Origin of the sequence: Streptosporangium sp. NPDC000239, from assembly GCF_040300765.1 — a bacterium.
Lineage (GTDB): Bacteria > Actinomycetota > Actinomycetes > Streptosporangiales > Streptosporangiaceae > Streptosporangium.
On sequence record NZ_JBEPEI010000001.1, the window covers coordinates 1145003 to 1202273 of the forward strand.

The following is a 57271-nucleotide window of genomic DNA, read 5'->3' on the forward strand; positions in this document are numbered from 1 at the left end:
GAGGTCGCCAGGGCGCCGAGGGCGAGCAGGGCGACCGCCCAGGCGGCCTGGAAGCCCAGGGCGTCGAGGATGTCGCGCTTGCCGAGATAGAGGTCGGCGGGGACCTGGACCATCGCCGACCAGGGCAGCACGCGGGCGAGGTCGCCGAGCCAGCCGGGGAACAGGTTCAGCGGCAGAACCATGCCGCTGAAGAAGAACGTCAGGACCAGTGACAACGACTGCGCGCCCCTGTCGTCGACGAGCCAGCAGGCGGAGAGCGCGATGAGGTAGCGCCAGGCGAAACTGACGACGACCCCGAGTGCGAAGCCCGCGGCGAAGGAGAGCCAGGCGGCGGGGCCGGGGGGCAGGACCAGTTCGAAGAGCACCGCGCCGACGACCGTCGGCGGCAGGCTGCGCAGCAGGAACAGGTGGGCGGCCCTGCCCACGTCGTCGGAGAGACTCCACAGCTGTAGCGAGGCCGGACGGACGAGGTCGACGGCCACGTCTCCGTTGCGCACGCGTTCGGCCAGCTGCAGACCTCCGCCGAAGACCTGCATCGGCCCGATGAAGGCCTGGCTGAGGAAGCAGAAGGTCACGGCGTCGGCGAGGTCGTAGCCCGCCAGGCCGGGCCGGGCGGTCCACAGGGCGATCAGCACGTAGGCGCGCAGGATGCCGAAGACGGTGTTGGTGAAGGCCCCGGCGAGGGCGGCGGACCGGTAGGCGAAGTGGCGGCGGAAGCCGTACCAGGCGATGTGAAGGTAGAGAAGGAAGGCGGCCTCCCCGGGAAGCGTCGGGACAACCGTCCTATCGTTGTCGCCGATCTTGATCGGGGCAACGGGTTTTTCCGTCTCCTCGGTCACATGGCGTCACAGGTTGATTACCGTTAGGGATGATTCCCCTTACCTTTCGCATCCCTTAGGTCTGGGGCGCGGGCGGCGGGCTCCCGGGTTCGTCACAGTGTGTGTGCCGCATCGCGTACACGAGAGGTTCAACCAGGATGGCACGTGGCGGAACTGGTCCCAGGTACGGCATGCCGCCCGGCGTGCGGCCCCTCACGTCAGGAGATCCGATCGCGGTCGGCGGCCACCGGCTGCTCGGACGGCTGGGGGCCGGGGGCATGGGCGTGGTCTACCTGGCCGAGCGTCCGAACGGGGACGTGGTCGCGCTCAAGACCCCGCACCCGGCCCACCTCGGCGACGTCACCCTGCGCGCGCGTTTCGCCGAGGAGATCGTCAACTCCCGGCGGGTGGTGCCCTTCTGCACCGCGCGGGTCTACGAGGACGGTGTGGACGGCGACCGCCAGTACCTCGTCTGCGAGTACATCCCCGGTCCCGCGCTGTCGGAGGTGATGGCCCGGGTGGGGCCGCTGTCCGCCGACCTCGCCTACGGCGTCGCCCTGGGGGTGGCGGCCGCGCTGGTCGCGGTGCACGAGGCGGGCCTGGTCCACCGCGACCTCAAGCCGGGCAACGTGCTGCTTTCGGAGGAGGGGCCGAGGCTGATCGACTTCGGCATCGCCAGGGGCGTCGACACCCTCGTCGCGCACACCGAGGCGGGGCAGGTCATGGGCAGTCCCGGCTGGGTCGCGCCGGAGCGGCTCACCGGTGGGCCCGCGCTGCCCGCCTCCGACGTCTTCGCCTGGGGATGCCTGGTCGCCTACGCCGCCACCGGCTCCCATCCCTTCGGCGCGGGGGACGCCGAGGCGCTGGCCCGCCGCGTGCTGGCCGATCCGCCGGAGCTGACCGGTCTTCCCGAGAGGCTGCGCCCGGTGGTCGAGGCCGCGCTCGCCAAGGATCCCGCGCGGCGGCCGGGCGCCGCCGACCTGCTCGGCGCGTTGCTCGCCGCGGGAGGGGTCGGCGCCCCGGGGAATCTCCGCGTGGCGGTCGCCGAGGTGCTCGGGTGGATCTGGACCCCGGTGCCGTGGCCCCGGGGCGGGGCGGGGCAGGGGTCGTTCCCGGTGAGGGCGGAAAGCGGGGCGGGCGGGGAGCGCCCCTCGGTCGGGGCGGGTTCCGCCTCCCACCGGGTGGCGAAGACGGTGCCGCAGCGACGGCCGCACCGGACACAGGCGGGTTTCGCGGCGCTGGCCACCCTCGTCATGGCGGCCGTCACGGTCTTGGCGGCGGCCAGGGGAGGGGCCAGGCCGTACGCCGATCCCGAGGTGGGGGAGCTTCCCGCGGTGATCGCACCGGTCCACGGGAGCCCGGCGGAGCGTGCCCGGAGGGAGACGGGGCGGCCCGCCACGCCGAAGGGGCCGCCGCCGCCGACCCCGGTGGCCCCGGGGGCGTCGGCGGTCCCGGTCGTCTCGGCGGTTCCGGCCGCTCCGGTCGCCACACCCACGGCCGGCGTCACGGAGCCCCCTGCTCTTCCGCCCGCCTTCGAGGAGCCGGGGTTCGCCAGACCACAGCACTATCCGAGGCGTTATCCGAGGCTTCCGCGGTGGTCGCGGCTCCCGCGGTGGACCAGGGAAACCGCCGAGGCGGAGGAGCCGGTCGGCTGCGCGGGCACCCTGGACAAGGGCGTGGAGTGCCCGGCGAGCCCGGGTGAGTCCAAGTCGTTCCTCACCCCGGTCCCGCAGGTGGGGGGGAGCGAGAGCGTCGCCCCCGTCACGGGAGGCTCCACGGCGGTGCCGCCGTCCCTCCCCTCGTCGAGCGCGGCGCCCGCCCTCAAGTCCGGGGAGTGATCCCGCCGGGGCGTCCGTTAGGGTGATCGGCGCGTGTCGAGTCGGAGGGGGAGGCCTGTGGGCGGACTCGCGCCGGGTGCGGTCGAGTTGAGCGGCGTCGGTGTCCGGGTGGTCGGTGGGACGTTGCTGGACGGGGTCGACTGGCGGGTCGGGTACGGCGAGCACTGGGTGGTGCTCGGGCCGAACGGCGCGGGCAAGACGACTCTGCTGTCGCTGGCGGCGGCCGTACGGCATCCGACGGAGGGCACGGTGACCGTGCTCGGCCAGCGGCTTGGCCGGATGGACCTGCGGGAACTGCGCCGCCACATCGGCCTGGTCGCCGCGAGCCAGCGGCTCGTCGACGAGGAACTGCTTGAGGAGGAGGGCGCGAGCGCCCACACGGTCGTGCTGACCGGTCACACCGGCACGAGCGCCCCGCTGTGGGACCGTTACCGGCCCGAGGAGCACGAACGCGCCCACCGGATGCTGGGCGAGATGGGCTGCGGGGAGCTGGCTGAGCGGCTCTTCCGGGTCTGCTCGCAGGGAGAACGGGCCAGGATCCGCGTCGCCAGGGCGTTGATGGCCGATCCGGTTCTCCTGCTGCTCGACGAGCCGTTCGCCGGGCTCGACCTTCCGGCCCGGGAGGACCTGATCACCGCGGTGGAGGGCCTCGCCATGACCCGGCCCGCGCTGACCACGGTCACGGTCACCCACCACCTTGAGGAGGTGCCCGCGACCACGACCCACGCTCTGCTGATGCGCGAGTCGCGGATCTGCGCGGCGGGGCCGGTCGAGCGGGTGCTGACGGAGGAGAACCTGTCCGGCTGCTTCGGCAGGCCGCTGCGGGTCGGCCGGCACGAAGGACGCTGGTCGGCTGTGGCCGTACGGAGCTGACGCGGGACCTGCCGGTTCCGCGCCCGGTGGGGTCAGTCCTTCTTGCGCTGGCGGATGAGGCCCATGAACCCCGGGCTCGGCTTGAACCTCGCGGTCCAGGTCTCGGCGATCTCCAGGGGTTCCCCGGTCTGTGGGTTACGGCCGGTCCGTGCGGGTTTGTGGACGATCTCGAAGGAACCGAAGCCTGGGATCGCGACCTTCTCCTCGGCCGCGACGGCTGTCTGGATGGTTCCCAGGATCGCTTCGAGGGCCGCCGCGGTCTGCCTCCTGGTGAGTCCCGCCTCGGCCGCGGCCTTCTCGATCAGCTCGCGCTTGTTCATGGGGACAGTTAACGCCATTCCCCTCATCGTCGGGGAGGTGCCTGCCGTCCCATGGGGGGACGGCAGGCACCTGGGGCCTTCAGCGGTCCGACTGGGCGGCCAGCCGTTCCGCTTCCCCGTACAAGGCCTCGACGAGGATGAGCTCCAGGCGGAGGTCTTCGTCGACGAGGCCGTCCAGAACTTCCATTCGGGCCTCCCACTACTCGGACGTCTCACGGGCCGTGAAAGTTCACACGGGTACCGGATCGGACGTGACCGTGATCTGTGAAACCGCGCCGGGCGTGTGAGCGGCCTCCACCACTCCCGTGTCGTCCTATGTCGCGACGAGCTCGGCGAGATCGACGTGCTCGCCGACCTCGCGCACGTCCAGGCAGTACGCCAGCAGAACCCGCCGTTCGCCGACCCGCCGGGTGACACGCAGGCACGGTCGATCGTTGAGCACGACCGCCTCGACCTCGATGCCGTCCGGCCCTCGCCAGATCCCCATGGAGTCGAGGCTACGAACAGTCAGGTAAGGCCGGGGTAACCAACCGGGCATATCGTGATAGGTCCCGTAAGCCATGTGGTTTGACCGCTTCCGTCGGTGATTAGCCGTTGTGCTCTGGGTAACAGACGGTCTTAATCCAAGTAATCAGGGAGAAATCAACATGGTTCTGCCCAAGCTAACCCCCGAACAGCGTCAGGCGGCTCTCGCCAAGGCCGCCGAGACCCGTGTCGCCAGGGCCAGGCTTCTGGCCGAGGTCAAGGCGGGATCGATCAGTCTTGAGCAGCTGCTCTCCAGGAACGACGAGATCGCCAGGCGCATCAAGGTCTCGCAGGCGCTGCGCGCCCTGCCGGGGATCGGCAGCATCAAGGCGGCCCAGCTCATGCAGCGGGCCGAGGTCGACGAGACCCGCCGTCTCGGCGGCCTGGGAGCGCAGCAGCGGCGCAGGCTGATCAGGGCCCTGGTGAGCGGGACGACGAGCTGAACGACGCCCTGAGGCGGAACACGGCGAAGGCCCCGCCGTACGGACTCGGGAGATCCGTACGGCGGGGCCTCACGCGACGACCTGGTGGCCGGGCCCGCCCGGGGAGCGATCCCATGCCCTGGAGGCGCCCGGGCGGGCCCTTGTCCGAGGGGTCAGTGAGCCGTCTCGAACTGCTCCTCCTCGGTCGAGCCCCTGAGGGCCGTGGTCGAGGAGTCCGGCGCCACGGCCGTGCTGACCAGGTCGAAGTATCCGGTGCCGACCTCGCGCTGGTGGCGGGTGGCGGTGTAGCCGCGTCGCTCCGCGGCGAACTCGGCCTCCTGGAGGCCGACATAGGCGGTCATGCCCTCCTCGGCGTACCTCCTGGCCAGGTCGAACATCGAGTAGTTGAGCGAGTGGAAGCCCGCCAGCGTGATGAACTGGAACTTGTATCCCATGTGCCCCAGCTCGCGCTGGAACTTGGAGATCGTGGAGTCGTCGAGGTGCTTCTTCCAGTTGAACGAGGGCGAGCAGTTGTAGGCGAGCATCTGGTCGGGGTAGACGGTCTTGACGGCCTCGGCGAACCGGCGGGCGACGTCCAGGTCCGGAGTCGAGGTCTCCATCCACAGCAGGTCGGCGTAGGGGGCGTAGGCCAGGCCCCGTGCGATGCAGGCGGCGACGCCGTTGCGGACGCGGTAGAACCCCTCCGCGGTGCGCTCGCCGGTGGTGAAGGCCTGGTCACGGGGGTCGACGTCGGTGGTCAGGAGCGTCGCGGCCTGGGCGTCGGTCCGCGCGATGATCACCGAGGGGACGCCCGCGACGTCGGCCGCGAGACGGGCCGCGTTGAGCGTCTTGACGTGCTGGCCGGTGGGGATGAGCACCTTTCCGCCCAGGTGGCCGCACTTCTTCTCCGAGGCGAGCTGGTCCTCCCAGTGCACGCCCGCCGCACCCGCGGCGATCATGCCCTTCATCAGCTCGAAGGCGTTGAGCACTCCGCCGAAACCCGCCTCGGCGTCGGCCACGATCGGGGCCAGCCAGTGGGGGGCGTCGCGCTCCTCCTCCGACCAGGTGATCTGGTCGGCGCGCAGCAGCGCGTTGTTGATGCGGCGCACCACGGCCGGAACCGAGTTGGCGGGGTAGAGGCTCTGGTCGGGGTAGGTCTGCCCGCCCAGGTTGGCGTCGGCGGCCACCTGCCAGCCTGACAGGTATATGGCCTTCAGCCCGGCCTTGACCTGCTGAACGGCCTGGTTGCCGGTCAGCGCGCCGAGGGCGTGCACGTAGTCCTCGGTGTGGAGCAGTTTCCAAAGCCGCTCGGAACCGAGCCGGGCGAGAGTGTGCTCCTCCTGGACGGAGCCCCGGAGTCGAACCACGTCCTCGGCCGTGAAGGTCCGCTCGGTACCCGCCCAACGAGGGTCGGTCTGCCACTCTCGCCGCAGCTCGTCTGCGGCTCCCTTGAGGCGATCGTTCATCGTCACTCCTTGTCGTCCCCTGGGTGCCTTGCACCGAGTGTGTTCCCCATCGAAAGGGACGAACAGGTCACCGATCGCGAAAGAATCAACTTTATTGCTGTTCTGGCAAGGATTGGCCGTCTTGGGTGCAGAAGAAATTCATAGTTTTCGATATGGACTAGACCAATCCCGGGTTGGGTGCGTGGGTGCTTGAAATATCTCTCGAAATTTCGTTTAGCATCGTGGTATGGCATCGCTCGTCGGAGAAGAACCGCTGTCCTTGACGCAGGAGCTCGACCTCATCGCGTTCGGGCAGCGGCTGAGACACCTGCGCAAGCAGCGCGGCCTCACCCTCTCCGACCTCGGTGAACGCGTCGGCCGCGCGCCGAGTCAGCTGTCGCTGCTGGAGAACGGCAAGCGCGAACCCAAGCTGTCGCTGCTGAAGTCCCTTTCCGTCGCGCTCGGCGTGCCCGTCGAGGAACTGCTGCGCCGCCAGGCGCCCAACCGCAGGGCCCAGCTGGAGATGGAGCTTGAGGAGGCCCAGCGCGACCCGCTGTACGCCGGACTCGGCCTGGCCAGGCTGAAGGTCTCCGCCCGCGTCCCCAACGACGTGCTCGAACACATCCTCGGCCTGTACGGCGAGCTGCGCTCACGTCAGGCCAGAGGCACCGCGACCCCGGAGGAGGCGCGGGTCGCCAACGCCGAACTGCGGCGCATGCAGCGCGAACGGGGAAACCACTTCGAGGAAATCGAGAAGGCCGCGGCCGAGGCGCTGTCCGCGGTCGGCTACCGTACCGGGGCGCTGTCGCAGGGCACGGTCCAGGCCCTGGTCACCCACTTCGGCTACACCGTGCAGACCGTCCAGGACCTGCCCCGCACGGTGCGCTCCATCACCGACCTGCGCAACCGGCGCATCTACGTCAAGCACGAGCAACTCGGCATGCACACCCCGCGCACGATCCTGCTGCAGACACTCGGCCACCTCGCCCTGGGCCACCACAGGCCCCGCGACTTCGCCGACTTCCTGCGCCAGCGGACCGAGGCCAACTACTTCGCCGCCGCGGTGCTGGTGCCCGAGGCGACCGCCGTGCCCTTCCTCAGGGAGGCGAAACAGGACAGGGCGCTCAGCGTCGAGGACCTCAGGGACGTGTTCGCCGTCTCCTACGAGATGGCCGCGCACCGCTTCACCAACCTCGCCACCCACTTCCTCGACCTGACCTGTCACTTCGTCCGCAACGACGCGGGCGGGATCATCTTCAAGGCCTACGAGAACGACGGCATCGTCTTCCCCGCCGACGAGCAGGGGGCGATCGAGGGTCAGCGGATGTGCCTGCAGTGGTCGGGACGCCAGGTCTTCCGCTCCCCGGACAGGTTCTCGGTCTTCTACCAGTACTCCGACTCGCCGACCGGCACCTACTTCTGCATCGCCCACGTCGACCCCTCGCGGGAGCGGGACTTCGCGATCACCCTGGGCGTGCCGTACCGGGAGTCACGCTGGTTCCGCGGCAGGGAGACGACCAACCGCACCAGGTCGAACTGCCCGACCGGTGACTGCTGCCGCCGCCCGCCCGTCGAGCTGGCCCAGCGCTGGGACGGCTACGCCTGGCCCTCGGCGCGCGGCAACTCCCACGTCCTGGCCGCGCTGCCGCCGGGGTCGTTCCCCGGCGTCGACGAGGCCGACGTCTACGCCTTCCTCGAACGTCACGCCGCGGGCTGATCGCGCTCCAGCACGAGCCAGGGGTTGCCGAAGAACTGGTAGGCGGGCGCCGTCGCCGGGGCGACGCAGCGCAGCGAGCGCAGCACCTCGGCCGGAGGCTCCCCGGCCAGGGCGCGCCGGTGGAACTCCTCGACCAGGCCGTCCCCGACGGGCCTGAACGGCGCGACGGCGGCGCACGCCCCCGCCAGCAGGAACGGCTGGCAGTCACCGGGCTCGTCGAGGAAGACGAACGCGCCACCGCCCATGCCCCGGCCGAGGGACTCGGGGGCCGGGCCGCCCGTGGCGAAGTGCACCACGTCCGGCGGGTCGCCCAGCAGCGCGAGCACCTCGCCCAGCGAGGTGCCGACCTGCCTGGCGCCGAAGGCGGAGACCAGCGGGTGCGGGTGCGGCCCGCCGTGCACGACCGCCATGCCCCGCCCGCCCGCCCGCGCCGGAGGCGGCAGCTCAGGGCGGTTCCCGCCGAGCGGCCAGCGCCCCGTCACCGCCTGGCAGTTCAGGAAACCGGGCAGGGACCGGTCGAACGGATGCTGGAGCACGGCCAGATCCCACGGGACGTGTGGCTCCTGGGACAGGAAGAGCACACTCGGCCGCCGGGGCGACACCCGCCCGGCCACCGCGTTGAGCAGCTCCCAGAACCCCGGCGGGACGTGCGCCGCGACCCGCGCCCCCACCTCCTCCAGGGGCAGGGACTGCTCGGCCAGGCCCCGCCCGAACTCCGAGGCCCGCATGCCCAGCTCGCAGACCTCCGCCTGGTCGGGGGTGACGAAGTGCGGCGACTGGTAGGTCCACCACAGCCGTCCCGGCCGGTCACCGTGGACGACGACCGCCGTGACGTCCGGCGCCTGCCCGGTCTCGGCGAGCCGAACCCGGGTTCCGGCCACCGGATGCGGGGCGTTGTCCCTGCCGAGCAGGCCGGGGGAGTCGAGGACCGCCAGCGCCCGCACACCGAAACCGACCACCTGGCCGCGCACCGCGTGCACCACCTGGATCTGCCTGGCGGTGACCGGCTGCTCCTGCGCCGCGGCGACCAGGCCGACCTTCGCCCTGGGGTACGGCGAGGCCTCGTCTGCGCGCAGCCGTACCCGCCAGCCGCCGGGCGCCTCGAACCCCTCCGCGACGATCTGGATGTCAAGATCGGCAGGTCCGAGCCCGCCGTACGGCGCCGCCCGCCCACCGGGTGCCTCCTCGGCCACCAGGCCGACCTCGACCTCGGCTCCCCAGCCCGCGACGACCTCGGCGGGCGCCTCGATGAGGGGAAGCGGGGGTGCCTGCCCGGCGGCGGACGACTCGCCCTGCCTGCGGCGACGGCGGAAGGCGCCGGTCAGTCTGCCGATCACCGAGCGCGCGGGCCCGGGGGAGGCGCCGGACGGGACGCGGCCGAGCGGGCCGGTGCTCGCGGCCGGAGGCTCCTCCTGCGGGGGCGCGTCCTGGCCGAGCAGCAGGCAGAAGCGTTCCCACGCGGGGCCGTACTGGGAGATGAGGGCGACCACGGCCTCGGCGAGCGGTCCTGGCGGCTGCCCGCCCTCCCCGGCGAGCAGCGGATCGAGCCGGGCGCCGAGCTCTGCCGGAGGCTCACCCGGCATGCCGCCGAGTTCGTCACGGACGGTGCGCGCCGCCCTCATCACGGCCACCGGGTCCATACCGTCCCTCCTCGCTCCGCTCTGAGCCGATCTTCCCACTGCGCGGCGGGTACGGGAGCCCGTACCCGCCGAGAATAGGAGCCGCATAGGGTGATACCCGTGGATTTCGAGGTGCTGGGAAGGAAGGGCTGTGCTGCCTGAGGTGGAGGCATGGCTGGGCAGGCGCACCTCGTCGTCGGATGACTGGTCCCTGCCCTGGTTGCTCAAGGCCAAGGGGAACAGCACGATCAGTGTCGTGCTTCCCGCGCGTGACGAGGCCGAGACGGTCGGTGAGATCGTCACGGCGATCCGGCGCGACCTGGTCGAGAGGACCCCGCTCGTCGACGAGATCGTGGTCATCGACTCACGCTCCGTGGACGAGACCGCGGCGCGCGCCGCGCAGGCCGGGGCCAGGGTGGTCGCCCAGGACGAGATCCTGCCGGACCTGAAACCGCTGGACGGCAAGGGGGAGGCCCTGTGGAAGTCCCTCGCGGTGACCTCGGGCGACCTGCTGGTCTTCGTCGACGCCGACCTGCGTGAGTTCCGCACGTCGTTCGTGACCGGGCTGCTCGGCCCGCTGCTCGACGATCCCGGTGTGGTCTACGTCAAGGGCTGCTACGACCGGCCGCTGCAGAATGTGCAGAGCGGGGGCGGGCGGGTCACCGAGCTGGTCGCCAGGCCGCTGCTCAACCTGCACTGGCCGCTGCTGGCCGGATTCGTGCAGCCCCTGGCGGGTGAGTACGCCGGGCGGCGCTGCGTGCTTGAGCGGGTCCCCTTCGTCACCGGCTACGGAGTCGAGCTGGCGCTGCTGGTCGACCTGCTCGAACTCGTCGGCCTCGACGCCCTCGCCCAGGTGGACCTGGGCAGGCGTGTCCACTCCCACCAGTCGACCGAGGCGCTCGGCGGGATGGCCGCGCAGATCCTGCAGACCGCCTGGTCCCGCCTGGAACGGCACAACAAGATGGTCTCGCTGCACACGCCCTCGCCCCGGCTGGCCCAGTTCCGCAGGGGGGCGCACGGCCACCAGGTGACCGTGCGCGACGTGGCCGTGGCCGAGCGGCCCCCGATGGCCACCGTCGAGGGACGGCGCCCGGCGAAGTGACCGGCCCGCGCGGGCGGCGGGGTTACGCGCCGCGCCGGTTGGCCAGCCGCCACCCGGCCAGCGCCAGTGCGGCCAGGACCAGCGCCCCGGCCACGTAGACCCACGGAGACGGCGAGGAGCCCCCGCCCGAGGAGGCGGCGGGGGCGGGGGTCACGGGGGTGGTGGTGACAGTGGGACGGGTGGGCGTGCCGAGCGCGGACAACAGGGCCGCGGGCAGCGGCTGCCCCTCGATCCCGTCGTCCGCGACCAGCGCCCCCGTCCCGGCGCGCACCCGGTGGTCGCCGTCGCACAGCGCCGTGTGCAGCGGCAGCCCCGGCTCGGTCGGGATCATGCCGCTCTTCCTGGAGGACGCGAACACCAGGTACCGGGCCCCCTGCTCGAAGTTGTAGCCGCAGGCCGCGCTGTCGGCGTTGGTCGTCACCTGGTACTCGGTCAGTGCCTGCCCCTTGTAGACCTGGTCGGCCCTGAAGGTGTAGACGACCGGCGCCGGCACGGACGCGTCGGTCTTGGCCGGGCGGGAGGCGAGCACCGTCCCGGTGAAGACGACACTCGCGTTCCCCACCTGTTCCGTGGGTTGGAGCGGGGCGCAACTGCAGGCGCACGCGGTGCCGGGAAAGGCCACGATGGCGGCGGCCAGCAGGAGGAGGACGGTGACGACCCTGTTAATCATGTCCTCATCACGTATCCCGGCGCCCTGCGGTTCGCCCGCGGGCTCATTCCTCCGGCGTGGGGCGGTCGTGACGGGGCGTTCTGTACCAGACGACCGCGCCGATCGCCGCGAGTGCCGCCAGAGCGGCCCAGATCCACCAGGGGATGCCGCTCGGAGCCTCCTCACCCGCCGCGGCGGGTGCCGGTGAGGCCGAGACCTGGACCGCGGAGGCGGTGGGCGCGACGGATTCACCCGGTGCTGACGGCTCTCCGGAACCGGTCACGGTGAAGGGGATCTCGCCCTCGATGGGGTGGCCGTCCGAGGAGACGACCCGCCAGGCGATCACGTATCCACCCGGGGCCAGCGGCTGTGTCACGTCGGCGGTCACCTTCGGTCCCTCGGTGCGCGGCGTGCCCAGGGGCGCCTGTGTGTTGTCCGTCCGGCGCAGGACGACGGCGGGGAAGTGGACCCGGGAGCTGAAGACCAGCTCGATCCGCTCGGGGGAGGACACCTCGGCGTTCTTCGCCGGGGAACTGCTGCGCAGCTGGTCGTGGGCGAGCGCCGCGGGCGCGGTCAGGACGAGGAGGACCCCGCAGCCCGCGACCGCCAGGACCATTCTGCGTATGAACTGCGGCAGATATGCCATAACGGACTCCATGGAGACTTCCGGACGCGCGATCGGCGCGGCCGGGCAAGGCGGAAGGCACCCCCGGCAGGGGCACCCGATCACGGGGCGCGCCGGCCACCGGACCCGCCAGGGTCTCCCTCAGCCGGCGCGCGGAAGCGCGGGCGGCCCGCGCCTGCGCGGAACCGGGCAGGCCCACCCGCTCGGGAGGGGCACGGCCTCGACGAACGGCACGAGAACGGGAACGGCCGCGGGCGTCCAGGTGGCGGCGAGCACCGGAAGGATCGGGAGCCGCGCGCCGTACACGCGGATCATGAGCCACAGGGCGCTCTCGCCGCGCCACAGCCACCAGCCGGTCAGCAGCGCCGCCGCGAGGTGGACCGCCGTCATGCCGGGCCGGGCGTGCCCGTGGGCCAGCGGGATCACCGGGTACGGCACGGGCGCGGCCCGGCTGAACAGCTCGTGCAGCAGGACCTGTACGCCCACGCTCGCGGGAAGCACGACCTGCGGGCCGCGCTCGTGCCCGTTGAGGGCGTAGCCGAGGCAGAGGGCGACGATCCCCCCGAGGACGGCTGTGTACGGCGGCACCGCCCTGCCCCCGGCCAGGGCGTGGCCACCGCCGGAGACCACGAGGCACAACGTCGCGAAGACGAGTGCCCGCGGCAGACGGAGCGCTGACGCCACTGGGGCCATGACCGTCATCCTGTCAGCCGGGTCAGGCCCCGAGAAGACCGGGGGACGTCGCCGCTGGGCTAGCCTGAGGCGCGATGAACCGTTTGACGACCTCAAGGGGCGAGTTCGAACTCGCCCGTTTCCCCGAGCACTCCCGGCAGGAGCTACGCGCCTGGGACGCCGCCGACGAGTATCTCCTGCGGCACCTCGAAGGGGCGGACGGCGAGCCGGTCGCCCTGTCCGGCACGGTGGTCGTGTCCGGTGACCGGTGGGGAGCCCTGGCCACCGCGCTGGCCGCCCACCGGCCCGCGCCCGTGCAGATCACCGACTCCTTCCTCACCCAGGAGGCGACCCGGGCGAACCTCGCCCGCAACGGGATCGATCAGGACGCCGTCCGGCTCCTGTCGACCGGGGACACGCCCCCGGAGCGGATCGACGTGCTGCTGGTCAGGGTGCCCAAGAGCCTGGCACTCCTGGAGGACCAGCTGTGCCGTCTGGCCCCGGCCGTGCACCCGGGCACCGTCGTCGTCGGCGCCGGGATGGTCACCGAGATCCACACCTCGACGCTGCGGCTGTTCGAGCGCGTCCTCGGGCCGACCAGGACGTCGCTGGCGGTCAGGAAGGCACGGCTGATCTTCTGCACGCCGGAGCCGCGCCCGGCCCCGGCCGTCAACCCCTGGCCGCTGAGCTACACGCTGCCCGGCGACGTCGGAGCGGTCTCCGGCCTGACCGTCGTCAACCACGCGGGCGTCTTCTGCGCCGACCGCCTCGACATCGGCACCAGGTTCTTCCTGAGGAACCTTCCCGGCCGCAAGGGGCCGGAGCACGTGGTCGACCTGGGTTGCGGCAACGGAGTCGTCGGCCTGGCCGTGGCGCTGGCCGACGAGGAGGCGCGGGTGACCTTCGTCGACGAGTCCCACCAGGCGGTCGCCTCGGCGCGGGCCACGTTCCTGGCCAACGACGTCCCCGCCCCGGACAGGGCGGAGTTCCTCGTCGGCGACTGCCTGTCCGGGACGCCCGCCGGATCGGTCGACCTGGTGCTGAACAACCCGCCCTTCCACAGCCACCGGGCGACGACCGACGAGACCGCCTGGCGGATGTTCACCGGCGCCCGCGCCGCACTGCGCCGCGGAGGTGAGCTGTGGGTCGTGGGAAACCGGCACCTCGGCTACCACGTGAAGCTGCGCAGGCTCTTCGGCAACTGCGAGGTCGTCGCGAGCGACCCGAAGTTCGTCGTCCTGCGGGCCGCCAAGCGCTGACGCCGTACCGGGCCGGTCCCGCACCGCCGCACGGCCCACGCCAGGTAGGCGGGTGTCTCGTCGGTGACGACGTGTTCGACGCCGTAGCCCGCCAGGCGCCGCCACGCGGCGGGGTCGTTGGGGGTCCAGGCGTAGACGGCGACCCCGGCCCGCGCGTACGCGCGGGCCAGCTTTCCGGTGAGCCTGTCGTGACGGATTCCGACGAAGGCGAACCTCCTGGCCAGCGAGACAGGAGGGGCCGTCCTGGCCAGCAGGCCCCGGCGCGCGTGGATGGAGCGCACCGCCCGCAGCGTGTCCGGGGAGAACGACATCAGGCTCGCCCACCGGTAGGCGTTCAGCCGGTGGTACTCGCCGGAGAGGGAACGCAGGTCCGCCGCGTCCGGGACCTCCTTGAGGTCGAGCAGCGTCCGGCCGCCTGCCGCGCGCAGGAGCCGCAGCGCCTCGTCCAGCGTCGCGGGCCGCTCGCCGCCCAGGGTGCGCAGCGCGCGGAAACGGGACAGGGTCATGCCGGAGACCCGTCCCGTGCCCGTGGTCGTCCGGTCGACCGTGGCGTCGTGCATCAGCACCGGCTGGTGGTCCCTGGTGAAGTGGACGTCCAGCTCGACCTGTCCGGACCCCGCCGCCAGGGCGTCGCGGAAGGCCCTGAGGGTGTTCTCCGTGCCCGGCGGGCCGTACCCGCGGTGGGAGACGACGGCGGGCGCCGGACACCCGGCCGGCACCGGGGGGAGGGAGGCGGTCCGCTCACCGCCCCGGCCGAGCGTCACGACGGCCAGCGCGGCGAGCACCAGCGTCCCGCGCGCGAGCCTGACGGCGGCCGGGTTACCGGAGGACACGAGGGTGGATGTCGGACCGGGGAACAGGAAGCCGGGGAATGGTACACACAGTTATTGACTGTAACTGTGTGTCATCAATCCGCAAAGGGCCGGTCATGCCCGGTACGGCCGCCGGCCTGGGCCGGCGGCCGTACCGGGTCAACGGTCATCGGTCGCCGCGTACCTCGACCCGCTGCCTGCGGTAGTTCGCGCCCGGCCCGCCCGGGCGGTAGCCGCGCTCCACGTTGCCCGCGATGTCCACGGAGAACCAGTGCACCTCGGTCGTACGGTCGACCGTGATCCGCTGCGCCCCCTCACGCGTCCCGGCGGCGACGAGCTTGGGAGAGTTCAGCGTCGGCCTGCTGCCGTCCAGCGTGTAGTAGACGTTCGCGGGCTCGTCGGTGGTGAAGGTGAACGTGGCCGAGGCGCCGGTCCTGCCGGTCACCTTCAGCTCGGAGCCGGGACGCCGCCGGTCGCCCGAGTAGGCCCTGGCGACCTCCAGGATGGCGATCTGGCCGCTGGAGAACTCCATCGCCTCCTCGTGCCCCTCGGCGAACGGAGGCTGGAAGCCCACCGGCTGGAAGCGCTTGGTCGCCGGGTCGTAGAGGTCGGCGCCGACCTCGAAGTCCCAGCCGATGATGCCGCGGTTGTACCAGTGCTCGTCGGCGCTGTTGCCCGCCGCCGAGTACAGCACGTCGGGCACCGGCCCGGTACGGCCGGGCCAGATCGCGGTGCCACGCCTCTCCTGCACCGCGGACAGGATGTGCCGGGAGGACTCCCAGAAGTAGTTCTCCGTGCCGAGATCGGTCCGCGGCAGCGTCTCGCGACCGGCCTCCTTGTAGGCGCCGGGGGGCCACATGAAGTAGCCGCCGTAGGAGTGGGTGTTCATCGCGAACTTGATGTTGGGGTACTTCCTGGTGAGCCAGACCTGGTTGCGGTCCTCGGGCTCCGACAGCTCGGACGGGCCCGCGAACACGCCGCTGGTGCAGTCGGAGGAGGCCCCGAGGTAGCCGTCGAACATGGAGCCGACGGAGAAGTTGCGGTTCAGGTCGACGCCCCACGAGTTGCGCGAGGCCGGGTCGGCGGCCTTGGCCGGGCAGTGGTTGGTCATGTTCTTGCGCTGCATGTTGTAGTCGTAGAAGCTGTAGTGCCCGCCGTCCGGGTTGGACGTCGGCAGGATGAAGATGTCGAGGTCGTCGACGATCCTCCTGGTCCGCGGGTCGTGCGCGTAGTTGCGCAGCAGCCGTTCCGCCGTCTCCACGCAGACCAGCGGGGTCACCCACTCACGGGCGTGCTCCTGGCAGTAGAGGAAGACGCCGACCTTCGGACCGCCCCGTTTGGTGCCGACGCGCAGCGCCTTCATCTGGAACGGCTCACGTGAGACACTCTGCGGCGCCTTCAGGCCGTCGGTCAGCCGGGTCGCGGGGGCCACGGCGACCAGACCGCCGCCCTGGTCGCCCCGGTAGGTGGCGGCGGTCAGCAGCGCCGAGGCCGCGGTGTTCGCGTTGAGCGCGTCGACCACCTGACGGGCGGTGCTGGAGATCGCGCCGGAGGCGTCGGTGGCCAGGCCGACCACGACGTCCTTGCCGGTGACCGTGACGCTCAGCGGGGAGGAGGCGGCCTCGGGGCGGGTCAGGGCGAGGCTGACGTCGTTGCCGCCCTGCGAGCCGTACGCGGTCGAGGTCACGTAGAACGTGCTCGCCGCGCCCGTGCCGAACTGCGCCTGCGCGGCCCTGCGGTAGCCGTTCGTCTTGTACGGCAGGTCGATGATCTGGGTGATCCTGGGGAACTCGGCGGCCAGGGCGGTGATCCGGCCGGTGACCTCGGTCGGGTCCATGTAGTGGTCGACGAAGTCGGAGACGTAGTGCCCGCCGGGCGGTGTGCGCCGTTCGCCGAGCCACCTGGTGACCGGGACCGTGACCGAGCCGCCGCGGCTGCTCTTGATCGTCACCCGCGAGGGGGCCTGCGTCACCGGCAGCGGGTAGTCGAAGCGGTGGTACATGTACTGTCCGGCGTCGGTGAGGCGTGACAGCGTGGCCGTTCCGCCCGAGTCGGGGGGAGTGCCCCGCCCCGAGTCCCAGGTGGCCGTGAGCACGGTCTCGGCGTCGGTCGCGCTCGACTTGACCTCGACCGAGAGGAACCGCCGGTCGTCGGTGCTGGTGAACCACTCCGCGCGCAGCGGGGTCAGGGTGTCGTTCTGCTGCGCGGCGGTGACCGCGGCCGACATCGCGGTCCGCCGTTCCGCCTGGTTCGCCGCGAAGGCGGCCTGGCCGGGCACGGCGTCACGGACGTCGAAGCCCTGCCCGCGCAGCTCCCGCGCCTCTTGGGGGCTGAGTACGGCGTGCACCTCGATCCCGTCGTCGACGGCCTTGCGGTACTCCGCGAGGTCGACGCCCAGGGCGTTGAGGCGGTCGACGGCCGCCTGGTCGGGGACGACGACCCGCAGCAGGGCGACCCCGTCCTGCGTGGTGCTCGGCTGCCGGTCGGGGACCACCTCACCGCCGGACAGGGCCGGGGGAGGGGGGCTGGCGAGCACCGGGGTGGCGCCGAGCGCCAGGACGACGGGCAGGACGAACGCGGCCACGACGCGGCCGCTCCCTCTGCCGTTGAGAGAACTTCTCATGCGAGATTCCTCCAGTTGGTGCGCTCGGCCGAGTAGGGGGTGTCACGGAATGAGCACACAATCGGAGGGAAATCTTGATCGATAAGATCATCTTCGTCAAGTCCCCCGGTTTGGGCGGCGTAGGGTTATACGATTCCCATTCGATTGAAGTGAAATTTCACTATGTGTCGTTTGGATTGTGTTATCCGGGACGGTCTGGACGCCTGTGGTCGTGGGCCCCCGAGGTGTGTGCTCGGGGATGTGGCCAGGCCGCCCGGCGTTTTCTCTCGGGGCGTGGCCGGTCTTCGCTGGATTTCCCGGGATATGGGTCTTCGCTTTACGGATGAGCTCATTCGCCGGAGAACGCGTGTTCCGGATGCCCAGAAAGGCCGTGTCGCCTCACGGCTGCCGGGTGTGGAACACCGGGAAAACATGCTCTGTCATTTCCTTTGTCGGAACGTGGGGCCGTTCACCGCGTCCCTCCTGGAGTTCCCCGGGCCGCCGTCGCGACGTGCTCGACTTCCGCGTCCTCGGCGCGGTTCCCCCGCAGGGAGATCGCGATGCCGGGGGAGGCACGCCTGGCGCGGTCGTTGCGTACCACCCACGTGAAGATCCGTTTCCGGATGTCGGGAGGGCCCCGCGTGACGCTTCCCCCACAGGGGATGGTCCCGTCGTTCGTTCCGTGGACGTCGATGACCGAGATGGCACGAGCGGGACCGCGGTCGTCGCCGGTACCGGGGCAGAAGGCCCGGCCACCGGTACGATCGCGGCGATCCGGACGGCCATGCGGCAGGCCGGAAGCCCGGTGAACCCGTCGCCGGTCGACACAGAGTCCGTTCTCCAGGATGTTCAGCGGGGTGGAGGTGAAGGTCCGGTACTCCAGCCGTGGAGTGCGATCGGGCAGGGCGGTGGTTTGCCCGCGGACGGGCCTGGTGACAGTGTTCGTTCCCATGCTTGTCGTGGCGCCGGGGTCGCTTCGGATTCCCGGAGCCGCGAACCCGGCAGGACGGAGGGACGAGGTCGACATGGCGGAGCCGGTTCCCGGGCAGGCGGCGGCCACGCCGGCCGATGTGGCGCGCGCCCGGGCCGAAATCGGGCCGGGCCTTCCGGCTCCGCTGGTGGCCCTGTGGAAGGTGAAGGACGGCCTGGCGACCGATGCCGGTGTGACCGTGTACCCGGCTGGGTGCATCGGTGAACGCAACGCCACCTACGACGTCACGCGGTGCGCACCGGGTTTCGTCCTCATCGGCGACGACAGCGGTGGCCGCGGGTTTCTCCTGCGTGCCGGTGATCCGTGCTCCGCCGTGTTCTCGTCAGACCTGGGCGACCTGGGCCCCGAGGACTTCGAGGTCGAGGCCGTGGACCTCACGTCCTGGATCGAATCGCTCTGCCCTGACCTCTTCCGCTGTGGACCGCCCACGGTTTCCGGTCCGGGAACAACGCCGGACGGTTGACCCGACGGGCTTCTACAGGCCGAGTTTGCGCACCTGGTCCGTCACGGCTGTCAGGAGGGCGGTCAGCGCGGGAGTGGGCGGGGTGTCCCGGGCGACGGCGACCAGGCGGCGTCTGAGGGTGGTTTCTGCGATGTCCCGGATCGCCAGGGCGGGGTCGTCGCCGGGCAGGCTCAGGGTCGGCATGAGGGCGACGGCGGTCGCGGCGCGGACGAGTTCGAGTTGGACGTCGGCGTCGCTGGAGCGGTGCCGGATGTCGGGCTCGTAGCCGCCGAGGGCGCGGCAGGTCCCGACGACCATGGCGTGGTGACCGGTGCCCTCGGCCGAGGCGGCCCAGATGTCGGATCGCAGGTCGGTGAGCGCCACGGGTCTCCCGGGCCGGGCGAGCCGATGCGCGGCCGGTAGCACGATCTTCAGGTGTTCTTCGAGCAGAAGCGTGAAGCGGAGCCCGGCCGGGCGAGGGCGGGGGTGGCTGTCGTACTCGTCGCCGATGACGAGATCGACCGCGCCCAGGCGTAGACCCGGCAGGGACCGTTCGAGCTCCAGTTCGAAGATCTCCACGCGAACCTGCGGGTGGTCCGCCTTCATGCGGGCCACCGCCGGGATGAGGAGGCGGCGGGCCGCCGATTGCAGGCCGCCGGCGCGGACAGTGCCCCGGATGACGCCGCTGAGGGTGGCAAGGTCGGCTTCCGCAGCCTCGGCGGCCGAAAGCAACACCCGCGCGTGCTGAGCGAGCAGGCGTCCGGCGTCGGTGAGCCGCACACCGCGCCCGGCCTTGTCGAGCAGCCGGGCGCCGGTTTCCCTCTCCAGCAGGGCGAGCTGCTGGGAGACCGTGGAGGGGCTGTAGCCAAGGGCCGCGGCGACCGCGGCCAGGGTGCCTCGTTCCTCGAACTCCCGCAGAAAGCGCAGCCGTCGAAGGTCCAGCTCGATCATTCGGAAACCCTAACGGGTCACCTCCGGGAAACATCGCTGGACCCGATGGGTCAGGTGCCCAATCCTTGGGCGCATGGGTGCAGCACTGTGTCTTTTGTCCGCGGCCTGCTTCGGCGCCATGGCGATCTTCGGCAAGCTCGCCTACGACGCCGGTGTCTCCCCCGGGGCGCTGCTGCTGGTGCGCTTCGCCCTGGCCGCCGTCCTGCTCGGGATCGTCCTGCTGGTACGGCCGGGGCTGCGCCGCGCCGCCTCCGGTTCCCCCCGGGGTGAGGCGGCCGGTCGGCCGGCGATGACGCGCGGCAGGGTGACGGCCGTCGCCGTCGGCCTGGGTGCCGTCGGGTACGCCACGCAGGCGAGCCTGTTCTTCTCCGCGCTGCGGCTGATGGACGCGTCCCTGCTGGCTCTGATCCTCTACACCTACCCGGTCATGGTCACCGTGGTGGCGGTGCTGCTCGGCCGTGACCGGCTCACCCCCGCACGCGGAGCGGCGCTGGCGGCCGCCTCGGGCGGAACGCTTCTGGTCCTGCTCGGCGCCGGCGGCGTGAGCTTCCACCCGCTCGGGGCGCTGCTGGCCTTCACCTCCGCGATCACCTACACCGTCTACATCCTCGTCGCCGACACCGTCGTGCACCGACTGGCACCGGTGGCGCTGTCCGCGCTGGTGATGACCGGTGCGGCCGGCACCCTCGGCGCCCGCGCCCTGCTCACCGGCGGCGTCGATCTCCGTTTCGGGGCGCCGGGATGGCTCTGGCTGGCCTGCATCGCCGTGGTCTCCACCGTCGTGGCGATGCTGACCTTCTTCGCCGGGCTCAGGCGCACCGGCCCGTCGACCGCCGCCATCATGTCCACCTTCGAGCCCGTCGTCACCGCCGCGCTGGCCGCTGTCTTCCTCGGCGAGTCCCTGACCCCGGTGCAGCTCGCCGGCGGCGCGCTGGTGTTGTCGTCCGTGGCAGTCCTCCAGCTCCGGCGCGCCGGTGCCCGCACGAACCCCTCGCCCGCGGCGGTCCGGCGGGCAGGACCCGTCCGACGCCCTGGGAGTGCCGGACCGTCTCCTGGTGCCGAGCTACATGCGCGTCCCGTGCGATGCGGGCCCGATCACCCCTGATCACCTCGACGGGCCGGTCGACCGGTTGCCCGCCTGATCCGGTCCGGCGCGACCACACAGCCGTCCGGGCGGTCGTCCGGCCCGCCGGTCACGGCCTTCTGGCCAGCCACACGGTCCTCGTGGTACGGACGGTGAGGTCCGTCCGCCGCAGCACGCACTCCGGGCCGTCGCCGTCGAGGAGAACGTCGAGCGCGGCCAGGTCGTCGGCGTCCAGCAGGTTCTCGACGCCGGAGCGGACGCGCCGCAGGGTCGCCAGGGCGTAGCGGCCCGTCGCGGCGGGCAGCGGCGGCCGCAGGTCGATGGCGAAGTTCCGCTCGGTCTCGACGATGAACCCGGCCTCGGCCAGCGGCGCTCCCCAGTCGGATCCCAGGAGCGGCATGTGCTCGGCGCGCATCTCCGCCAGGCGGGCGTGACAGCGCGCCTCAAGCCCGGGACGGCCGACGCCCTGGTCGTCGGGCAGGAAACGCGGCATCGGCAGGGAGTCCATTTCGAGTACGGCCAGCAGCCCTCCGGGTCTGAGGGCCGCGTGGACGTCGGCCAGGACGCGGCCGGGGTCCGCCATGTGGTGCATGGAGGCCGAGGCCCAGACCAGGTCGACGGCGCCGACGGACGGCCAGGCGGTGTCCAGGTCCGCCTGGACGGTGCGGACCCGCCGGTCGAGGCCGAGGGCGCGGGCCCGGTCCGTGAGGCGGCGCAGCATGTGCTCGTCCTGGTCGAGGGCGATCCCCTCGGCCTCCCCGAACCGCGCGAGCAGCGTCAGGACGCCGGTTCCCGTACCACTGCCCAGGTCGAGGATCGTACGGGGCGGCGAGTCCGCGGCCAGTCCGGCGATCAGGTCCGTCACCTCGGCCAGGTGGGCGTGCAGGACCTCCGCGTCCAGATCGAGCAGCTCGGCCATGCCCGAGCCGTCGTGGTCGGCGGTGGCGTGGTGATGATGGTGGTGGTGAGGGTTTCCCATGAGGGAACCCTACGAGGAGTTTGCGTCGATGACATACCATCTTGCGTATGAAGCAAGACGGTGATCTCGACAGCGTGGTGCGCGGGCGGATCAGAGGGTTGCGCGTGGCCAGGGGCTGGTCGCTTGACGACCTGGCGGGCCGCTGCTACCTGAGCCCCTCGACCCTGAGCCGTATCGAGACCGGCCACCGGCGCATCAGCCTCGACCAGCTCAGCGCGATCGCCCGGGCCCTGGGCACCACCATCGACCAGCTCGTCGAGCCCGTGGGCGACGAGGACGTGGTGATCAGGCCGAGGCACGACGAGGCGCGGGGGCTGACCACCTGGATGCTGGGCGGGCGCGACGGGCCACACGGGGTGACCGTCGCGAAGATGCGCGTCACCAAGCCCGTACGGCGCGGCGTTGACGAGCTGAAGGTCCACCCCGGCAGAGACTGGTTCACCGTCCTGTCCGGAACCCTCACGCTGCTGCTGGGGGAGCGGACCATCAGGGTCGAGGCCGGGCAGGCGGCCGAGTTCTCCACCATGATCCCGCACGCCTTCGGGGCCGAGGACGGCCCGGCGGAGATCCTGTGCGTCCTCGACCACGAGGGGCAGCGCACCCACCTGTGGCAGCTGCCCTGACCGGCCCGGCCGTACCCGTGACATGAGGTCCGGGGTAGGGCCGGGCCGGCCCGCGGCGTCACACCACGGCGGGCCTGAGCGCGTCCGGGGTGTACAGCGCCGCCAGTTCGGCGGCGATCTCGGCCGGTGTGGGCAGCGCCTCGATCTCGGCCCTGACCTCGTGCGCCGTCGCGCGCAGCGCCTCGTCGGTCAGCAGGCGCTCGATCAGCGGCACCTGCAGGTCACCGATCAGTGTGGTGAGCGCGCTGCCCCTGGCGGCCAGCGTCTCGGCGTTGATGTGCCGGTCGGCCCCGTTGGGCAGGATGAGCTGCGGAACGCCCAGCGCGGAGCAGGTCAGCGTGGTGCCCGCGCCGCCGTGGTGGATGGCCGCCGCGCTGCCGCGCAGCAGAGCCCCGAGCGGCACCCAGCCGGTCACCCGGACGTTCGGCGGCAGGGGCGTGGACCACGAGGTCTCGCCGGAGCCCGTGGCGATCACGAACTCCGCGTCCACCGCCTCGGCCGCCTCGATGATCGGGGCGAACTCGCCGAGCCCGTGGGTCTCGGGAACCACCGTGCCCAGGGTGACCGCGACCCGGGGCCGGTCGCCCTCGTCGAGCAGCCACTCGGGCAGCAGCCCGCCGCCGTTGTAGGGCGTGTAACGCATCGACCACCGGGGCCGGGGTCCGATCACCAGGGAGGACGGGACGACGCCGATCGTCTCGACGCCCTTGGGCACCGTGACGCCGTGGCGCAGGAACGCCTCGTTCGCGGGCGCCCGATCGAAGACCTCGGGCTCGAACCCGCCGACCCCGTAGTTGTGCGCGACACACGGCACGCCCAGCTTGGCGGCGGCCACCGGCCCCGCGGTGAAGATCGGGTCGTAGACGATCAGGTCAGGGCGCAGGCGCTCGGCGAGCCTGACGTGCCCGTCCACGTAGCCGTCCCACATCGCGACGACGAGCGGCTTGATCTGCTCCAGCTCCTCGGGACTGATGCCCTCCCGGGGCTGCTGGAGACGCTCGGCCGCGGGGCCCTCCTGGAAGTCGGCGATCATCCGCGCCGTGGTGAGGCCGGGTACGGCGTCCAGTGTGAGGAACCCGGCGTCGCGGACCGCGAGGGCGTCCCCGGCGGCGGCGAAGGTGACCTCGTGGCCGGCGAGGCGGAACGCCCACGCGAGCGGCACCATGGGAAACACATGCCCGATTCCCGGAGCAGGTACGAAAAGCACGTGCATTTCTGACAGGTCCCCTCTGTCGTTTGACACCCTGTTTTCTTGACCTTGCTCTTCCGGGGTCAAGTCAACCGAATCCCACACGTGTTGATCAAGAGCCACCCGGGTGACTTCTCACGGGAGTCAGGGCACCAGGACGATCTTGCCGCGTCCGTGCCCCTCCTCGCTGAGCCGGTGCGCCCCCGCGGCGTCGGCCAGCGGGAGGACGGCGCGGACCGGCAGGGCGAGGGTCCCTGCCGCGTGCAGGGCCAGGGCCCGTGCCACGGCCTGGACACCGTGGCTCTCCCCCTCGCCGCCCCCGGTGAAGCGCGTCCCGGTCTCGACGGCCTCCGGCACGCTCACGATGCCGACGATCCGCTCGGGGCCACCGAGGAGGCCGACCGAACCGGCCAGCGCGCCCCCGGCCGCGTCCAGCACGGCGTCCACCCCCTGGGGCGCCACCTCACGAACCCGGTCGAACACCCCCTCTCCATAGGAGACAGGAACCGCGCCGAGCTCACGCAGGTAATCGTGGTTCGCCGCGCCGGCCGTACCGACGACACGGGCGCCGGACGCTACCGCGAACTGCACCACCAGGCCGCCGACGCCGCCGGCGGCCCCGTGGACCAGCAGGGTCTCCCCCGCATCGACCTTGAGGAGGTCCAGCACCCGGTTGGCCGTCTCCGCCGAGGTGTACAGCCCGGAGGCGGCCTCCCAGGACAGGCCGGCCGGTTTGGCGGAGAGCTGGGCGGCGTCGGCGAGGGCGTACTCGGCGTACCCGCCCGCGACCGGGCCGAGGACCTCGTCCCCGGCCGCCCAGGCGCTCACGCCCTCGCCGACCGCCACCACCTCACCGGCCGCCTCGCCTCCCGGCGTGTACGGCAGGTCGACCGGCAGGAACTCCTTGAGCAGTCCGGCCCGGATCTTCCAGTCGACCGGGTTGACCCCGGCGGCGCGTACCCGCAGCAGCACCTGGCCGGGACCGGGGGAGGGGACGGGCACCTCGGCGAGCCGCAGTTCCTCGGCGCCTCCGTAGGAGGAGACGACGACGGCCCTGCCGACGGTGGGGAAGGACGAAGAGGACATGACACTCCTTGAGCCTTGATCGGGGTGCGCGGGCGGTGCGCCCGCGCACCGGGACACGGCCGAAACGGTCTCATCGCCCGAGACGGACGAGAAGCGGAGTGTTTTCCCTAGGATCGAAAATCCTAGTCTCAGAGTCGGGATTTCCGGAGGGCACCCCACGGGCGGAGACCCGTCCGCGGGGTGCGGCCGTCAGCCGGAAAGGGCCCCGGTCAGGGCAGCGTCCGCAGGTAGGTCGGCGGCTTGCGCACCTGGCTCGCCTGCTCGAACGCGTAGCTGATGGCGATCAGCGTCGGCTCGGAGAAACGGCCGCCGAAGAACGTCACGCCGAGCGGCAGCACGTCCTTGGCGTATCCACCGGGGACCGTGACCGCCGGGTAGCCCGCCATGGCCGAGGGCGAGGAGGTGGCGACGAAGTCGGTGAAGTCGTCACCCTTGGTCAGATTGGTCACCCAGGCCCCGTTGTTGGTCGGGGCGAGCACCGCGTCGAGCCGGTTGGTGGAGATCACGGAGTTGATCGCGTCACGGGAGAGCGAGGTCGCCTTCTCCCTCGCGGCGCGGTACTCGAAGTCGTTCAGGTCGCCGCTGGTCGCCTGCGCCTGCTCGAACAGCTCCTGCCCGAAGTAGCGGAGTTCGGTCGAGGCGTGCTTCTTGTTGAACTCGATCAGCCCGGCCAGGTCCGCCGGGTGCTTCCCGGGGGCCTCGGCCAGATAGGCGTTGACGTCGTGCTTGAACTCGTTCGTCAGAGCCGGGAACTCCTGCTCGGCCGCCTCGTCCGTCCCCGTCAGTTCGAGGTTGTCGACCACGGTCGCGCCGCGTGCCCTGAGCGTGGCGATGGTGGCGTCCAGGGCGGCGACCACCTCCCGCTTGTTCCCCGCGGCCGAACGCCAGACGCCGATGCGCTTACCGGCGAGCGCGTCCGGCCGCAGCGCCTTGAGGTAGTCACGGTTGCCGCCCGGCACGGTGGCCGGATCGCGCGGGTCAACCCCCTGGATGACGGAGAGCACGGCGGCCGCGTCGGTGACGTTCCTGGTGAGCGGGCCCGCGGTGTCCTGGGCCAGGGAGAGCGGCACCACTCCGGCGCGGCTGACCAGGCCGACCGTCGGTTTGACCCCGACGACGCCGTTGATGCCGGCCGGGCAGACGATCGAGCCGTCGGTCTCGGTGCCGATGGTGACCGCGGCCAGGCTCGCGGCGGCGGCGACCCCGGAACCGCTGCTCGACCCGCAGGGGTTGCGGTCCAGGACGTAGGGGTTGTTGGTCTGGCCGCCGACCGCGCTCCACCCGCTTGAGGAGGCGCTGGAACGGAAGTTGGCCCATTCGGACAGGTTGGTCTTGCCGAGGATCACCGCGCCCGCCGCGCGCAGCCGCTGGACCAGGAAGGCGTCACGGGCCGGGCGGGAGCCGAGCAGCGCCAGCGAACCGGCGCTCGCGCGTCCGGTGGCGGCGATGTTGTCCTTGAGCAGGACGGGGATGCCCTCAAGGGGGCCGCGCGCGCCCTGGCGCCGCCGCAGGTCGCTCTGCTTGGCCTCCCGCAGCGCCGCGGGGTTGGTCGAGATGACCGCGTGCAGCAACGGGTCGACCGTACGGATCCGGTCGAGGTAGAAGCGGGTGAGCGCCACCGAGTCGAAGCGCTTCTGGTTCATGGCGCGCTGCATGTCCAGGACGGTCGCGCGGTCCAGGTCCAGGCCGCGCAGGACGGTGCTCGACGGGGGTACGGCCGCCTCGTGGGCGTGTGCCGGTGCGGCCACGGACAGCCCGGCGACGAGTGTCGCCGCCGCCAGCCATCGCGTGGAATGCGTGAAAGTCATGGACGACCAGCGTAGCGATCATGCTTTCTGAGGAAAATGTTTCCGGTTCATACTTTTGCCGGACAGGGGCCGCTGTGATGGGCTGACGGACCGCGGTCCGCGAGAGGAGGATCTCGCGGACCGCGACCTCTCAGAGACGGTGGACGGCTCCCCTGATCGACCCCTCAGCCGGTTCCTCGGCCAGGAGGGGGCTCGGCGAGCCGCCACCGACGAGCACCTCCGCCCAGAACACGAACCCCGCGACCACGTAGTCGGAGTTTCTGTCCGGGTCCAGGAGGAACATCCTCGCCTTTCCCCAGTTCTCTCCGACCCGGCGCTCCTCCGAGCGTGTCACCTCGGGATCGGCGACGGTGAGGCGCAAACCTGAGTGGAGGGCGGGCAGGGAGATCCGTGAGACGTCCTGGAACAGGACGTCGAACACTCTCGGTCTCTCCTCGCCCTCGGGGTCGCCGTCGAAGCCTCGCAGGAGCACCTTGCCGTGCCCCACCTCGATCGCCCAGGGCTTGAACCGCCCCGGCAGGACGAGCGGGAGCCGTCCGTTCTCGATCGACACGTTCATCCCACACCAGCCCAGTCGTTGAGCCTACGGTTCCAGCGGAAGAAGTTGACTTGGTCCATGATGCCCGCAGCGTCCACCTGCAACAGCTCCCACTGGGTGTGCAGCAGGTCACGAGAGTTGGTGTTCTTGGCGATCTCCAGTGCCTTCGCGGGCCCACGGTTGGCGCCGGGGAGACCGTCCAGCATGAACGAGATCTCGCCCTCGCCGCGTCCGGCCCTGGCGATCGCCGACTGGACCTCGTCCCGCCACGTCGCGCTTGGCGCTCCGAGGAGATTGCGCGCGCTGACCTTCTCCGAGAACTCGTTCAGTTTGAAGTCACGTCTTCCGAGCGCCACATGGTCCTTGGGGCCGATGAAGTCGCAGCCGTCGTTGTGGACAAGGAGCGAGGTGCCGCCGGTGACCACGTGGTAGGTGTGGATGTCGGCGATGGTGAAGTTGTGGACGCGTTCGTGGGCGGTCCACTTCTTGAGCGCGGTGACCTGGACGTGGGTGCCCGCGCTGGTGCGCAGCCACATGCCGGGCTGGAGTTCGCCGGCCTTGAGCCACTTGTGTGCGCTCTCGACCCAGAACGGGTGGCCGTCGGTCGCCGCGATCTGGCCGGTGGCCGATCCCCTGTCGCCGTCGGTGTCGACGGTGACGCGGACCAGGTTCTTTTCGCCCTCGCCGACGATCAGTCGTACGACCGGTTTGGCCGTGGTCTGGCCGGTCTCCGGGTCGGTGGCGACGACCTGTTCGCCGAGGTCGACTTTTTCGATGGGTTTGACGGTGCCGTCGGCCATGAGCACCGGCGTGCCGGCGACGAAGCTGTTGCCGGGTTTGCAGTTCGGCCTGTCGAGACGAGGCCTCTCCGACGCGGCCTTGGGTTTCGTCTTGGCCTTGGCCTTGGCGGCGAGGGCTTTGGATCTCTCGGCTGCTTCGGCGGCGACCTTCTTGGCGTAGGCCTCGGCCGCCGCCTTGGCCGCCGCGGCCTTCTCCGCCGCCGCTCTGGCCGCCCTCGCGGCCGCGGCCTTGGCCGCCTCGGCCGCCTTTTCCGCGCCGCGCAGGATGGCCTTGGCCCACTTGAGTTCCTCGAAGAAGGCGAAGACGGCCTTGCCCGCCCGCCAGATCGCCTCGGCGATCTTCTTGGCCTTGAAGATCTTGCCCCAGGGCAGCGCCCCGATCACGGCCATCACACAGGAGCCGATGTCGCCGTTGAGGCAGTTGACGATGTCGTTGATCCCCATGATCTCCATGAGGATCTGGCCGCCCGCCTCCAGGATGACGTCCAGCACGCTCTTGTTCTGCAACTGCTGGGCCTTGGCGACGTCCTCGGGGCTGGGCCCGGACTCGGCCTCCTGGCCGGGGGCGGTACCGCTGCCGCCGCCGTCCGCAGCCGCGTTCACCATGCCGGTGGGGTCGGTGTAGACGAGGGGGTTGTTGGAGGCGTAGGTGTAGGCGGAGGTGGCGCCGGCACCCGTGGGCATGGGATCGACGCTGCTGAACCGGCCCGTGCCGGGGTTGTAGTTGCGGGCGCGCAGGTAGTAGTTGCCGTCGCCGGTCGTGCCGTCCTGGTAGGCGCCGGTGAACCGCAGCGGGTTGTCCGGGCCCGCCGCGACGCTCCGTTCGGGCGCGCCGGCCCCGCTCTGCCCGGCGGCTCCGGCCCCTCCCGGTGGCGGGGTCGCCCGCCCGGTGGCTGCGGCGGTCAGGGTGGTGCCCGTGCGGGGGTTGCCGAACGGGTCGTAGTCGTAGCCCGCCTCGATCTGGCCGGCCGGCGAGACCATGTTGGCGACGCCGCCGAGCCAGTCGTGGGTGTAGGAGTGCGCGCCGCCGGTCAGCAGGGCCAGCGGCTCGTCCTCGGGGCCGTAGGTGAAGCCCTGCCTCTCGACGACGGCGCCGCCCGCGTTGACGGTGGTGTCCAGCGCGATCTGCGGCAGGGTGCCGTTGACGTCCCAGCTCCAGCGCTGGATCGCCGAGACGGTGCCACCGGCTCCAGCGCTGGTCGCCGACAGGCGCAGGCCGGTGGCGTCGTAGGCGAAGGTGGTGGAGTTGCCGTTGACGGTGGCCTTGGCGAGGCTGTTGTCGAGGTTGTACTCGAACCGGTCGGCGCCCGCGCGGATCTGGTTGCCGTTGACGTCGTAGGCGAAGTCGCGGGCGACGCTGGAGCCGGGCCGGGTCACGGTCTCGCGGGTCAGCTGGTCGGCCTCGTCGTAGGCGTAGACGGTGGTGTCGTTGCCCGCCGTACCGGTGCGTTTCTGGCTGAGGCGGTTGCCGACCAGGTCGTAGGTGTAGTCGATCCGCCCGGCCATCTGCGAGCCGGTGGCGCAGCTCGTGGCCGAGTAGCAGGCAGAGGTGACCCGGTCGACCGTGTCGTAGGCGTAGGAAACCGACTCGCCCGCGGTGCCGCGCGTGGTGACGACCTTGGTGGGGTTGCCGACCTGGTCCAGGGTGAGGTCGAAGGCCGAGACCGGATCGGAGTCGCCGTTCGCGGTGGCGATGCGGGTCAACCGTCCGGCGTCGTCGTAGGCCCGCCTCTCGGTCAGGCCCGTGCCGCCGGGCAGGGTGGTGCTGGTGCGCCGCCCTGCCACGTCGTAGCCGAAGCGCCACTCGGCGCCCGCGCCCGCGGTGCCGCCGGTCACCTTCTGCTCGGTCTGCCTGCCGTCACCGTCGTAGGCGAAGGTGACCGCGGTGCCGTCGGGATAGGTACGGGAGGTGATGTTGCCGCGCTCGTCGTAGCCGTAGGAGAAGGTCTCGTCGGCCTGGCCGGCGGTCTTGCGGGTCACCTTGAGGATCTGGTCCTCGTCGTCGTAGCCGACCTCCCGCACCCCGGTGGGGTCACCGTAGGAGGTGGTGCGGTCCTTGGCGTCGTAACCGAAGGTGTAGGCCGGCCCCTGCGAGCCCAGCGCCGTCCTGGTACGGCGGCTCAGGATGTCGTAGGTGTTGACGACGGTCCGCTTGAGGCGCTCCTCGGGGCTGACCCACTCGGGACCGTTGACGGTGATCGCAGTCAGCGGGTTGCTCTCGGCGTCGTAGGTGACCTCGACCCGCCGCGACAGCGGATCGGCCTTGGTGATCAGGCGTCCGGCGTCGTCGTAGGACATCCGGGTGTAGCGGCCCAGCGGGTCGCGCACCGACTCCAGCAGCCCGTCGGTGCTGTAGGTGTAGACGGTGGAGCGGGCCGTCGGGTCGTTCGGGTTGTAGGGCGTCTCCGGGGTGTGGACCGTGGCCGGGAGGTCGTCCTCCCGGTAGGTCCGGTAGGTGGTGCGTCCCTTGGCGTCGGTGACCGAGGTGACCCGGTTGCTCGCGTCGTAGACGGCGGCCGTGGTGTTGCCGAGCGGGTCGACGGACTTGACCTGGTTGCCCGCCTGGTCGTACTCGTAGCGGGTGGTGAAGCGGGCGGGGTCGGCGCCCTCGACGTTGCCCCGCGGTTCGGTGACGCCGGTCAGCAGGCCGTCGTCGTCGTATCTCCAGGTGGTCACGCCGCCCTCGGCGTTGGTCTCCTTGATCCGGTTGCCCGCCGCGTCGTACTCGGTGCGGGTGGTCTTGCCCGCCGGGTCCTTGATCTCGGTCTGCCGGCCGCTGCGGTCGTAACCCATGGTGGTCCTGCGGCCGAGCGCGTCGGTGGTGGAGGTGACCTGGCCGTTGTTGTCGCGTCCGAACGCCGACTGCTTGCCCAGCTCGTCGGTCCTGTTCGTGGTCCGGTCCAGAGCGTCGACCTTGATGTCGCGCTCGGTGAACCCGCCGCCGGGATAGGGGTGCCGTACCCGGATCGGGTTGTCGTCGGCGTCGTAGAAGTAGGTGGTGGTGAAGTCGGCCGGGTTGGCGCCCGGCTCGTTGCCGCGCGGCGAGGTGACGGTCTTGAGCAGGCCCTTGCCGTCGTAGCCGTAGGTGGTCGTGATGGGGGCCCTGGTACGCAGGAGCGCCTGCGTCGAGGCCCGCCGTCCGGCGTCGGTGTAGGTGTAGGTGGTGGTGCGCCGGGAGTCGTCGACCGTCTTGAGCAGGCCGTTGGCGAAGTAGAAGTAGTCGGTTGTGGCCTCGGTCGGGGTCTGCCTGCGCACCAGGCGGCCGGTCTCGTCGAACCCGCTGCGCCAGGCGCCGTTCTTGCCCGGCTCAAGGGTGCTGGTCACCCGGTCCTGGGCGTCGTAGGCGTAACGGGTGGTGTAGGCCGCCCGGTTGCCACCGGGTACGGTACCGCGCGGGTCGACCGTGGCGGTCTGACGCCCGGTGGCGTCGTAGACGATCTCGCCGCGCCGCCCGGCGGGGGAGATCGCCGCCTTGAGCAGTCCGGCGTTCGGGTCGCCCTGCGGCAGGTACTCGTAGTGGCTCACCTTGCCGCGCTGGTCGGTCGTCGAGGTCCGCAACCCGCGGGAGTCGTAGGTGTGCGTGACGGCGTGGCCCTCGGGGTCCTCGCTGCGCACCAGCTCGTTGAACTCGTTGTAGGTGTCCTTCCACACCTGGCCGTTGGCGTCGGTGTGGGTGGTGGGGTTGTTGCGCTCGTCGAACCGGGTCTTCTCGGAGAAGCCGAGCGGCTGGGGCGCCTTGGTCTGCAGGCGGTTGCCGTTGGCGTCGAAGGTCGCCTCGTGCTGGTGCTGCTTGCCGTTGACCACCAGGTCGCGGTTGAGCTCCCGGTCGTAGCGGTGGTTGTCGGAGTCGCCGGTGCCGCGCTGGGAGTACACCAGCGTGTTGCCCCGGTAGCCGTCCCAGAGCACCACCCCGTCGGGGTCGGTGGTGGTGGCCTCCTGTTTGGCGGCGTCCCAGGCGAAGGTGGTCTGCTTGCCCAGGCCGTCGCGCTGCGCGGTCACCCGGCCGTCGGTGCCGTAGTCGTTGGAGATGATCGCCACGTTGTGCGGGTCGACCACCTGCGACAGCAGGGTGGTGGCGTGGTAGCGGTACCTCCAGGTGAACCCGCGGGCGTCGATCACCGAGGTCAGGAATCCGTCGGTGTAGAAGTAGTTCACGTTGCGGCCGTCGGGCAGTTTGATCTCCCGGATCAGGCCGCCCTCGATCCGCACCGAGACCACCCGGCCCGAGGCGTCGGTGATGTTGACCCCGAGCCCCTCGTAGGCCAGCCGTACCCCGACGCCACGCGCGTTGCGGATCGAGACGAGGCGTCCCTGACCGTCGAAGCCGTAGCGCACCTGCCGTGGTGTGGTCAGCTCCCAGCCGTCCGCCGTTCCGCGCAGGGTGGAGCGCACGCCGGGCGGGCGCTTGTAGGCGCCGCCTGCGGCGGGGGTGTAGCGGGCCTGGGCGCCGTCCTCGGCACGTACCACGGCCACGCCGTCCTCGCCCACGCTCACCCGCATGTCGTAGGACCAGGCCCAGCCGGGACCGAGAGGGCTCGCCCCCCGGTTCATCGAGGAGTAGGTGCGCGCCGAGACGAACTGCGGGCCGTAGGAGGCCATCGCCAGGTCGCGCTCGGTCCGCACGAAGGCACCCGTGCCGGTGTTGACGCCCAGCGCCCTGGAGGCCTGGCCCGCGGCGGTCAGCGCCAGCGCGTTGCCGCACCCACAGCCGGAGGCCTGCTCGTTCGGGACCGGCGGCGGGTCCACGGTCTCGCGCGGGACCGAGCGGTCCGACGGGGCGGAGACCACCTCGCGGCCGTCGTCGTAGACCGCGGCGACGGTGACGAAGTACTCCCTGCCGGTCTCCAGCGTCCAGCCGTCGGCGGCGCCGAAGGAACGGCAGAGGTCGCCCGCGCCGCCGCAGTAGGACCGTTGCAGGTCGGGGCGCTGAACCAGAGTGGAGGTCTGCTCGGTCTGCGACTGGGCGTCGTACAACCGCACCCGCGCCGCCGTCCACGAGGGACCGGCCTGGCCGACGTTGAAGTAGGTCACCAGCGAGGTGTCGCCCAGCACGTAACCCGGACGCAGCGACAGATCGGTGAACCCGTCGTCCACGGCCTTTCTCGCGGTTCTTCCGGTGAGGGACGTCCAGCGTTCCCCGCTGACCCTGACCGGCTGGCCCGCGGCCTTCGCACCCAGGGGTACGACCGGAGGCCGTTCACCCGCTTTGAACGCCCTGTCCGGGCGTATCCCCCTGGGCAGGGGGCGTTCGACGGGGCCGGGACCGGGCCTGGCCTGCGGAACCGGTGGCGGCGCGGCAACCGCGGGAGGCACGTCCGGTACCGTGAGAAATGACGCGACGAGCGTCGAGACGACAAGTGGAATCAGAATTCGGGCATGACGAAGTCGACCGATGGCGGGCATTGCCCAAAACCTCCCCCGTGGAGGGACCGGCAGCGGAAGAATCAGCTATCCAGGTACGCCAACGAGGGAATCATTCGGCATTGTGCACTGCAATGGCTTTGTTTCGCCGATGACGTTTTGTTATAGAGCCCGAATTCGCTGCGCCGAGCAGGTCGTTAATTCGGGGAAAACGTGATCAACGGTTCCGGCCTGGTGTGATGCAATTCCGGGGATCTTCCCTAATCAATCGGAAAGATCGGCCGACCTGATCCTTGCTCACGCTCCGCGTATTCCGTGTGACGCGGGAACACGGCGCCTTCCTTGGCTTTCCGCGCCACTGGAACGCACCCCGCGCTCACCCTGTCCACCGCCGGGTACGGCCGTCGCGATCCACTTCCCGGCACCCACGACCGGGTGGGCGCGGGTGCCGGAAGTGCTCTCAGCGGGGGTCGGGGTCCCGTCTGGGGACGGCGGTGACGAGCAGATGGGCGAAGGTGTCGCTGAAGGCGTGCAGCAGGGCGCAGGCGTGGGAGTCCTTCTCCCGGGTGACGGTGAACGCCAGGCTCCACTGTTCGACGACGGCGCGGTGGACGGTCTCCGTCTCGGCGGGGGCGGCCTCCGTGAGGGCCGTCCGCGACAGGTTCAGGCGGCGGCGGACCTCCGCCTCACGGGCGGAGTCCCCCCGGGCGAGCAGCCGTACGGCCCTGGCCCTGGCCATCGGCCACAGCGGGGTGGGCATCGTCGCCACCAGGATCTCCGCGGCCCGCCGTGCCGCGGTCTCCTTGACCGGAGGCAGGCTGTTGTCCTTTTTCTTTCGCACCGTCCTCGGTGCCGGGGCCGCCAGGGCCGACGGGAGCGGCGACGAGGCCGAGGACGGTTCCGCGGGCAGGAAGGTGAGCAGTTCGGCGGTGGGGGTCAGGAGGCGGGGGCGCCTGGCCTGGCGGTTGACGGTGAGGAGCACGGCCGTGGCGATGGCTACGGCGAGCATGAGGGCGAGGAGCTGCCAGTGGGTGCGCAGCAGGCCCAACGTGACGAGAAAGGTGGTCGGTCCACTCGGCGGGTGGGGGGTCCGGGTCAGCAGGTGGGGGGTGACGGTCATGGGCATCCTGACCGAGACCAGCGCGACCGGGGCGGGGAGGGGTGAAGTGGTCATGGGATCAGCGCTTCCCGCCCCGGCCCGCGAGCGTGGCCCGCGACCGATAGACGACATAGGGGCGCACCAGATAACCCAGCGGGACGCCGAAGGCGTGCACCAGCCTGCTGAACGGCCACAGCGCGAACAGGGCCATGCCGAGCAGGGTGTGCACCTGGAAGAGCAGCGGGGCGTTCGCCATGGCGGGCACGTCGGGCTCCAGCTCGAACAGGCTCCTGAACCACACCGAGACCCCGAGCCGGTAGTCGTAGGAGCCCGTCCTCGCGCCGATCAGGGTGGCCGCGACCCCGGCGAGCAGGACGGTGGCCAGCACCGGATAGACCAGGCGGTCACCACGGACGCCGGCCTGCCTGACGGCACTGACCCGCAGCCTTCGCCACATCAGGAGGGCGAGCCCGCAGACGGCGGCGACCCCGGCCAGGCCGCCGACGAACAGCGCGTTCGCGCGGTAGAGGGACTCGGTGATGTGCATGTCCTCGGTCAGCCGTTCGGGGACGAGCAGCCCGACGAGGTGGCCCGCGATGACGAACAGCAGGCCGTAGTGGAAGAGCGGCCCCGCCACGCGCAGCAGGCGGCTCTCGTGCAGCTGGCTTGATCGGGTGGTCATCCCGAAGCGGTCGTAGCGGTAGCGCCAGACGCTGCCCGCGACGAACAGGACGAGGACGAGGTAGGGCAGTACGCCCCACAACGCGATCTGCAGATGTCTCACCGGCGGGCTCCCTGGCTGGAGTGCTGAGTGACCGTTGGATAGGGAGTGAGGTCGAGGCCGACGCTCTCGGAGGGCGGCCCCGCCTGCGTGATCTCGCCCACCGCCCGGCGTTCCCGCGCGCTCGCCTGAGGCAGGGTCGCGCGTACGGCGTCGAGCACGTCGGCGTAGGGACTGCGGTACTTGTGCAGGGCGGCGGACAGCAGGTCGAGCGCCGCCCGGTGCCCGCGCAGCAGTGGCCCGCCCCGTTCGGGGCAGCGGGCCGCGAACTCCAGCATCAGCGGCAGGAAGTCGGGTAGTTCCGCCTCCTCCGGCCGCCAGCCGCTGGCGCGGTAGAGCGCCTTGATCTCGGCGAGGGAGGCGCCCCGCCGTCTGGTGTCGCCGTCGGTGTAGTAGGTCAGGTGCAGGGTACGGCGGCCGCTGCGGTCGAAGGTCGTGACGTACCGGGCGGCGAGGTCGAGGGTGTCCTGTTCCCGCACGTGGTCGCGGAAGCGCAGCAGGAGGCGGGCGGGCGGTGTCGGGACGACGGCCAGGGCCCGCCCTACCAGGTCGAGGTGGCCGGGCCAGTCGGGACCAGGATAGGCGAGCAGCAGGGAGGCGGCCTGGTGGACGACGGCGTGGTTCATCCGGCCTCTCCTCTGCGGGGTGGGAACAGGCCGTCGGGCCGGCCCCTGCCGTCCCAGCCGAACAGGTTGAACCGCCCGCGCCGCTCGTCGCCGCCGTCCGGGATCGGTGACGCGTGGAAGGCGGCGGTGTCCACTCCCGCCCTCATCCCCGCGAACATGTCCTCCGTCATGCCGGGGCCGCCCGGTCCGTCCAGGCTGCACCCCGCCGCCGCGTCGGCCCGCCCCGCGCCCGCGGCGTAGGCGGTGGGGATGACGTACCGCTCGTCGTACTTGGCCAGGGCGAGCAGGCGGTACATCTCCTCGATCTCCCCGGGCCGCATCCCGACGTCCTCCGCGACCGTGGGGTCCGGCTCCTCGCCGAGGTTGAGCGCCCGCATGTGCGAGCGCATCGCCGCGAGCCTGCGCAGCGCCGCCTCGACCGGGGCGGTGTCGCCCGCGGTGAACAGCCCCGCCAGGTACTCCAGCGGGATGCGCAGCGCGTCGATCGCGCCGAAGAGGTTGTCCGCGTCCTCCCCGTCGTTGCCGGTCCCGGCCAGCGCGTCCACCACCGGGGACAGCGGCGGCACGTACCAGACCATCGGCATGGTCCGGTACTCCGGGTGCAGCGGCAGCGCGACCCGGTAACGGGTGATGAGCGCGTTCACCGGGGAGCGCCTGGCGGCCAGGATCCAGTCGTGCGGGATGCCCGCCGCCTCCGCGGCGGCGACCACCTCGGGGTCGTCGGGCGAGAGGAAGCAGTCGAGCTGGGCCGGGTAGAGGTCCTCCTCCCTGGGCGTCGCGGCGGCCTCACCGACCCGGTCGGCGTCGTAGAGCATCACCCCGAGGTAGCGCAGCCTGCCGACGCACGTCTCGGAGCAGACGGTCGGCGCCCCGGCCTCGATCCGCGGGTAGCACAGCGTGCACTTCTCCGCCTTGCCGCTGTCGTGGTTGAAGTACACCTTCTTGTACGGACAGCCGCTGACGCACATCCGCCAGCCCCGGCACCTGTCCTGGTCGACCAGGACGATGCCGTCCTCAAGCCGCTTGTACATCGCGCCGGAGGGGCAGACGGCCACGCAGGACGGGTTGAGGCAGTGCTCGCAGATGCGCGGCAGGTAGAACATGAAGGAGCGCTCGTACTCCAGCCGCACCTCCTGGCTGACCCTGCGCAGCACCGGGTCGCCCGCCAGGTGCTCAGGGCCACCGCCCAGGTCGTCGTCCCAGTTGGGCCCCCAGGTGACGGCCGTCGGGGAGCCGTCGATGAGCGAACGGGGCGCGGCCGTGGGCACGTCGTCGCCCAGCGGGGCGTTGATGAGGTTCTCGTAGTCGTAGGTCCACGGCTGGTAGTAGTCGTCGAGCAGCGGCAGTTCGGGGTTGGCGAACAGCCGGCTCAGGCGCCTGACCCGGCCGCCGGAGCGCGGCACCAGCCTGCCGTTGCGCAGCCGCCAGCCGCCCTTCCACCTGTCCTGGTCCTCGTAGCCCCTGGGGTAACCCTGCCCGGGACGGGTCTCGACGTTGTTGAACCAGACGTACTCGGTGCCCGCCCGGTTGGTCCATGTCTGCTTGCAGGTGACGGAGCAGGTGTGGCAGCCGATGCACTTGTCCAGGTTCATCACCATGGCGATCTGAGCCATCACGCGCATCAGTACTGCACCTCCTGGGAACGGCGGCGGATGACGGTCACCGCGTCACGCTGGTTGCCGGTCGGCCCGTAGTAGTTGGGCGCGAAGGACAGCTGGCCGTACCCGCCGATGAGGTGGGTCGGTTTGATCAGCAGTTTGGTGAGGGCGTTGTGCACGCCGCCCCGGCGCCCCGTGGCCTGCGACTTCGGCACGTTCACCAGGCGTTCCTGCACGTGGTACATGAAGACGGTGCCCTGCGGCATCCGGTGGGAGACCACGGCGCGGGCGACGACGACGCCGTTGGCGTTGACCGCCTCGATCCAGTCGTTGTCCGCGATCCCGGCGGCCCGGGCGTCCTCGACGCTGACCCAGATGACGGGGCCGCCCCTGGCCAGGGTCTGCATCAGCAGGTTCTCCTGGTACTCGGAGTGGATGGACCACTTGGAGTGCGGGGTGACGTAGCGGACGGTCACCGCGAGATCCCCCTCGTGGGTCCCGCCGTACTCGCCGAGGGCCGCCGTGTCCAGCGGCGGCCGGTAGACCGGGAGCTGCTCGCCCAGCTCGGCCATCCAGTCGTGGTCGAGGTAGAAGTGCTGGCGCCCGGTGAGGGTGTGCCACGGTTTGGCGTGCTCGACGTTGACGGTGAACGGCGCGTAGCGGCGGTCGGGGGCCTCCTTGCCCGACCACTCGAAACTCGCCCCGACCTGCACGGGACGGTCCTGGGTGTCGGAGAAGACCACCCTGCGCTCGGCGACGGAGGCGGCCAGTTCGGCCATGCCGGAGCCGGGGCCGCAGCGTTCGCCGAGCCTGGTGAAGCCCTCGGCGGCGACCCGCCCGTTCGTGGTGCCGGACAGGGCCAGGATCGCCTCGCACAGCTTGACGTCGCTGTCCAGCAGCGGCCTGCCCGCCGCCGGGCCGTCCCCGGCCTGCCCGCAGCGCGCGGTCAGCCAGCGCGCCTCGGGCGCGGTGCCGACGGTGACGCCCTTGACCGTCAGGCCCACCTGTTCCGGCAGCGGGCCGAGGGAGGCGAGCTTGGCGGCGACGGCGGTGTAGTCACGTTCGACGAGGGCCAGCGCGGGCAGGTTGTGGCCCGGCCGCGCAGGGACGTCGCCGCCGCGCCAGTCGGGGACGCGGCCGCCGGGCTGGGCCGTCTCACCGGGCGTGTCGTGCTGCAGCGCGGTGGCGACCAGGTCGTGGGCGACGTCCAGCCGCCCCGCGGCCAGCTCGGAGAACCTGCGCGCCAGACCGTGGAAGATCTCGAAGTCGGTGCGGGCCTGCCAGGGCGGGCTGATGGCGGGGGAGAAGGCGTGCACGTACGGGTGCATGTCGGTGCTGGACAGGTCGTGCTTCTCGTACCAGGTCGCGGCGGGCAACACCAGGTCGGAGAACAATGTGGTCGAGGTCATCCGGAAGTCCAGCGAGAGCAGCAGGTCGAGTTTGCCGCGCGGTGCCTCGTCGCGCCACTCCACCTCGCGGGGCCTGTCGCCAGGGGGCGCCTCCTGGGCGGTGGCGTTGTCGGGAGCGCCGAGCAGGTGCCGCAGGAAGTACTCGTTGCCCTTGGCGGAGGAGCCGATGAGGTTGGCCCGCCACACCGTCAGCACCCTTGGCCAGTTCTCCGGCGCGTCCGGGTCCTCGCAGGCGAAGCCGACCCTGCCCGCCGCGATCTCCTCGGCCGCCCACAGCGCCGGGTCCTTCCCACTGGCCCGCGCCCTGGCCCCGAGCTCCAGGGGGTTGGCGGAGAAGGTCGGATACGACGGCATCCAGCCGAGCCTGGCCGACTGCGCGACGAGGTCGGCGGTGTGCCGTCCCGCGAACAGCCGCCGCCCGGTCGCGCTGGACAGCGCGTCGGCGGAGAAACGCTCGTAGCGCCACTGGTCGGTGTGCACGTACCAGTACGGTGTGCCCGCCATCTGCCGTGAGGGACGCACCCAGTCGGCGGCCGTGGACAGCTGCTGCCATCCGGCCAGCGGCCGTACCTTCTCCTGGCCCACGTAGTGCGCCCACCCGCCGCCGTTGACGCCCTGGCAGCCGGTCAGCAGCAGCAGTGAGAGGAACGAGCGGTAGATCGTGTCGGAGTGGAACCAGTGGTTGGTGCCCGCGCCCATCACGATCATCGCCCGGCCCCGGGTCTTCTCCGCGGTCGTGGCGAACTCCCTGGCGATCCGGGTGATCCGTTCGGCGGGGACCGAGGTGATCCGCTCCTGCCAGGCCGGGGTGCAGGGGGAGTCGGCGTCGTCGTAGCCGTCCGGCCACCGTCCGGGAAGGCCGGGGCGGCGCACGCCGTACTGGGCGAGGAGCAGGTCGAAGACGGTGGTCACCAGGCGTCCGCCGATCCGCCGCACCGGCACCCCGCGCCGTACCGCGCCCGTCTCCCCGTCGCCTTCACCGAGGCCGGAGTCGAAGCGGGGCAGCAGGATCTCGGCGGTCTCGCCGCCCTGCGGCGGGTGGAGGCTGAGCAGCGGCTCGACCGCGCCCAGGTCCAGGTTCCACCGGCCTGCGCCCGCCTCGCTCCAGCGTTCGCCGAGGGTGCCGTTGGGCGCGACCGGCTCACCGGTGACCGCGTCGAGGAGCACCGGCCGCCACCGGTCGGCCCCGTTCACCGCGGCCCCGTCCCCTGGGGCGCTGCCCTCTGGGGCGCCGTCCGGTGCCAGGTCGGCGGCGGTGACGAACTTGCCGGGCACGTATCCGCCCGTCTCGTGCTCCTCCAGCGCGACCAGGAACGGCAGGTCGGTGAAGCGTCTGACGTAGTCGGTGAAGTACGGCACGGTGCGCTCGACGAAGAACTCGTTCAGGATCACGTGTCCCATCGCCATGGCGACCGCGCCGTCCGTGCCCGGGTGCGGGTGCAGCCACTCGTCGGCGAACTTCGTCGCGTCCGAGTAGTCGGGCGAGACCACGACGACCTTCTGGCCCCGGTAGCGGGCCTCGGCCATCCAGTGCGCGTCCGGGGTGCGGGTGACCGGAACGTTCGACCCCCACAGCATCAGGTAGGCCGCGTCCCACCAGTCGGCCGACTCGGGCACGTCGGTCTGGTCCCCGAAGACCTGGGGCGAGGCCACCGGCAGGTCGGCGTACCAGTCGTAGAAGGACAGCATGGGGGCGCCGATGAGCGACATGAAACGCGCGCCGATCGCGTGCGAGGCCATCGACATGGCGGGGATGGGGGAGAAGCCCGCGACGCGGTCGGGGCCGTACTTCATGATGGTGTGGACGTGCGCGGCGGCGGCGATCTCCAGCGCCTCCTCCCACCCGATCCGCACCAGCCCGCCCTGGCCGCGCGCCGACTGGTAGCGCCGTCGTCTCTCCGGGTCCGAGGTGATCTCCGCCCAGGCCGCGACGGGGTCGCCGAGCCTGGTTCTGGCCTCCCGGTACATCCGTACCAGGACGCCACGGGCGTGCGGGTGGCGGACCCTGGTCGGAGAGTAGGTGTACCAGGAGAAGGAGGCCCCGCGCGGGCACCCCCTCGGCTCGTACTCCGGCCGGTCGGGACCCACGGAGGGGTAGTCGGTCTGCTGGGTCTCCCAGGTGATCAGCCCGTCCTTCACGTACACCTTCCAGGAGCACGACCCGGTGCAGTTCACCCCGTGGGTCGAGCGCACCACCTTGTCGTGCGCCCATCGCTCCCGGTAGGGGGCGTCGTTGACTGCCTGGTCGCCGCGGAAGACGGCCCGCAGGTCGGGGGTTGTCTCCGAGCGGTGCAGTAACCTGCCCGCCTGGAGGAGCATCTCCGTTGCGGCTGCCGCCGCCCGGTCGGTTCTGTCACGCGCTGTCCGAGGAACCATGGAACCCCCTCGGCGGGCATGCGTCATCACGCCCGCGCCGCTCCTGATGTTCACTGTGTGGAGCTGCCCGCTGTCGGTGGCGGCCTCATTGCCGCATGGAAACAACCGGAGTCAGCAGCCGGGCAACACTTTCGTCAAGGAAAGTGTTTCTATCATGCGATGGTTAACGGGGGAATCCGTCTGCTCGGCATGTCGATTCTTTCGGGCCCGAAACGCGCGAGACGGCCCTCCGGAACGACGGAAAGGGTCGCCAGAAGGGCCGTCTGCGGGGTTTTCTGCACGTCAGGTGGATATGAGGAAGGAAAATGAGCCATTGATGTGGGCCGTCGCGAACGGGCCTTTATGGCTGGATGTGTGGGGTTGTCATGGGGAAAACGGAGCTTCAGGAGAGAAGGTCGGTATCGTCCTCGTCCTGCGCGACCGCGGTGAACTCCTGCAGCCCCCGGGCGAGGGCCTGCCGCGTCCCGGGCGTCAGCCGCTCCAGCGCCGCGCCGATGCGCCTGCGACGGGCCGAGCGCAGCCGCCGCAGCGTCTCCCGGCCCCGCTCGGCGGTCTCGATGCGGATCTCACGGCGACTGTGCGGGGCGGGGAAACGGGTCAGCAGCCCGGCGCCGTCGAGCCGGTCGACCATCCGGCCCGTGGCCGAGATCGACATGCTGAGGTGGGCGGCGAGCGTGCTGAGGTTGAGCGGGCCGTGCCGGTCGACCGCCAGCAGCACCCGAAGCTGGGTGAGCGACAGGTCGCTCATCTCGGCCACCGCGTTGAGCGTCACCTCGACCAGGACCAGGGAGGCCTCCTCGACCACCCAGGCCGAATCGCTCTCCCCGCCGGAGGGAAGCTCGTCGCCGCCGCCGTGGATCGCTTCGGTGGTCATGCGCGCCCTTTCGCTGTACGGTTCGCCGCCCCCGTGGCGACGCCCTCTGTTTAGACCGTACTGAGCCCGGGCCGTCCGCACGACCGTGTACGCGGACCGGCCCCGCCGGGTGAGCGCGTCGCGCCCGCCCGCCGGGGCCGGTCCTGGGTCGGTGAAAGGGGTCGGCGAGGGGTCAGTGCCGCCGGTAGGTGACGGTGAGCGTCGGCTGCCCGACGCCCTCCTCCTTGTTCTCCGAGGCGGCGAACGCACGCCAGTTGTCGGCCTCGGCCTCGTTGGCGCTGCGCAGCTGGACGCCGTGGTTGGGGGCGCCGGCGGCCCAGGCACGGGCGATGGAGGTCACCTCCCAGCGCAGGTAGCCCGCCCCGCGGCGGCAGGGAGCGGTCCAGGTACGGCCGCGACCCTCACGGTTGGTCGTGGCGCCCACCGAGGTCGCCGGGGGCTTGTTCGCCCAGGTCAGGTTGTGCTCGTTCCAGGCGCCGGTGAGGCGCTCCACGGTCAGGCCCGAGCCGACCCGCCTGCCGCAGGCGCTGGTCTCGACGTTCCACAGCCCGAGCCGGGCCGACAGGACCTTCTTCCTGTTCAGCGCGTGGGTGTCGAACCTCAGCAGGGAGCGCATGACGTCGCTTCCGCTCTGGTCCTCCTTCAGCATCGTCCCGGCGATGATCAGGACGTCGCCCGGGTGGGAGTTCCAGGAGGTCGCGACGTCGGTGTCCGCCTCGATGGGCAGGGTGGTCGTTGGGTCGACGGTCACCGGGTAGACGGTCGCGGGGTTGGACAGGAACGCCTGGTCCGGCTTGAGGACCAGGGTCGTCGAGCCGTTCTCCGTCTCGACCCTCGTGTCGATCACCGAGACCGCCTTACCGCGGGGCTTGCCGTGCCCGCGCGAGTCCCACATCAGCGGCTGCGACGCCGAGGCGACGACCTCGCCGTTGTCCGTGCCCTCGGTGTCGGTCAGCAGCAGCCGTCCCGCCGGGGACTCCGACAGCGCGACCCCGGTGGTCTGGACGGGGATGCGCAGTTCGAGCGGGCCAGAGGGCCGCTCCCGCAGCACCACGTCGTGCCGGAAACCGGTGGGCAGCGCGGTCACGACGAGGTCGGCGGCGGGTCCGGCGGCGTCGGTGAACGTCGCGACGTTCCCCTTGACGACGGGCTTGGGCAGCGGCTTGGGCCACTGCAGGGAGAACACGCGTCCCGCGTCGTCCGTCAGCGTCGCCAGCGGCCCGTCGCCGCCGCCGGAGATCCTGACGTCCGCCCGCGCCGCGCGCGGCCTGAGCGCCCCGCCCTCCTCGACCAGGTCGGTGTCGACGGCCACCCACTGGCCGTTCCGCCTGACCTGCGAGGGGCCGGAGGTGATCGTGGAGGTGAAGCTGCCGTCGGGGTTGGCCACGGTGGTGCTGGTCTCGTCGGTCAGACCCGGCACGGGGACGGCCCGCCCCAGCGAGGCGGCCTGCTCCGCGGCGGCCTGCTCGACGGCGTCCCGAGCGTCGTCGTCGGCCACGGTCTGCGGCTGCCCTGCGCCCGGCGCGGCCAGGGCCTGGACGGCCGTCCCGCCGGTGAGAGCGGCCACCGTCGTCACGCCCAGGGCCAGCCGGCCCAGGGAACCCCCAAGAGAAATGCGCATGTGCGTCCTATGTCGTGAGCGAACATTCGACGGGAATGCCTTTTCGCACGGAAAACGCGTTCACACCGACCGTGACGGGTCGCGTGGAGTTCGAGCGTCCGTCATTTCCCCTGGAAACGGCGGGCGGTTACGGATTCCTCCGGCATGGGATTCACCGGCGCCGTTTCTTGCCCCGTGGCGTCGGTGTGAAGAGGGAGGAAGGCGGCCGGTTCGCCGAGCGAACCGGTGTGATCACCCTTGGTGAGGGTGTCCCGTCGTGGGTGCGAGCATGGTTCCCCGTTTCTGCGATGAAGCAAGATCCCCGTTGGCCCAAATAACTATCACGAATAAGTACTGAAAAATAAGGACATTAGTGCAGTGTGGCGCACGTCACACCGGCGTATTCGTTTCCTTCCACGACGCGGAACGCGCGGGGCCGCACCCCCGTTTCCCGGACGTACGGCCCCGCGGACTGTCAGCAGTCGCTCTCGTGGTAGGTGCTGTGACCGCTCCAGACCCCCCAGCTCGCGGTGTAGCCGTAGCAGTCGGTCCACTCGCCGCCGACCGCGGTGGTGAGCGAGTCGTCGGAGTAGTAGGTGGTGCTGCAGCTGCGCCCCATCCCACAGGGCATGGCCTGGGCCGGGGCGGCGGGGAGAAGGGCGAGGAGGGGAGCGGCGAATGCGGTGGCGAGGAGCACGCGGCGCATCGTTGGGGGGTCCTTCCTGTTCGTGGGAGGGCGTGGAACGAAAAGGCCCCGATGGCGGACGGCGGAGGCCTCACGGATCCTTCATGGATCACTGCCAGGGTGTGCGCGGGACGGTGAACCGGCAACCGGAGGTCTCATGGATGAGGCCGTCCCGACAGTCGCGGTGCCGGGACGGCGATGTCCGAAAATCAGTCCGCGACGTAGTCGATCGAGTCGATCCAGTACCCCGACCCCGCCGACAGCCTGCGCGCGTGCATGAACATGGCGCCGCCCTCGTAGGAGTAGGCGCACCGCTGCCCGCCACGCTCGGACTCGCATCCCTGGAAGATGTGGCCGACGCCGCCGTACCTGGTCCTGAACAGGGTCTTCACCGCCCCGGCCGAGGCGACCTCAAGACCGCGGTTCCTGTCTCCGGCCCGCCATGCGCCGAAGAGGCGGGTGGCGGCCCCGCCGGGGGTGGCGACGTGGCGTGAGGTGTAGACCCTGGTCACCCTCGGTCCCGACACGATCATCAGAATTCCGTTGAGCCCGCCGGGGACGCGGACGCTCGTGTGGACGAACCGGCAGGCGTTGCCGGCGCAACCGGCGAAGCGGTCCGGCGCCCGGTACGGGTACCCGAAGACCGCGTTCACCGCGGCGGGCGTCGCCACGGCGGAGGCCGCGCGGCGGTCCCTCCCCAGCCAGGCCCGGAACAATCTGCCCGCCACCTCGGACGGCTTCGCCACGGCGGTGTGCCCCGCCGTCGTCGCGGTCTCCGCCTGGACCTGTGCCGGCGCGCAGAGCGCCAGCGCTCCCGCGGCGGTCAGTACGGCGGTGGCCTTCGACCCACGCATCATGACTCCTCACTCGTGCGGGAGCCCGCTGTGGCCTCCCGCACGATGACGCCGGCGCCCGCCGGCCGGTTCACGAAAAAGCCCTTTGTTTCGGAAACGGTGCCGAGCGCCGCCCGGAGTAAGGTGCCGCAGAGAGGAGTCGTGCGATGGGGAAAAGCGGTAACACGGAGATCTATCGTCAGGCGCGTGACCTGCTGCTGGGATGCGGCGGGGAGCACGCGGAGGCGGTGCGGCGCTTCACCTGGCCCCGGTTCGAGGGCCCCTTCAACTGGGCGGTCGACTGGTTCGACGCGATCGCGCGCGGCAACGGCCGTACGGCGTTGTGGATCGTCGAGGAGGACGGTTCCGAGGCCCGCTACACCTTCGACGAGATGGCCCGGCGTTCCGACCGGGTCGCGGCGTTCCTGGCGGCCCAGGGGGTTCGCCGGGGGGAGCGCGTCATGCTCATGCTCGACAACCAGATCGAGCTGTGGGAGTCGATGCTGGCGGTGATGAAGCTGGGCGCGGTGATCCTGCCCGCGACCACCGCGCTCGGCCCGGGCGACCTGCCCGACCGCATCGGCAGGGGCGGGGCCCGGTACGTGATCGCCAACGCCGCCGACACCGCCAAGTTCGACGGGATCGAGGGGACCTACGTCAGGATCTGCGCCGACGGCGCCCCGGCGGGCTGGGTCGCCTACCGTGACGCCCACACCCTCGACGCGCCCCCGGCGGCGCATCCGGGCACCATGCCGGACGACCCGCTGTTGCTGTACTTCACCTCAGGTACCACGAGCAGGCCGAAGCTGGTCGAGCACACCCAGGTCTCCTATCCGGTCGGCCACCTGACGACGGCCTACTGGATCGGCGTGCGGCCGGGGGACGTGCACCTGAACATCAGCTCCCCCGGGTGGGCCAAGCACGCCTGGAGCTGCTTCTTCGCGCCCTGGATCGCCGAGGCGACGATCTTCGTGCACAACTACGGCAGGTTCGACGCGGGCGCGCTGCTCGCGCAGATCCGCAGGGCGGAGGTGACGACGTTCTGCGCACCGCCGACCGTCTGGCGGATGCTGATAAAAGCTGATTTGTCGGGCGGGCCGGGGCGGCTGCGAGAGGTGGTCTCCGCGGGGGAACCGCTGAACCCCGAGGTGATCGAGCAGGTCCGCGGCCACTGGGGGCTGACGATCCGCGACGGTTTCGGGCAGACCGAGACCACGCTCTCGGTCGGCAACGTGCCCGGCGAACCGGTCAAGCCCGGCTCGATGGGGCTGCCCATGCCCGGGGTCCCGGTGGTTCTGGTCGATCCCGTCACCGGCGAGCGCGCCCAGGAGGGGGAGATCTGCGTCGACCTGGGTGAGCGGCCCGTCTCGCTGATGGCCGGTTACCGGGGCGACGAGACGCGCAACGCCGAGGCCATGGCGGGCGGCTACTACCACACCGGAGACGTCGCCTCCCGCGACGCGGACGGCTACATCTTCTACGTCGGCCGCACCGACGACGTGTTCAAGGCCTCCGACTACAAGATCTCCCCCTTCGAGCTGGAGAGCGTGCTCATCGAGCATCCGGCCGTCGCCGAGGCCGCCGTGGTGCCCGCGCCCGACGAGCTGCGCCTGGCCGTGCCGAAGGCCTACGTCACGCTGGCGGCCGGGTGGGAGCCGGACAGGGAGACCGCGCTGGCCATCCTGCGTCACGCCCGCGAGCGGCTGGCGCCGTACCAGCGGGTACGGCGCCTGGAGTTCTCCGGGCTGCCGAAGACGGTCTCCGGCAAGATCCGCCGTGTGGAGCTGAGGGGACGCGCGGAACGGGACGCGGCCGAGGGCGGCTCCTCCGGCGAGTGGCGCGACGACCAGTTCCCCGAACTGCGTTCCTGAGGCCCGCCGTACCCCGCCCCGGCGACGGTGAGGGTGACCGGGACGGTGACCGGGAGTGGACAAACATGTCACCCGTTCGCGAACAGTGCCTGGTCCGGGGGCGTGGGGCGGACGGGACCGTCCGCCCCACGCCCCGGCTGCCACCCGGCACGGACGGTCGCGCGACCTCTCTGAGGAAGTCGGTGGTTTCTTCGGCGGAGGTGGGAGCGCGCGGTGAACGGACGAACGACGGACGAGCGAACGGCGGGCAACGTGGCGGCGGCGCGGGAGCTGGCCCTGCGGCTGCCGAACTGGACGATCTGGTACGGCCTGCACACCCACAGCTTCTGGGCGATGCCGACGGCGGGACACCTGGCCGCCACACCCCACGTCGAGGCCTCGACCCCGCAGGAGCTGGAGAGCACGGTCAGGCACATGGAGTACCTCGCCGCGCGGGCCGCCTCTCCCGGACCCGAGGCGCCGTACGGCGGGCGCCACGCGGAGCACATCCCTTTCCATGGGGAGCCGAGGGACAGGCCACCGAGTCAGGCACCGGCGCGGGCGGCGCGGTGAGGGCCGAGCGGGCACTGGCCGACCTGCGGCGGGAGCTGCGCGCGGCCGGGGTCGAGACCGAGGAGCACGACGTGTTCGCGACGAGCTCCGGCGATCCGATGCTCAGCCTCGCCCCGGGGCTGATCGTGTGGGCCGGGCCTGAGTGGTTCCGGTGGGTCGGGGAACGCGACCGGTGGAGGTACCACACGACCGGAGACCCGGCGGGAGCCGCCAGGCTGATCCGCCGCTTCCACGACAGGCTGCGGCGCGACCGGCCCGAGGAGGCACACGTACGGCACGAGCATCCCTGACCCGGGGCCCCAGGTGAGGAGTCGGAGACGGCCGTCCGGGGAAGTCTGTCCGGGGGCCGGTCCACACGGCGGCCGGCTGTCCGAGGAACGAGCCTGGAGGCCCTGTGGCATACGACGTGACGGCGGTACGGGCGCACTTCCCCGCGCTGGCGGAGGGGGCGGCGCACTTCGACGGGCCGGGCGGTTCGCAGACCCCCGGTGTGGTCGCCGAGGCGGTGGCCGGGACGCTGCGCTCCGCCGTCGCCAACCGGGGAGTCATGACCGCGGCCGAACGCCGCGCCGACGCGATCGTGACCGGCGCCCGCCGGGCGATGGCCGACCTGCTCGCGGCCACGCCGGAGGGCGTCGTCTTCGGCCGCAGCATGACGCAGCTGACCTATGACATGGCCCGCGCGCTGGCCAAGGAGTGGCGTCCCGGCGACGAGGTCGTGGTCACCACACTCGACCACGACGCCAACATCCGGCCCTGGGAGCAGGCCGCCCTGGCGCGCGGCGTCACGGTTCGCCGCGCCGACTTCGACCCGGACAGCGGGGAACTGCCCGTCGCCGCGGTCGCGGACCTGCTCACCGAGCGCACCAGGCTCGTCGCCGTCACGGCCGCGTCGAACCTGCTGGGCACCCGTCCGGACGTCGCGGCGATCGCCGCGCGGGCGCACGAGGCCGGGGCGCTGGTCTACGTGGACGGGGTGCACCTGACGCCGCACAGTCTGATCGACGTGGGGGCGCTCGGCGCCGACTTCTACGCCTGCTCGCCGTACAAGTTCCTCGGCCCGCACCTGGGCGTGCTCGCCGCGGACCCGGCGCTGCTTGAGACGGTCAACCCCGACAAGCTGCTGCCCGCCAGTGACGCCGTGCCCGAGCGGTTCGAGCTGGGCACACTGCCGTACGAGCTGCTGGCGGGCACGACGGCGGCGGTCGGCTTCCTGGCGGACCTCGTGCCGGGCGAGGGGGACAGGCGCGCGCGGCTCGCCCGCTCGATGGCCGCGCTCGAAGGGCACGAACGGGCCATGCTCGACCGGCTTGAGGCGGGCCTGGCCGAGATCGGCGGGGTGCGGACGTACGGCGCGCCGGGGCGCGAGCGCACCCCGACCACGTTGTTCACCGTCGGCGGGGTCACGCCCGCCGACACCTACCGGCTGCTGGGCGAACGCGGGGTCAACGCGCCCGCCAGCTCCTTCTACGCGCTGGAGTGCTCCCGCAGGCTCGGCCTGGGGGACACGGGCGCGGTGCGCGCCGGGATCGCCCCCTACACCGACGAGCAGGACGTCGACCGGCTGCTGAAGGGCGTGCGCGAACTGGCCGGGTGAGCTCTCAGGCGGCCGTCCCGGCGGGTTGCGCGCGCCGGGCGGTCGTCTCACGTACGGCGACGAACGCCAGCAGGGCGATGCTGCCCAGGTCGAAGACGATGCTCACCGTCGACAGGCCGGGCCGGGCCGCCGGATTGAGGAAGGTGAGCCCGAGGAAGGCGGCCTTGGCGAGGATCGCGGCCAGGCACGCGGCCAGCCGGACGGGCGGGGACAGGACGGCCCACAGCAGGGCGGCGCCCAGCAGGAGCTGGAGCACGCCGCGGTGCTGCAGCAGCGCCAGCACCATGGGATCGGGGTCGGTCACGCCGTAGGTCGACCCCAGCATGGACGGGTTGACCAGGGCGAACACGGGGAGCGTGGTGACCAGGCCCGTCACCGCGAGGGCGGCGCGGGCCGCGATCTCGCCGGGTGGTGTCGAGGACATGTGGCGGGCTCCAATCCATCAGCTTAGTTGATCGTCAGCGTAGCTGACGGATTTCCTCTCTTTCAAGGCCGCCTCCGCGCGGCTCGTGCGCCCGCGTTTCGGCCGTTCAGGCGGGTTCCGGACCCAACAACCAACATTCTAGGTAGATAAAGTGGGTTTTCGGTTTATCATGGGAACATGGGAGCATTGCTCGATCTTGTGCAACTGCGTACTTTTGTTGCCATCGCGGAGTGTGGCGGCTTCGGCCGGGCGGCGTCCGCGCTGCGGACGAGCCAGCCCACGGTGAGCCAGCACGTGCGGTCTCTGGAACGTGTCGTCGGACGTCCGCTGGTCGAACGGGCCGGCAGGCTGACCAGGTTCACCGCGGCCGGCGAGGCGCTGCTGGCCGAGGCGCGGCGACTCCTCGCCGCGCACGACGAGGCGATGTGCAGGCTCGGGGCGGAGCCGGTTCCGACGCTGACCGTCGGGGCCGTCGAGCACGCGGCCTCCCCGGTCCTGCCCGACCTGCTCACCGTCCTGATGTCCGCCCTGCCGGGACGCGACGTGGTGTTCCGGCTGGACCGCAGCACGGTCCTCGCCGAGGCGACGCTGCGCGGGACGGTGGACATGGCGCTGATCCTCGGCGCGGTCGCCAACGTGGGAGGGACGGAGGTCGGCTCCCTGCCGCTGCGTTGGCTGGCCGCGCCGGACTGGGTTCCGCCCGCGCCCGGCGCGCCGCTGCCGCTCGTCGCCTTCCAGGAGCCCTGCGGGCTGCGCCAGCAGGCCGTGGGCGCGCTGGAGAGACTCGGCTGGATCGTGCGGATCACCACCGAGGCGGCCAATCTGGAGGGCGTCCTCACCGCGGTCAGGGCGCGGCTCGGCGTCGCCCTGATGCCGACCGCGTGCGGCGTCCCGCCGGGACTTGAGGAGGTCCGTCAGCTGCCCCCGCAGGGCACACTCGGGCTGCGCCTGCTCAGCAGGCAGGGACTCGACCCGGCGATCGAGGCGTACGCGGGCGACACCCTGCGCGCCTTCTTCGCCGAGGTCCCGCCCTCCCGGCCGTTTCTCACCGGCCTTCCCGGTGGAGATCGGCAGCGTCGCGACCAATACAAGACCAGCCATCCGATAAGCAATTCAAATTGACATCGATTGGCAGGGTGAATTGCTTGGCGAATATTCGTGAAAGGTGGCCTGAAATGCTCGGATGTCATTGACGTAAATCGCCTGACATGGTGTGATCGCTGTGCGGCCCTGACGTTTGCCCGGGGCCGGGGAAAATGATTTCTTTCCACGGAGGGTGCGTTTTCCGGCCATTCGGCTCACCCGCCGATGGCATGTCCGCCCCTTCTCGCGCACGCGTTCCACGCCCCAGAAGAAGGCCACGCCGATGACACCGAGCGATGACCCGGCCACCAGAGCCACCCCGATCCCCGGCCGCAGGCGGGGCGCCCTGCGCTCCCGGCGCCCCGTCGTCCTGATCGCCTGTCTGGCCACGGCCGTCGTCGCAGGCGCCGTCGTCGTCTCCGTGATGACAGGAGGCGCTGACCGGCCGGTGGCGCGGGCCGTCGCGGGCCCCTCGGGCGCGCCCGTCGCGGGCGGCACCCTCACCTACGCGATCGCGGGCACCCAGGTATCGCTGGACCCGGCCGTCGCGGCCACCGCGGTGACCGGTCTCATCGACCGCAACGTCTTCGACTCCCTGGTGGCGCAGACCGGCCCGGACAGCTTCGGTCCCTGGCTGGCCAAGGAGTGGACGGTCTCCAAGGACGGCAAGGTCTACACCTTCACCCTCCGCGAGGGCGTCACCTTCCACGACGGCACCCCGCTCACCGCGGCGGCGGTCAAGGCCTCCCTCGACCACGTGGTCGACCCCGGGACGAAGTCGGCCTACGCGGCCTCGCTGATCGCCCCGTACCGGAGGGCGCGCGTGGTGAGCGACCTGGTCGTCGAGGTGACGCTCTCCCGGCCCTTCACCCCCTTCCTGCAGGCGCTCTCCGTGCCCTACCTGGGCATCCAGAGCCCGGCCGCGCTCGCCGAGCCGGTCTCCGAGTACCGGCCGGTCGGCACCGGCCCCTTCTCCTACGTCTCCTGGGAGAAGGACAGGCGCGTCACCCTCAGGCGCAACCCCGGCTACACCGCGACCCCCGCGGGAGCCTCCCACCAGGGAGCCGCCTACCTCGACGGCCTGGTCTTCGAGTTCGTCTCCGAGGACGCCACGCGGTACGGCGCGCTGACCAGCGGCCAGGCACAGGCCATGGCGGGTGTGCCGCCCGTCAACGCCGACAGGCTGAAGACGCTGCCCGGGTTCACGCTGAACGCCCAGGAGACACCCGGCCTCAACTACAACCTCTACCTCAACCAGACCCGGGGGCCGCTGCGCGACGTGCGGGTCCGCCGCGCCCTGTCCGCCTCGGTCAACGTCGACCAGCTGGTCAGGAGTGTCTACTTCGGTCACTACAGGGCGGCGCGCAACCCGCTCAGCGCGGTGACCGCCGCCTACGACGCGGGCGCCGAGAGCGAACTGGCCTCCTACGACCCCAAGGAGGCGGCCAGGCTCCTGGACGAGGCGGGCTGGAAGGAGACCGACAAGGACGGCTACCGCGTCAAGGACGGCGAACGGCTCACCCTCGTGTGGCCCTTCTGGGCCGAGGGGAACAAGGACCAGCGCGACGTCCTGGCCGAGGGCGTCCAGGCACAGGCCAAACTCGCCGGCATCGAGATCCGGCGGCCCCCCGTCGACACCGGCGCCTACGTGAGCGAGTACCTCATCGGCGGCGGCTACGACCTGATCGACGTCAGCTTCGCCAGGCCGACCCCCGACGTGCTGAGATTCGCCTTCGCCTCGGGCAACACCTACGCCAAGGCGGGCGGCAACGTCGCTCTCGTCGACTCACCCGAGATCGACGAACGGGTCGAGGAGGCGGCCGAGACCTCGGACCCGGAGACGGCCAGGCGCGACTACGCGGCCGTGCAGAAGGAGGTCCTCAGGCAGGCCTACGTGCTGCCCCTCTACACGCCGGTGCAACTCGTCGGCCTGTCGGGGCGGGTGCGCGGCGTCGCCTTCGACGCGCAGACCTACCCCGTCTTCCACGGCGCCTGGCTGGGGGCCTGATCCCCATGCCGCCGCTGGCACGCCGGCTGGCACGCAGGCTCGCGCTGACCCTGTTCGTGCTGTGGGGGACGGCGACACTGGCCTTCATCGGCATGCGGCTCGTGCCCGGAGACCCCGCCCACGTCATCGCGGGCGGGGTCCAGGCGAACGCCACCCCCGAGGTGCTGGAGACGATCCGCGCCCGGTACGGCCTGCACGATCCCCTGCCCGTCCAGTACGCGATCTTCATCGGCAGGCTGGCCCGCGCCGACCTGGGCGAGTCCTACCAGCTCAACCAGCCGGTGAGCGCGGTGATCCTGGAACAGCTCGGCGCGACCGTCGCCCTGGCCACCGGCGCCGCGGTCCTCGGCTTCACCCTGGCGGTGACCCTGGCCCTGTTCACCGCGGGACGCCCCAGAGCCGGGGCCGTCTCCCGCGTCCTGGAGTTCTGCGCCGTCTCGACCCCCAACTTCTGGATCGGCATCCTGCTGCTCGGCGCCTTCTCCTTCACCCTCCACTGGTTCCCCGTACTCGGCGAGGACGGTCCCCGCGCGCTCGTGCTGCCGTGGATCACCCTCGCGCTGCCCATCGCGGGCGTGCTCGCGCAGATCACCAGGGAGGGCGTCGAACGCGCCCTCGGACAGCCCTTCGCCCTGACCGCCAGGTCAAGGGGCGCCACGGAGAACCGCATCCGGCTGCGGCACGCGCTGCGGCACGCCGCACTGCCCGTCCTCACCCTGTCGGGCTGGGCCCTCGGCGAACTCCTCGCCGGAGTCGTGGTCGTCGAGACGGTCTTCGCCCGCCAGGGACTCGGCCAGGCCATCGTCTCGGCGGTCAACGGCAGGGACTTCCCCGTGGTGACCGGCGTCGTCGTGCTCGCGGCCCTCATCTTCTCAGTGATCAACACCGGCCTCGACCTGCTCTACCGGGTGGTCGACCCCCGTGTACGGCAGGCCACCCCGTGACCGCCCCCACGCTCGTGCCGTACCGGGGAACGCGCCCGCGGCCAGGACTGTGGGCGGCCTGCGCGTTCCTCGCCCTCGTCTGCTGCGCCGCGTTGTTCCCCGCGCTGTTCGCCGGGGCACCCGACCAGGTGGACGCGACCGCCGCCCTGCGAGGCCCCGGCGCCGGGCACCCGTTCGGCACCGACCAGCTCGGCCGCGACGTGTTCGCCCGTGTCGTGTACGGCGCCCGCGCCTCGTTGTTCGTCGGTCTGGGCTCCACACTGCTCGCCGGAGCCGCAGGCTCGGCGTGGGGACTGCTGGCCGCGCTCGGCGGACGGGTCGCCGGTGAGATGGCCATGCGCCTGGCCGACATCCTGCTGGCCTTCCCCGGCGTCCTCACGGCACTGCTCGTGGTCGCCGTCCTCGGCCCCGGCACCCGCAACGCCACCCTGGCCATCACCGTCGCCCTGGCCCCCGGCTTCGCCCGCGTCGTCAGGGTCCAGGCCCTCCTCGTGCGGAACTCCGCCTACGTCAGGGCCGCGACCAACCTGGGGCTGCGACCCCGCCGCGTTCTGCGCAGGCACATCGTGCCGAACACGCTGGCGCCGCTGCTGGTCCTGGCGACGCTGAACGTCGGCACCGCCGTCATCGCCGGAGCCTCCCTCAGCTTCCTGGGCCTCGGCCCACGGCCACCGGCCCCCGAATGGGGCTCCATGCTCGCCCAGGCCCGTAACTACCTCGACGTCTCCTGGACCCTCGCCCTCTTCCCCGGCGCCGCCATCACCCTGACCGTCATGTCCGCCACGGCCGTGGGGCGCGCCCTGCAGGCCCGCTACGAGAGGCGGGAGCCGTGACGCGGGAGGAACCGCTGGTCGTCGTGGACGGGCTCTCCGTCGACTTCACCACCCGGCACGGCGTCGTGCGCGCCGTACGGGACGTCGGCCTGACGCTGCGCGCGGGCGAGTGCCTGGCCGTGGTCGGCGAGTCGGGCTCCGGCAAGAGCGTCACCGCCCGCGCGCTGCTCGGCCTGGCCGGGCAGGGCGCCGACGTTCGCGCGCGCACCCTGTCCTTCGCGGGACACGACCTGCTCGGGCTGGGCGGACGGCAGTGGCGGCGGCTGCGCGGACGGCGGATCGGCTACGTCCTGCAGGACGCGCTGACCTCCCTCGACCCGCTGCGCAGGGTCGGCTACGAGGTCGCCGAACCCCTTGAGGTACACGGCCTGGCCACCCGTGACGACCTCGACGACCAGGTCGTCGCGCTGCTGTCCGAGGTGGGCGTCCCCGACCCCGAGGTCCGCCTCCTGCAGTACCCCCACGAACTGTCCGGCGGCCTGCGGCAGCGCGCCCTGATCGCCTCCGCCGTCGCGGCCCGCCCCCGGCTGCTGATCGCCGACGAGCCGACGACCGCCCTCGACGTCACCGTCCAGGCCCAGGTCCTCGACGTGCTGGCCGCCAGGAGGGACGCGGGTACGGCACTGCTGCTGATCAGCCACGACCTGGCGGTCGTCGCCAGGCTCGCCGGCCACGTCGCCGTCCTCTACGCGGGAACGGTCGTCGAACAGGGGCCCGCGGCCGGCCTGCTCACGGCGCCCGCCCACCCCTACACGGCCGACCTGCTCGCCGCGGTGCCCTCCGTCGACGGCCCGGTGCCCGACCTGTCCGGGCTCCGCTCCGCACCCGCCGCCCAGGAGGGCTGCCCCTACGCGCCCCGCTGCCCGCTGGCCGACGACCGCTGCCGTGAACGGCCGCCCGAGGCGCTGCCGTACGGGACGGACCGGGTGGTGCGCTGCTGGTATCCGGGGGCCGTGCCCGCGACCGCGTCCAGGAAGCGCGCCGCGGGCCCCGCCGCGCCGACGCGGGCCGAGACGGTCCTCACCGTCCGGGGGGTCGTCAAACGCTTCCGTTCACCCGGCGGCTCCCACCGCACCGCGGTCGACGACGTGTCGTTCGACCTGGCCGCGGGGGAGGCGCTGGGAATCGTGGGGGAGTCGGGTTCGGGCAAGAGCACGACCGCCAGGATCGTCATGGCCGAGTTCGAACCCGACGCCGGATCGGTGCTGCTGCACGGCCGGCCCTGGAGCGGCCTGAGGGAACGGGACCGCCGCGCCCGGCGCTCCCGCATCCAGCTCGTCGACCAGGACCCGCTGAGCTCCTTCGACCCCCGCCACACCGTTGAGGAGATCGTCGCGGAGGCGCTGCCCCGCGCTCGGAAAGGCGTCGTACGTGAACGCGTCGCCGAGCTGCTCGGGCAGGTCGGGCTCGACCCCGCCGTCCTCCGCAGCCGGCCCGGCCGGTTGTCCGGCGGTCAGCGGCAGCGCGTGGCCATCGCGAGGGCGCTCGCCCCCGCCCCCGACGTGCTCGTCTGCGACGAGCCGGTCTCCGCGCTCGACGTCACCGTACAGGCGCAGATCCTGACGCTGCTCACCCGGCTCAGACACGAGGCCGGGGTCTCACTGCTGTTCATCTCGCACGACCTGGGCGTCATCCGCCAGGTGTGCGACCGGGTGGCGGTCATGAAGGACGGCAAGGTGGTCGAAACCGGACAGGTCGAGGCCGTCTTCCGTGCTCCACAGGCCGCCTACACCCGGGCGTTGCTCGCCGCCGTGCCACGGATCGGCCCCGGCCCCGTACGGCACACCCGCGTTTCCCAGAACCCGGAACCGCGCGACCCGCGGCCGGGAGACCCGTCCCCGTCACGGACCTGAAAGGCCGACATGACCCCAACCACCCCTGAACCACGTCCTGAGGGCCTCTACCCGGGCTGGACCCCGGCGCCGCGATCCGTCGTCGTGACGGGCGCCGCCTCGGGCATCGGCCGGGCGACCGTGGAACTGTTCGCCGAACGGGGAGTCGGCGTCGTCGCCGTCGACCACGACGAGTGGAGCCTCAAGGAGATCGCCCGCCTCGACCGGGTCGTCCCCCTCGTCGGCGACGTGTCCACGGAGGCCGCCAACCGGAAGGCGGTCGCGCTGGCCGTCGAGGAGTTCGGCGGGCTCGACGCCGTCGTGCTCAACGCCGGGATCGGCGGTACCCGTCCCTTCGAGGCGCCCGGCGCGGTAGAGGCCGCCGAACGCATCCTCTCCGTCAACCTGCGCGGCCCCGTCCTGGGCATCCGGGCAGCGGCACCCGTGCTGCGCGAGGGAGGCGGCGGCTCCATCGTGGTGACCGCCTCCGTCGCCGGCCTGCGCGCAGACCCGGGCAACTGGGCCTACAACGCCTCGAAGGGCGCCGTCATCAACCTGGTACGGGCCGCCGCCATCGACTACGCCGTCCAGGGCATCCGGGTCAACGCCCTGGCCCCCGGCCTCACCTGGACCCGGATCAACGAGGGGGTACGGCAGAACCCGGCCTTCGCGGCGGAGATCGAGAGGCGCATCCCGCTGCAGCGCTTCGGAGAACCCCGCGAACAGGCCGAGGTCGTCTGGTTCCTGACCTCCCCGGCCGCCTCCTACGTCACCGGGACGACGCTGGTCGCCGACGGCGGCCTCGACGCGAGCCTGGGAGTCCTCCCGCTGCCCGGCGTCCGGTGACCCCGTTCCCCACACCTCAACGGAAAAGGAGTCAACGATGAGCACCACGGAGACCAACCGCGCGGTGGCGCGACGCTTCTACGAGGAGGTCGTGTCCAAGGGCCGCCTGGAGGTCCTCGACGAGATCGTCGCCGAGGACGGCACCGACGCCGCGGGACCCGCGCTGGGCGGCGGCGGGCGCGCCGGTTTCGTCCAGCACATCACCTGGCTGCGCCAGGCGGTCGAGGGCGTGACGGCCACGGTGACCGAC

48 protein-coding genes (2 of these 48 cut by a window edge) are annotated in these 57271 nt (G+C 71.6%); 20 read left to right on the forward strand and 28 right to left on the reverse strand.

Annotated features, from left to right (window positions below):
• Positions 1 to 839: the 5' portion of an ABC transporter permease gene (locus ABT340_RS05270; RefSeq protein WP_352009386.1), read on the reverse strand. 37 nt of this gene lie to the left of the window's left edge; the window shows 839 of its 876 coding nt (coding positions 1-839); its start codon is at positions 837 to 839; its stop codon lies beyond the left edge, outside the window.
• A 182-nt stretch (positions 840 to 1021) separates the two neighbouring features.
• On the opposite strand from ABT340_RS05270, the gene ABT340_RS05275 reads away from it, so the two are divergent.
• Complete coding sequence (locus ABT340_RS05275; RefSeq protein WP_352009387.1) at positions 1022 to 2656, forward strand: protein kinase domain-containing protein; 1635 nt, start codon at positions 1022 to 1024, stop codon at positions 2654 to 2656.
• A gap of 57 nt (positions 2657 to 2713) precedes the next feature.
• Positions 2714 to 3529 carry an ABC transporter ATP-binding protein gene (locus tag ABT340_RS05280; protein ID WP_352009388.1) on the forward strand — a complete coding sequence of 272 codons (816 nt, stop codon included), beginning with the start codon at positions 2714 to 2716 and terminating at the stop codon, positions 3527 to 3529.
• A 32-nt stretch (positions 3530 to 3561) separates the two neighbouring features.
• Here ABT340_RS05280 and ABT340_RS05285 read toward each other — a convergent pair whose 3' ends face one another.
• Both ABT340_RS05285 and ABT340_RS05290 read right to left on the reverse strand, forming a co-directional pair.
• On the reverse strand, positions 3562 to 3849 hold the full coding sequence (locus tag ABT340_RS05285) for an HU family DNA-binding protein (protein WP_184714124.1): 288 nt from the start codon (positions 3847 to 3849) through the stop codon (positions 3562 to 3564).
• A 313-nt stretch (positions 3850 to 4162) separates the two neighbouring features.
• On the reverse strand, positions 4163 to 4336 hold the full coding sequence (locus tag ABT340_RS05290) for a hypothetical protein (protein ID WP_352009389.1): 174 nt from the start codon (positions 4334 to 4336) through the stop codon (positions 4163 to 4165).
• A gap of 160 nt (positions 4337 to 4496) precedes the next feature.
• Between ABT340_RS05290 and mihF the strand changes: the two genes are divergently transcribed.
• Entirely contained in the window at positions 4497 to 4817 is a 321-nt protein-coding gene (gene mihF, locus ABT340_RS05295) for an integration host factor, actinobacterial type (protein WP_352009390.1), read from the forward strand.
• A gap of 152 nt (positions 4818 to 4969) precedes the next feature.
• Here the strand turns inward: mihF and aceA are convergent, their stop codons facing one another.
• Positions 4970 to 6262 (reverse strand): isocitrate lyase, encoded by a 1293-nt coding sequence (aceA, locus tag ABT340_RS05300; RefSeq protein ID WP_352009391.1) that lies wholly within the window; start codon positions 6260 to 6262, stop codon positions 4970 to 4972.
• A 226-nt stretch (positions 6263 to 6488) separates the two neighbouring features.
• On the opposite strand from aceA, the gene ABT340_RS05305 reads away from it, so the two are divergent.
• Positions 6489 to 7958 (forward strand): helix-turn-helix domain-containing protein, encoded by a 1470-nt coding sequence (locus ABT340_RS05305; RefSeq protein ID WP_352009392.1) that lies wholly within the window; start codon positions 6489 to 6491, stop codon positions 7956 to 7958.
• Here the strand turns inward: ABT340_RS05305 and ABT340_RS05310 are convergent.
• Complete coding sequence (locus tag ABT340_RS05310) at positions 7943 to 9598, reverse strand: hypothetical protein (protein ID WP_352009393.1); 1656 nt, start codon at positions 9596 to 9598, stop codon at positions 7943 to 7945. The genes ABT340_RS05305 and ABT340_RS05310 overlap by 16 nt on opposite strands.
• A gap of 130 nt (positions 9599 to 9728) precedes the next feature.
• On the opposite strand from ABT340_RS05310, the gene ABT340_RS05315 reads away from it, so the two are divergent.
• Positions 9729 to 10679: a glucosyl-3-phosphoglycerate synthase gene (locus tag ABT340_RS05315; RefSeq protein WP_352009394.1), complete on the forward strand. Its 951-nt coding sequence runs from the start codon at positions 9729 to 9731 to the stop codon at positions 10677 to 10679.
• 22 nt (positions 10680 to 10701) lie between these two features.
• Here the strand turns inward: ABT340_RS05315 and ABT340_RS05320 are convergent, their stop codons facing one another.
• The 3 genes from ABT340_RS05320 to ABT340_RS05330 all read right to left on the reverse strand — a co-directional run bounded on the left by ABT340_RS05320 (position 10702) and on the right by ABT340_RS05330 (position 12646).
• Positions 10702 to 11349 (reverse strand): hypothetical protein, encoded by a 648-nt coding sequence (locus tag ABT340_RS05320; RefSeq protein ID WP_352009395.1) that lies wholly within the window; start codon positions 11347 to 11349, stop codon positions 10702 to 10704.
• Positions 11350 to 11392: 43 nt separating this feature from the next.
• A complete protein-coding gene (locus ABT340_RS05325; protein ID WP_352009396.1) occupies positions 11393 to 11974 on the reverse strand; it encodes a copper resistance CopC family protein in 582 nt (193 codons plus the stop codon).
• 120 nt (positions 11975 to 12094) lie between these two features.
• Positions 12095 to 12646: a hypothetical protein gene (locus tag ABT340_RS05330; RefSeq protein WP_352009397.1), complete on the reverse strand. Its 552-nt coding sequence runs from the start codon at positions 12644 to 12646 to the stop codon at positions 12095 to 12097.
• A gap of 74 nt (positions 12647 to 12720) precedes the next feature.
• Here ABT340_RS05330 and ABT340_RS05335 point away from each other — a divergent pair, with 74 nt between their 5' ends.
• Positions 12721 to 13884, forward strand: coding sequence for a methyltransferase (locus tag ABT340_RS05335; protein ID WP_352009398.1), 1164 nt, complete (start codon positions 12721 to 12723; stop codon positions 13882 to 13884).
• Here the strand turns inward: ABT340_RS05335 and ABT340_RS05340 are convergent.
• The 3 genes from ABT340_RS05340 to ABT340_RS05350 all read right to left on the reverse strand — a co-directional run bounded on the left by ABT340_RS05340 (position 13794) and on the right by ABT340_RS05350 (position 17899).
• Positions 13794 to 14717, reverse strand: a complete 924-nt coding sequence (locus ABT340_RS05340; RefSeq protein ID WP_352009399.1) for a glycerophosphodiester phosphodiesterase — start codon at positions 14715 to 14717, stop codon at positions 13794 to 13796. The genes ABT340_RS05335 and ABT340_RS05340 overlap by 91 nt on opposite strands.
• Positions 14718 to 14862: 145 nt before the next feature.
• Positions 14863 to 17319: a M14 family metallopeptidase gene (locus ABT340_RS05345; protein WP_352009400.1), complete on the reverse strand. Its 2457-nt coding sequence runs from the start codon at positions 17317 to 17319 to the stop codon at positions 14863 to 14865.
• A 448-nt stretch (positions 17320 to 17767) separates the two neighbouring features.
• The gene (locus tag ABT340_RS05350) at positions 17768 to 17899 is read right to left on the reverse strand and encodes a hypothetical protein (RefSeq protein WP_352009401.1); all 132 of its coding nucleotides are present in this window, start codon (positions 17897 to 17899) and stop codon (positions 17768 to 17770) included.
• A 424-nt stretch (positions 17900 to 18323) separates the two neighbouring features.
• Here ABT340_RS05350 and ABT340_RS05355 point away from each other — a divergent pair, with 424 nt between their 5' ends.
• Positions 18324 to 18752 carry an SMI1/KNR4 family protein gene (locus ABT340_RS05355; RefSeq protein ID WP_352009402.1) on the forward strand — a complete coding sequence of 143 codons (429 nt, stop codon included), beginning with the start codon at positions 18324 to 18326 and terminating at the stop codon, positions 18750 to 18752.
• A gap of 12 nt (positions 18753 to 18764) precedes the next feature.
• Here the strand turns inward: ABT340_RS05355 and ABT340_RS05360 are convergent, their stop codons facing one another.
• On the reverse strand, positions 18765 to 19682 hold the full coding sequence (locus ABT340_RS05360; protein WP_352009403.1) for a LysR family transcriptional regulator: 918 nt from the start codon (positions 19680 to 19682) through the stop codon (positions 18765 to 18767).
• Positions 19683 to 19755: 73 nt separating this feature from the next.
• On the opposite strand from ABT340_RS05360, the gene ABT340_RS05365 reads away from it, so the two are divergent.
• Positions 19756 to 20787 (forward strand): DMT family transporter, encoded by a 1032-nt coding sequence (locus ABT340_RS05365; RefSeq protein WP_352009404.1) that lies wholly within the window; start codon positions 19756 to 19758, stop codon positions 20785 to 20787.
• An 88-nt stretch (positions 20788 to 20875) separates the two neighbouring features.
• Here ABT340_RS05365 and ABT340_RS05370 read toward each other — a convergent pair whose 3' ends face one another.
• On the reverse strand, positions 20876 to 21745 hold the full coding sequence (locus ABT340_RS05370; protein ID WP_352009405.1) for a class I SAM-dependent methyltransferase: 870 nt from the start codon (positions 21743 to 21745) through the stop codon (positions 20876 to 20878).
• A 47-nt stretch (positions 21746 to 21792) separates the two neighbouring features.
• Between ABT340_RS05370 and ABT340_RS05375 the strand changes: the two genes are divergently transcribed.
• On the forward strand, positions 21793 to 22368 hold the full coding sequence (locus ABT340_RS05375) for a helix-turn-helix domain-containing protein (RefSeq protein ID WP_352009406.1): 576 nt from the start codon (positions 21793 to 21795) through the stop codon (positions 22366 to 22368).
• Positions 22369 to 22426: 58 nt separating this feature from the next.
• On the opposite strand, the gene ABT340_RS05380 is transcribed toward ABT340_RS05375, so the two are convergent.
• From ABT340_RS05380 to ABT340_RS05445, 14 genes are all read right to left on the reverse strand, one after another.
• Complete coding sequence (locus ABT340_RS05380) at positions 22427 to 23533, reverse strand: nucleotide disphospho-sugar-binding domain-containing protein (RefSeq protein WP_352009407.1); 1107 nt, start codon at positions 23531 to 23533, stop codon at positions 22427 to 22429.
• A gap of 168 nt (positions 23534 to 23701) precedes the next feature.
• Positions 23702 to 24643 (reverse strand): NADP-dependent oxidoreductase, encoded by a 942-nt coding sequence (locus ABT340_RS05385; protein ID WP_352009408.1) that lies wholly within the window; start codon positions 24641 to 24643, stop codon positions 23702 to 23704.
• A gap of 209 nt (positions 24644 to 24852) precedes the next feature.
• Complete coding sequence (locus ABT340_RS05390) at positions 24853 to 26451, reverse strand: amidase (protein WP_352009409.1); 1599 nt, start codon at positions 26449 to 26451, stop codon at positions 24853 to 24855.
• A 130-nt stretch (positions 26452 to 26581) separates the two neighbouring features.
• A complete protein-coding gene (locus ABT340_RS05395; protein ID WP_352009410.1) occupies positions 26582 to 27004 on the reverse strand; it encodes a hypothetical protein in 423 nt (140 codons plus the stop codon).
• A gap of 2 nt (positions 27005 to 27006) precedes the next feature.
• Entirely contained in the window at positions 27007 to 33102 is a 6096-nt protein-coding gene (locus ABT340_RS05400; RefSeq protein ID WP_352009411.1) for an RHS repeat-associated core domain-containing protein, read from the reverse strand.
• 508 nt (positions 33103 to 33610) lie between these two features.
• Positions 33611 to 34324 carry a hypothetical protein gene (locus ABT340_RS05405; protein WP_352009412.1) on the reverse strand — a complete coding sequence of 238 codons (714 nt, stop codon included), beginning with the start codon at positions 34322 to 34324 and terminating at the stop codon, positions 33611 to 33613.
• A gap of 4 nt (positions 34325 to 34328) precedes the next feature.
• Positions 34329 to 35033 (reverse strand): respiratory nitrate reductase subunit gamma, encoded by a 705-nt coding sequence (gene narI / locus ABT340_RS05410; protein ID WP_352009413.1) that lies wholly within the window; start codon positions 35031 to 35033, stop codon positions 34329 to 34331.
• Positions 35030 to 35656, reverse strand: a complete 627-nt coding sequence (gene narJ, locus ABT340_RS05415) for a nitrate reductase molybdenum cofactor assembly chaperone (protein ID WP_352009414.1) — start codon at positions 35654 to 35656, stop codon at positions 35030 to 35032. Before narJ ends, narI begins: the two co-directional genes overlap by 4 nt.
• Positions 35653 to 37278, reverse strand: a complete 1626-nt coding sequence (narH, locus tag ABT340_RS05420) for a nitrate reductase subunit beta (RefSeq protein ID WP_352009415.1) — start codon at positions 37276 to 37278, stop codon at positions 35653 to 35655. Before narH ends, narJ begins: the two co-directional genes overlap by 4 nt.
• Positions 37278 to 41039: a nitrate reductase subunit alpha gene (locus ABT340_RS05425; RefSeq protein WP_352009416.1), complete on the reverse strand. Its 3762-nt coding sequence runs from the start codon at positions 41037 to 41039 to the stop codon at positions 37278 to 37280. The genes narH and ABT340_RS05425 overlap by 1 nt, the downstream gene beginning before the upstream one ends.
• Positions 41040 to 41421: 382 nt before the next feature.
• The gene (locus ABT340_RS05430; protein WP_352009417.1) at positions 41422 to 41913 is read right to left on the reverse strand and encodes a MarR family winged helix-turn-helix transcriptional regulator; all 492 of its coding nucleotides are present in this window, start codon (positions 41911 to 41913) and stop codon (positions 41422 to 41424) included.
• 172 nt (positions 41914 to 42085) lie between these two features.
• Positions 42086 to 43534, reverse strand: a complete 1449-nt coding sequence (locus tag ABT340_RS05435; RefSeq protein ID WP_352009418.1) for a DNRLRE domain-containing protein — start codon at positions 43532 to 43534, stop codon at positions 42086 to 42088.
• A 454-nt stretch (positions 43535 to 43988) separates the two neighbouring features.
• On the reverse strand, positions 43989 to 44219 hold the full coding sequence (locus ABT340_RS05440; RefSeq protein ID WP_352009419.1) for a DUF6289 family protein: 231 nt from the start codon (positions 44217 to 44219) through the stop codon (positions 43989 to 43991).
• 188 nt (positions 44220 to 44407) lie between these two features.
• Positions 44408 to 45052, reverse strand: coding sequence for a hypothetical protein (locus tag ABT340_RS05445; RefSeq protein WP_352009420.1), 645 nt, complete (start codon positions 45050 to 45052; stop codon positions 44408 to 44410).
• Between the two features lie 146 nt (positions 45053 to 45198).
• Between ABT340_RS05445 and ABT340_RS05450 the strand changes: the two genes are divergently transcribed.
• From ABT340_RS05450 to ABT340_RS05465, 4 genes are all read left to right on the forward strand, one after another.
• Positions 45199 to 46902, forward strand: a complete 1704-nt coding sequence (locus ABT340_RS05450) for an AMP-binding protein (protein ID WP_352009421.1) — start codon at positions 45199 to 45201, stop codon at positions 46900 to 46902.
• Positions 46903 to 47115: 213 nt separating this feature from the next.
• Positions 47116 to 47454, forward strand: a complete 339-nt coding sequence (locus ABT340_RS05455) for a hypothetical protein (protein WP_352009422.1) — start codon at positions 47116 to 47118, stop codon at positions 47452 to 47454.
• The gene (locus ABT340_RS05460; RefSeq protein ID WP_352009423.1) at positions 47451 to 47744 is read left to right on the forward strand and encodes a hypothetical protein; all 294 of its coding nucleotides are present in this window, start codon (positions 47451 to 47453) and stop codon (positions 47742 to 47744) included. Before ABT340_RS05455 ends, ABT340_RS05460 begins: the two co-directional genes overlap by 4 nt.
• Before the next feature lie 104 nt (positions 47745 to 47848).
• A complete protein-coding gene (locus tag ABT340_RS05465) occupies positions 47849 to 49051 on the forward strand; it encodes a cysteine desulfurase-like protein (RefSeq protein WP_352009424.1) in 1203 nt (400 codons plus the stop codon).
• Between the two features lie 4 nt (positions 49052 to 49055).
• On the opposite strand, the gene ABT340_RS05470 is transcribed toward ABT340_RS05465, so the two are convergent.
• The gene (locus tag ABT340_RS05470) at positions 49056 to 49475 is read right to left on the reverse strand and encodes a hypothetical protein (protein WP_352009425.1); all 420 of its coding nucleotides are present in this window, start codon (positions 49473 to 49475) and stop codon (positions 49056 to 49058) included.
• Between the two features lie 177 nt (positions 49476 to 49652).
• On the opposite strand from ABT340_RS05470, the gene ABT340_RS05475 reads away from it, so the two are divergent.
• From ABT340_RS05475 to ABT340_RS05505, 7 genes are all read left to right on the forward strand, one after another.
• Positions 49653 to 50597, forward strand: a complete 945-nt coding sequence (locus ABT340_RS05475; RefSeq protein ID WP_352009426.1) for a LysR family transcriptional regulator — start codon at positions 49653 to 49655, stop codon at positions 50595 to 50597.
• A gap of 244 nt (positions 50598 to 50841) precedes the next feature.
• Positions 50842 to 52566 carry an ABC transporter substrate-binding protein gene (locus tag ABT340_RS05480; RefSeq protein WP_352009427.1) on the forward strand — a complete coding sequence of 575 codons (1725 nt, stop codon included), beginning with the start codon at positions 50842 to 50844 and terminating at the stop codon, positions 52564 to 52566.
• A gap of 5 nt (positions 52567 to 52571) precedes the next feature.
• Positions 52572 to 53510 carry an ABC transporter permease gene (locus ABT340_RS05485; protein WP_352009428.1) on the forward strand — a complete coding sequence of 313 codons (939 nt, stop codon included), beginning with the start codon at positions 52572 to 52574 and terminating at the stop codon, positions 53508 to 53510.
• Positions 53507 to 54343, forward strand: coding sequence for an ABC transporter permease (locus ABT340_RS05490; RefSeq protein ID WP_352009429.1), 837 nt, complete (start codon positions 53507 to 53509; stop codon positions 54341 to 54343). The genes ABT340_RS05485 and ABT340_RS05490 overlap by 4 nt, the downstream gene beginning before the upstream one ends.
• Complete coding sequence (locus ABT340_RS05495) at positions 54340 to 56196, forward strand: dipeptide ABC transporter ATP-binding protein (protein WP_352009430.1); 1857 nt, start codon at positions 54340 to 54342, stop codon at positions 56194 to 56196. Before ABT340_RS05490 ends, ABT340_RS05495 begins: the two co-directional genes overlap by 4 nt.
• 9 nt (positions 56197 to 56205) lie before the next feature.
• Entirely contained in the window at positions 56206 to 57021 is an 816-nt protein-coding gene (locus ABT340_RS05500) for an SDR family NAD(P)-dependent oxidoreductase (protein WP_352009431.1), read from the forward strand.
• A gap of 37 nt (positions 57022 to 57058) precedes the next feature.
• Positions 57059 to 57271, forward strand: partial view of an ester cyclase gene (locus ABT340_RS05505; RefSeq protein WP_352009432.1) — the 5' portion only. Its footprint extends 195 nt past the window's final position; only the first 213 of its 408 coding nucleotides appear in the window; its start codon is at positions 57059 to 57061; the stop codon falls past the right edge of the window.

Bases quoted from the DNA above. Each gene is read 5' to 3' on its own strand.
- ABT340_RS05285 (WP_184714124.1), bottom strand. From the start codon at position 3,849: ATGAACAAGCGCGAGCTGATCGAGAAGGCCGCGGCCGAGGCGGGACTC.
- ABT340_RS05290 (WP_352009389.1), bottom strand. From the start codon at position 4,336: ATGGGGATCTGGCGAGGGCCGGACGGCATCGAGGTCGAGGCGGTCGTG.
- mihF (WP_352009390.1), top strand. From the start codon at position 4,497: ATGGTTCTGCCCAAGCTAACCCCCGAACAGCGTCAGGCGGCTCTCGCC.
- aceA (WP_352009391.1), bottom strand. From the start codon at position 6,262: ATGAACGATCGCCTCAAGGGAGCCGCAGACGAGCTGCGGCGAGAGTGG.
- ABT340_RS05305 (WP_352009392.1), top strand. From the start codon at position 6,489: ATGGCATCGCTCGTCGGAGAAGAACCGCTGTCCTTGACGCAGGAGCTC.
- ABT340_RS05310 (WP_352009393.1), bottom strand. From the start codon at position 9,598: ATGGACCCGGTGGCCGTGATGAGGGCGGCGCGCACCGTCCGTGACGAA.
- ABT340_RS05320 (WP_352009395.1), bottom strand. From the start codon at position 11,349: ATGATTAACAGGGTCGTCACCGTCCTCCTCCTGCTGGCCGCCGCCATC.
- ABT340_RS05325 (WP_352009396.1), bottom strand. From the start codon at position 11,974: ATGGCATATCTGCCGCAGTTCATACGCAGAATGGTCCTGGCGGTCGCG.
- ABT340_RS05330 (WP_352009397.1), bottom strand. From the start codon at position 12,646: ATGGCCCCAGTGGCGTCAGCGCTCCGTCTGCCGCGGGCACTCGTCTTC.
- ABT340_RS05335 (WP_352009398.1), top strand. From the start codon at position 12,721: ATGAACCGTTTGACGACCTCAAGGGGCGAGTTCGAACTCGCCCGTTTC.
- ABT340_RS05345 (WP_352009400.1), bottom strand. From the start codon at position 17,319: ATGAGAAGTTCTCTCAACGGCAGAGGGAGCGGCCGCGTCGTGGCCGCG.
- ABT340_RS05355 (WP_352009402.1), top strand. From the start codon at position 18,324: ATGGCGGAGCCGGTTCCCGGGCAGGCGGCGGCCACGCCGGCCGATGTG.
- ABT340_RS05360 (WP_352009403.1), bottom strand. From the start codon at position 19,682: ATGATCGAGCTGGACCTTCGACGGCTGCGCTTTCTGCGGGAGTTCGAG.
- ABT340_RS05365 (WP_352009404.1), top strand. From the start codon at position 19,756: ATGGGTGCAGCACTGTGTCTTTTGTCCGCGGCCTGCTTCGGCGCCATG.
- ABT340_RS05370 (WP_352009405.1), bottom strand. From the start codon at position 21,745: ATGGGAAACCCTCACCACCACCATCATCACCACGCCACCGCCGACCAC.
- ABT340_RS05375 (WP_352009406.1), top strand. From the start codon at position 21,793: ATGAAGCAAGACGGTGATCTCGACAGCGTGGTGCGCGGGCGGATCAGA.
- ABT340_RS05380 (WP_352009407.1), bottom strand. From the start codon at position 23,533: ATGGTGCCGCTCGCGTGGGCGTTCCGCCTCGCCGGCCACGAGGTCACC.
- ABT340_RS05385 (WP_352009408.1), bottom strand. From the start codon at position 24,643: ATGTCCTCTTCGTCCTTCCCCACCGTCGGCAGGGCCGTCGTCGTCTCC.
- ABT340_RS05390 (WP_352009409.1), bottom strand. From the start codon at position 26,451: ATGACTTTCACGCATTCCACGCGATGGCTGGCGGCGGCGACACTCGTC.
- ABT340_RS05405 (WP_352009412.1), bottom strand. From the start codon at position 34,324: ATGACCACTTCACCCCTCCCCGCCCCGGTCGCGCTGGTCTCGGTCAGG.
- narJ (WP_352009414.1), bottom strand. From the start codon at position 35,656: ATGAACCACGCCGTCGTCCACCAGGCCGCCTCCCTGCTGCTCGCCTAT.
- narH (WP_352009415.1), bottom strand. From the start codon at position 37,278: ATGCGCGTGATGGCTCAGATCGCCATGGTGATGAACCTGGACAAGTGC.
- ABT340_RS05425 (WP_352009416.1), bottom strand. From the start codon at position 41,039: ATGGTTCCTCGGACAGCGCGTGACAGAACCGACCGGGCGGCGGCAGCC.
- ABT340_RS05430 (WP_352009417.1), bottom strand. From the start codon at position 41,913: ATGACCACCGAAGCGATCCACGGCGGCGGCGACGAGCTTCCCTCCGGC.
- ABT340_RS05435 (WP_352009418.1), bottom strand. From the start codon at position 43,534: ATGCGCATTTCTCTTGGGGGTTCCCTGGGCCGGCTGGCCCTGGGCGTG.
- ABT340_RS05440 (WP_352009419.1), bottom strand. From the start codon at position 44,219: ATGCGCCGCGTGCTCCTCGCCACCGCATTCGCCGCTCCCCTCCTCGCC.
- ABT340_RS05445 (WP_352009420.1), bottom strand. From the start codon at position 45,052: ATGCGTGGGTCGAAGGCCACCGCCGTACTGACCGCCGCGGGAGCGCTG.
- ABT340_RS05450 (WP_352009421.1), top strand. From the start codon at position 45,199: ATGGGGAAAAGCGGTAACACGGAGATCTATCGTCAGGCGCGTGACCTG.
- ABT340_RS05470 (WP_352009425.1), bottom strand. From the start codon at position 49,475: ATGTCCTCGACACCACCCGGCGAGATCGCGGCCCGCGCCGCCCTCGCG.
- ABT340_RS05475 (WP_352009426.1), top strand. From the start codon at position 49,653: ATGGGAGCATTGCTCGATCTTGTGCAACTGCGTACTTTTGTTGCCATC.
- ABT340_RS05480 (WP_352009427.1), top strand. From the start codon at position 50,842: ATGACACCGAGCGATGACCCGGCCACCAGAGCCACCCCGATCCCCGGC.
- ABT340_RS05485 (WP_352009428.1), top strand. From the start codon at position 52,572: ATGCCGCCGCTGGCACGCCGGCTGGCACGCAGGCTCGCGCTGACCCTG.
- ABT340_RS05500 (WP_352009431.1), top strand. From the start codon at position 56,206: ATGACCCCAACCACCCCTGAACCACGTCCTGAGGGCCTCTACCCGGGC.